At 32.3% G+C, this 57,671-nt stretch carries 58 protein-coding genes (1 of these 58 running past the window's edge); 42 read left to right on the top strand and 16 right to left on the bottom strand.

The annotated features are described in order from the left end of the window. Positions 1 to 42, bottom strand: partial view of a nicotinic acid mononucleotide adenyltransferase gene (locus ABJD66_RS06245; protein ID WP_348129435.1) — the 5' portion only. It extends 879 nt beyond the left edge of the window; only the first 42 of its 921 coding nucleotides appear in the window; the start codon lies at positions 40 to 42; its stop codon lies beyond the left edge, outside the window. Positions 43 to 304: 262 nt separating this feature from the next. On the opposite strand from ABJD66_RS06245, the gene ABJD66_RS06240 reads away from it, so the two are divergent. From ABJD66_RS06240 to ABJD66_RS06165, 16 genes are all read left to right on the top strand, one after another. After that, on the top strand, positions 305 to 1,306 hold the full coding sequence (locus ABJD66_RS06240) for an NAD(P)H-dependent glycerol-3-phosphate dehydrogenase (RefSeq protein ID WP_303541998.1): 1,002 nt from the start codon (positions 305 to 307) through the stop codon (positions 1,304 to 1,306). A 208-nt stretch (positions 1,307 to 1,514) separates the two neighbouring features. Beyond that, positions 1,515 to 2,222: a hypothetical protein gene (locus ABJD66_RS06235; RefSeq protein WP_348129432.1), complete on the top strand. Its 708-nt coding sequence runs from the start codon at positions 1,515 to 1,517 to the stop codon at positions 2,220 to 2,222. 66 nt (positions 2,223 to 2,288) lie between these two features. Then, a complete protein-coding gene (locus ABJD66_RS06230; RefSeq protein WP_348129429.1) occupies positions 2,289 to 2,867 on the top strand; it encodes a hypothetical protein in 579 nt (192 codons plus the stop codon). 105 nt (positions 2,868 to 2,972) lie between these two features. Continuing rightward, entirely contained in the window at positions 2,973 to 3,389 is a 417-nt protein-coding gene (locus tag ABJD66_RS06225) for an MFS transporter (RefSeq protein WP_348129426.1), read from the top strand. A gap of 12 nt (positions 3,390 to 3,401) precedes the next feature. Continuing rightward, positions 3,402 to 3,908 (top strand): DUF2314 domain-containing protein, encoded by a 507-nt coding sequence (locus tag ABJD66_RS06220; protein WP_100894608.1) that lies wholly within the window; start codon positions 3,402 to 3,404, stop codon positions 3,906 to 3,908. Positions 3,909 to 3,917: 9 nt separating this feature from the next. After that, on the top strand, positions 3,918 to 4,499 hold the full coding sequence (locus ABJD66_RS06215; RefSeq protein ID WP_100894607.1) for a hypothetical protein: 582 nt from the start codon (positions 3,918 to 3,920) through the stop codon (positions 4,497 to 4,499). Between the two features lie 37 nt (positions 4,500 to 4,536). Continuing rightward, positions 4,537 to 5,316, top strand: coding sequence for a HipA family kinase (locus ABJD66_RS06210; protein ID WP_348129421.1), 780 nt, complete (start codon positions 4,537 to 4,539; stop codon positions 5,314 to 5,316). Further along, complete coding sequence (locus tag ABJD66_RS06205) at positions 5,306 to 5,689, top strand: DUF3037 domain-containing protein (protein ID WP_348129418.1); 384 nt, start codon at positions 5,306 to 5,308, stop codon at positions 5,687 to 5,689. The genes ABJD66_RS06210 and ABJD66_RS06205 overlap by 11 nt, the downstream gene beginning before the upstream one ends. 27 nt (positions 5,690 to 5,716) lie before the next feature. Next, positions 5,717 to 6,286 (top strand): hypothetical protein, encoded by a 570-nt coding sequence (locus ABJD66_RS06200; RefSeq protein ID WP_348129416.1) that lies wholly within the window; start codon positions 5,717 to 5,719, stop codon positions 6,284 to 6,286. 274 nt (positions 6,287 to 6,560) lie between these two features. Beyond that, entirely contained in the window at positions 6,561 to 8,651 is a 2,091-nt protein-coding gene (locus tag ABJD66_RS06195; protein ID WP_348129413.1) for a hypothetical protein, read from the top strand. Positions 8,652 to 8,680: 29 nt separating this feature from the next. Continuing rightward, positions 8,681 to 9,139, top strand: coding sequence for a hypothetical protein (locus tag ABJD66_RS06190; RefSeq protein WP_348129410.1), 459 nt, complete (start codon positions 8,681 to 8,683; stop codon positions 9,137 to 9,139). A gap of 111 nt (positions 9,140 to 9,250) precedes the next feature. Next, positions 9,251 to 9,709 (top strand): hypothetical protein, encoded by a 459-nt coding sequence (locus ABJD66_RS06185; RefSeq protein WP_348129407.1) that lies wholly within the window; start codon positions 9,251 to 9,253, stop codon positions 9,707 to 9,709. Between the two features lie 46 nt (positions 9,710 to 9,755). After that, positions 9,756 to 10,412 carry a hypothetical protein gene (locus tag ABJD66_RS06180; RefSeq protein ID WP_348129405.1) on the top strand — a complete coding sequence of 219 codons (657 nt, stop codon included), beginning with the start codon at positions 9,756 to 9,758 and terminating at the stop codon, positions 10,410 to 10,412. Positions 10,413 to 10,518: 106 nt separating this feature from the next. Next, the gene (locus tag ABJD66_RS06175) at positions 10,519 to 10,893 is read left to right on the top strand and encodes a nuclear transport factor 2 family protein (RefSeq protein ID WP_100894599.1); all 375 of its coding nucleotides are present in this window, start codon (positions 10,519 to 10,521) and stop codon (positions 10,891 to 10,893) included. A gap of 132 nt (positions 10,894 to 11,025) precedes the next feature. Continuing rightward, the gene (locus ABJD66_RS06170) at positions 11,026 to 11,694 is read left to right on the top strand and encodes a hypothetical protein (RefSeq protein ID WP_100894598.1); all 669 of its coding nucleotides are present in this window, start codon (positions 11,026 to 11,028) and stop codon (positions 11,692 to 11,694) included. Positions 11,695 to 11,706: 12 nt separating this feature from the next. Beyond that, complete coding sequence (locus tag ABJD66_RS06165) at positions 11,707 to 12,555, top strand: hypothetical protein (RefSeq protein WP_348129402.1); 849 nt, start codon at positions 11,707 to 11,709, stop codon at positions 12,553 to 12,555. Positions 12,556 to 12,584: 29 nt separating this feature from the next. On the opposite strand, the gene pbpC is transcribed toward ABJD66_RS06165, so the two are convergent. The 3 genes from pbpC to ABJD66_RS06150 are packed head-to-tail and all read right to left on the bottom strand — an operon-like array spanning position 12,585 to position 15,644. Continuing rightward, positions 12,585 to 14,957, bottom strand: coding sequence for a penicillin-binding protein 1C (gene pbpC / locus ABJD66_RS06160; protein ID WP_348129399.1), 2,373 nt, complete (start codon positions 14,955 to 14,957; stop codon positions 12,585 to 12,587). Next, a complete protein-coding gene (locus ABJD66_RS06155; RefSeq protein ID WP_100894595.1) occupies positions 14,941 to 15,249 on the bottom strand; it encodes an antibiotic biosynthesis monooxygenase in 309 nt (102 codons plus the stop codon). The genes pbpC and ABJD66_RS06155 overlap by 17 nt, the downstream gene beginning before the upstream one ends. Before the next feature lie 38 nt (positions 15,250 to 15,287). Continuing rightward, complete coding sequence (locus ABJD66_RS06150) at positions 15,288 to 15,644, bottom strand: hypothetical protein (protein WP_100894594.1); 357 nt, start codon at positions 15,642 to 15,644, stop codon at positions 15,288 to 15,290. Positions 15,645 to 15,737: 93 nt separating this feature from the next. Here ABJD66_RS06150 and ABJD66_RS06145 point away from each other — a divergent pair, with 93 nt between their 5' ends. Further along, positions 15,738 to 16,253, top strand: coding sequence for a CvpA family protein (locus ABJD66_RS06145; RefSeq protein ID WP_100894593.1), 516 nt, complete (start codon positions 15,738 to 15,740; stop codon positions 16,251 to 16,253). A gap of 71 nt (positions 16,254 to 16,324) precedes the next feature. Here the strand turns inward: ABJD66_RS06145 and ABJD66_RS06140 are convergent, their stop codons facing one another. Together ABJD66_RS06140 and ABJD66_RS06135 are read right to left on the bottom strand one after the other, a co-directional pair. After that, entirely contained in the window at positions 16,325 to 16,834 is a 510-nt protein-coding gene (locus ABJD66_RS06140; protein ID WP_100894592.1) for a DUF5004 domain-containing protein, read from the bottom strand. A 71-nt stretch (positions 16,835 to 16,905) separates the two neighbouring features. Next, entirely contained in the window at positions 16,906 to 22,407 is a 5,502-nt protein-coding gene (locus ABJD66_RS06135; protein WP_348129393.1) for an MG2 domain-containing protein, read from the bottom strand. Positions 22,408 to 22,590: 183 nt separating this feature from the next. Here ABJD66_RS06135 and ABJD66_RS06130 point away from each other — a divergent pair, with 183 nt between their 5' ends. The 6 genes from ABJD66_RS06130 to ABJD66_RS06105 all read left to right on the top strand — a co-directional run bounded on the left by ABJD66_RS06130 (position 22,591) and on the right by ABJD66_RS06105 (position 27,936). Beyond that, on the top strand, positions 22,591 to 23,058 hold the full coding sequence (locus ABJD66_RS06130; RefSeq protein ID WP_348129390.1) for a CAP domain-containing protein: 468 nt from the start codon (positions 22,591 to 22,593) through the stop codon (positions 23,056 to 23,058). A gap of 206 nt (positions 23,059 to 23,264) precedes the next feature. Next, complete coding sequence (locus ABJD66_RS06125; protein WP_348129387.1) at positions 23,265 to 23,732, top strand: CAP domain-containing protein; 468 nt, start codon at positions 23,265 to 23,267, stop codon at positions 23,730 to 23,732. A 65-nt stretch (positions 23,733 to 23,797) separates the two neighbouring features. Beyond that, positions 23,798 to 24,340, top strand: coding sequence for a 3-hydroxyanthranilate 3,4-dioxygenase (locus ABJD66_RS06120; RefSeq protein WP_348129384.1), 543 nt, complete (start codon positions 23,798 to 23,800; stop codon positions 24,338 to 24,340). A gap of 115 nt (positions 24,341 to 24,455) precedes the next feature. Continuing rightward, on the top strand, positions 24,456 to 26,009 hold the full coding sequence (locus ABJD66_RS06115) for an aldehyde dehydrogenase family protein (protein ID WP_303542022.1): 1,554 nt from the start codon (positions 24,456 to 24,458) through the stop codon (positions 26,007 to 26,009). Positions 26,010 to 26,398: 389 nt separating this feature from the next. Next, positions 26,399 to 27,316 carry an OmpA family protein gene (locus tag ABJD66_RS06110; protein ID WP_348129380.1) on the top strand — a complete coding sequence of 306 codons (918 nt, stop codon included), beginning with the start codon at positions 26,399 to 26,401 and terminating at the stop codon, positions 27,314 to 27,316. Positions 27,317 to 27,336: 20 nt separating this feature from the next. Continuing rightward, the gene (locus tag ABJD66_RS06105; protein ID WP_100894586.1) at positions 27,337 to 27,936 is read left to right on the top strand and encodes a hypothetical protein; all 600 of its coding nucleotides are present in this window, start codon (positions 27,337 to 27,339) and stop codon (positions 27,934 to 27,936) included. A gap of 73 nt (positions 27,937 to 28,009) precedes the next feature. On the opposite strand, the gene ABJD66_RS06100 is transcribed toward ABJD66_RS06105, so the two are convergent. From ABJD66_RS06100 to ABJD66_RS06070, 7 genes are all read right to left on the bottom strand, one after another. Next, positions 28,010 to 29,005 (bottom strand): acyl-ACP desaturase, encoded by a 996-nt coding sequence (locus tag ABJD66_RS06100; RefSeq protein WP_100894585.1) that lies wholly within the window; start codon positions 29,003 to 29,005, stop codon positions 28,010 to 28,012. Positions 29,006 to 29,044: 39 nt separating this feature from the next. Next, on the bottom strand, positions 29,045 to 29,770 hold the full coding sequence (locus ABJD66_RS06095) for a metallophosphoesterase family protein (protein ID WP_100894584.1): 726 nt from the start codon (positions 29,768 to 29,770) through the stop codon (positions 29,045 to 29,047). Continuing rightward, a complete protein-coding gene (locus tag ABJD66_RS06090) occupies positions 29,767 to 30,849 on the bottom strand; it encodes a DNA helicase PriA (protein WP_100894583.1) in 1,083 nt (360 codons plus the stop codon). Before ABJD66_RS06090 ends, ABJD66_RS06095 begins: the two co-directional genes overlap by 4 nt. A gap of 58 nt (positions 30,850 to 30,907) precedes the next feature. Next, entirely contained in the window at positions 30,908 to 32,044 is a 1,137-nt protein-coding gene (locus ABJD66_RS06085; RefSeq protein WP_303542027.1) for an SPFH domain-containing protein, read from the bottom strand. Between the two features lie 106 nt (positions 32,045 to 32,150). Beyond that, positions 32,151 to 33,287: an ATP-binding protein gene (locus tag ABJD66_RS06080; RefSeq protein WP_348129373.1), complete on the bottom strand. Its 1,137-nt coding sequence runs from the start codon at positions 33,285 to 33,287 to the stop codon at positions 32,151 to 32,153. 30 nt (positions 33,288 to 33,317) lie between these two features. Further along, a complete protein-coding gene (locus tag ABJD66_RS06075; RefSeq protein WP_348129370.1) occupies positions 33,318 to 34,076 on the bottom strand; it encodes an SDR family NAD(P)-dependent oxidoreductase in 759 nt (252 codons plus the stop codon). Positions 34,077 to 34,088: 12 nt separating this feature from the next. Continuing rightward, positions 34,089 to 34,964, bottom strand: a complete 876-nt coding sequence (locus tag ABJD66_RS06070) for an aldo/keto reductase (RefSeq protein WP_348129368.1) — start codon at positions 34,962 to 34,964, stop codon at positions 34,089 to 34,091. A gap of 143 nt (positions 34,965 to 35,107) precedes the next feature. Here ABJD66_RS06070 and ABJD66_RS06065 point away from each other — a divergent pair, with 143 nt between their 5' ends. From ABJD66_RS06065 to rimK, 15 genes are all read left to right on the top strand, one after another. After that, a complete protein-coding gene (locus ABJD66_RS06065; protein WP_348129365.1) occupies positions 35,108 to 35,461 on the top strand; it encodes a hypothetical protein in 354 nt (117 codons plus the stop codon). A gap of 245 nt (positions 35,462 to 35,706) precedes the next feature. Beyond that, positions 35,707 to 36,708, top strand: a complete 1,002-nt coding sequence (locus ABJD66_RS06060) for a MoxR family ATPase (RefSeq protein ID WP_100894579.1) — start codon at positions 35,707 to 35,709, stop codon at positions 36,706 to 36,708. An 80-nt stretch (positions 36,709 to 36,788) separates the two neighbouring features. Further along, positions 36,789 to 37,655, top strand: a complete 867-nt coding sequence (locus ABJD66_RS06055; RefSeq protein ID WP_303542037.1) for a DUF58 domain-containing protein — start codon at positions 36,789 to 36,791, stop codon at positions 37,653 to 37,655. Then, positions 37,655 to 39,328, top strand: a complete 1,674-nt coding sequence (locus ABJD66_RS06050) for a hypothetical protein (RefSeq protein ID WP_348129360.1) — start codon at positions 37,655 to 37,657, stop codon at positions 39,326 to 39,328. The genes ABJD66_RS06055 and ABJD66_RS06050 overlap by 1 nt, the downstream gene beginning before the upstream one ends. Next, positions 39,329 to 40,327 carry a VWA domain-containing protein gene (locus tag ABJD66_RS06045; RefSeq protein WP_100894576.1) on the top strand — a complete coding sequence of 333 codons (999 nt, stop codon included), beginning with the start codon at positions 39,329 to 39,331 and terminating at the stop codon, positions 40,325 to 40,327. 15 nt (positions 40,328 to 40,342) lie between these two features. Beyond that, a complete protein-coding gene (locus tag ABJD66_RS06040; protein WP_348129357.1) occupies positions 40,343 to 41,389 on the top strand; it encodes a VWA domain-containing protein in 1,047 nt (348 codons plus the stop codon). Then, a complete protein-coding gene (locus ABJD66_RS06035; RefSeq protein WP_100894574.1) occupies positions 41,390 to 42,280 on the top strand; it encodes a tetratricopeptide repeat protein in 891 nt (296 codons plus the stop codon). 8 nt (positions 42,281 to 42,288) lie between these two features. Continuing rightward, a complete protein-coding gene (locus tag ABJD66_RS06030) occupies positions 42,289 to 44,064 on the top strand; it encodes a BatD family protein (protein WP_348129354.1) in 1,776 nt (591 codons plus the stop codon). A 2-nt stretch (positions 44,065 to 44,066) separates the two neighbouring features. Continuing rightward, positions 44,067 to 44,819: a tetratricopeptide repeat protein gene (locus ABJD66_RS06025; RefSeq protein WP_303542048.1), complete on the top strand. Its 753-nt coding sequence runs from the start codon at positions 44,067 to 44,069 to the stop codon at positions 44,817 to 44,819. A 60-nt stretch (positions 44,820 to 44,879) separates the two neighbouring features. Further along, positions 44,880 to 45,155, top strand: a complete 276-nt coding sequence (locus tag ABJD66_RS06020) for a hypothetical protein (protein WP_348129350.1) — start codon at positions 44,880 to 44,882, stop codon at positions 45,153 to 45,155. Between the two features lie 245 nt (positions 45,156 to 45,400). Further along, the gene (locus ABJD66_RS06015) at positions 45,401 to 46,030 is read left to right on the top strand and encodes a carbonic anhydrase family protein (RefSeq protein ID WP_348129348.1); all 630 of its coding nucleotides are present in this window, start codon (positions 45,401 to 45,403) and stop codon (positions 46,028 to 46,030) included. 126 nt (positions 46,031 to 46,156) lie between these two features. Then, the gene (locus ABJD66_RS06010) at positions 46,157 to 48,022 is read left to right on the top strand and encodes a SulP family inorganic anion transporter (RefSeq protein WP_348129345.1); all 1,866 of its coding nucleotides are present in this window, start codon (positions 46,157 to 46,159) and stop codon (positions 48,020 to 48,022) included. A gap of 80 nt (positions 48,023 to 48,102) precedes the next feature. Further along, positions 48,103 to 49,122: a phenylalanine--tRNA ligase subunit alpha gene (gene pheS / locus ABJD66_RS06005; protein WP_348129343.1), complete on the top strand. Its 1,020-nt coding sequence runs from the start codon at positions 48,103 to 48,105 to the stop codon at positions 49,120 to 49,122. Positions 49,123 to 49,145: 23 nt separating this feature from the next. After that, the gene (locus tag ABJD66_RS06000; protein WP_348129340.1) at positions 49,146 to 49,541 is read left to right on the top strand and encodes a hypothetical protein; all 396 of its coding nucleotides are present in this window, start codon (positions 49,146 to 49,148) and stop codon (positions 49,539 to 49,541) included. 72 nt (positions 49,542 to 49,613) lie between these two features. Continuing rightward, a complete protein-coding gene (gene rimK / locus ABJD66_RS05995; protein WP_348129338.1) occupies positions 49,614 to 51,005 on the top strand; it encodes a 30S ribosomal protein S6--L-glutamate ligase in 1,392 nt (463 codons plus the stop codon). Between the two features lie 48 nt (positions 51,006 to 51,053). Here rimK and ABJD66_RS05990 read toward each other — a convergent pair whose 3' ends face one another. From ABJD66_RS05990 to ABJD66_RS05980, 3 genes are read right to left on the bottom strand one after another with little or no spacing between them, the layout of a single operon-like run. Then, on the bottom strand, positions 51,054 to 51,527 hold the full coding sequence (locus ABJD66_RS05990; RefSeq protein ID WP_348129335.1) for a CYTH domain-containing protein: 474 nt from the start codon (positions 51,525 to 51,527) through the stop codon (positions 51,054 to 51,056). After that, positions 51,527 to 52,093, bottom strand: coding sequence for a hypothetical protein (locus tag ABJD66_RS05985; RefSeq protein ID WP_348129332.1), 567 nt, complete (start codon positions 52,091 to 52,093; stop codon positions 51,527 to 51,529). The genes ABJD66_RS05990 and ABJD66_RS05985 overlap by 1 nt, the downstream gene beginning before the upstream one ends. Next, the gene (locus tag ABJD66_RS05980) at positions 52,093 to 52,761 is read right to left on the bottom strand and encodes an NAD-dependent epimerase/dehydratase family protein (protein WP_348129329.1); all 669 of its coding nucleotides are present in this window, start codon (positions 52,759 to 52,761) and stop codon (positions 52,093 to 52,095) included. The genes ABJD66_RS05985 and ABJD66_RS05980 overlap by 1 nt, the downstream gene beginning before the upstream one ends. A gap of 27 nt (positions 52,762 to 52,788) precedes the next feature. Between ABJD66_RS05980 and dinB the strand changes: the two genes are divergently transcribed. The 4 genes from dinB to ABJD66_RS05960 all read left to right on the top strand — a co-directional run bounded on the left by dinB (position 52,789) and on the right by ABJD66_RS05960 (position 57,140). Next, entirely contained in the window at positions 52,789 to 53,886 is a 1,098-nt protein-coding gene (dinB, locus tag ABJD66_RS05975; RefSeq protein WP_303542069.1) for a DNA polymerase IV, read from the top strand. A gap of 101 nt (positions 53,887 to 53,987) precedes the next feature. Then, positions 53,988 to 54,626 (top strand): peroxiredoxin, encoded by a 639-nt coding sequence (locus ABJD66_RS05970; RefSeq protein WP_013620733.1) that lies wholly within the window; start codon positions 53,988 to 53,990, stop codon positions 54,624 to 54,626. Positions 54,627 to 54,722: 96 nt separating this feature from the next. Further along, the gene (locus ABJD66_RS05965) at positions 54,723 to 55,814 is read left to right on the top strand and encodes a HAMP domain-containing sensor histidine kinase (protein ID WP_348129323.1); all 1,092 of its coding nucleotides are present in this window, start codon (positions 54,723 to 54,725) and stop codon (positions 55,812 to 55,814) included. Between the two features lie 3 nt (positions 55,815 to 55,817). Beyond that, positions 55,818 to 57,140 (top strand): sigma-54 dependent transcriptional regulator, encoded by a 1,323-nt coding sequence (locus tag ABJD66_RS05960; RefSeq protein ID WP_348129320.1) that lies wholly within the window; start codon positions 55,818 to 55,820, stop codon positions 57,138 to 57,140. Positions 57,141 to 57,671: the final 531 nt, after the last annotated feature.

The following is a 57,671-nucleotide window of genomic DNA, read 5'->3' as shown; positions in this document are numbered from 1 at the left end:
GGTTCCCAATAGCAGTAGTCCTAATAATAATTTCGTTTTCATAATAAAAATGTATTGGTTCTGTTTAGCTTAAAACAAAGGGCGTGCCAAAATTTCTAAATAACTGACATACAACAGTTAATGAATTTAATTTTTTGTACTTTTAGATTAATGAAATAAATAATATGGCAAAAAAAAGTAGTACATCTACCTTAATTACAACAATAACAGGGCTATATTTTTTTATTAAATTGATGCTATACTGGCTTTAAAATTTCTGCTTTCAATTAAATTTTATCTACTTTTGATCTACTAAATTTATTTTATGAAGAATACTACAAAGTTTGCTGTTTTGGGTGGTGGTAGCTGGGCTACTGCAATTGTAAAAATGCTTACTGAAAATGTTAGCACAGTAAATTGGTATATGCGCAATACAGATGCTATAGCGCATATAAAAGAACACAATCACAACCCTAATTATATAAGTGCCGTTGAATTTAACCCACAACAATTAGCACTAACCGCAGATATTAATACCGCTATTACTAATGCAGATGTTGTAATTTTTGCAATACCTTCTGCTTTTTTAGTAACAGAATTAGAAAAACTAACGGTTTCTTTAGATGAGAAAATTGTATTTTCTGCAATAAAAGGTATTGTGCCAGAAACAGGTTTAATTGTTGGTGAGCATTTTAACCAAACGTATAATGTACCACTAGAAAATATTGGTGTTATTGCTGGTCCTTGCCATGCCGAGGAAGTTGCCTTAGAGCGTTTGTCTTATTTAACTATTGCTTGCGCAGATGAGAAAAAAGCTAAATTGGTTGCTAAAAACCTAAGTAGCTATTACATAAAAACAAAAACATCTGACGATATTATTGGCACCGAGTATGCAGCCGTTCTTAAAAATATTTATGCTATTGCTGCCGGTATGGCTCACGGTTTGGGTTACGGAGACAATTTTCAGAGTGTACTTATGAGTAATGCTATTAGAGAAATGAAACGTTTTATTAAACGTGTACACCATATGAAACGCAACATTAACAACTCTGCCTACCTTGGTGATTTGCTAGTTACTGGCTATTCTGTTTTTAGTAGAAACAGAATGTTTGGTAATATGATTGGCAAAGGGTACACGGTTAAAAGTGCTATGATGGAAATGAGTATGGTTGCCGAAGGTTACTACGCTACTAAAAGTGCACACCTGATTAATGAAAAACACAGCAAAAAATCTAAGACTCCTATTATAGATGCGGTTTATGCTATTTTATACGATGGCAAAAACCCTAAAAAAGTTTTTAGTGGCTTAACAGATAAGCTAGACTAGTTAACATTAGCTAAATTCTACAAAGCTTGTTCTTATAGTAATTCTTTGTAATTACTATAAAAACAAGCTTTTTTATTTGTCCGTTTCTAAAAACTATATAAATTGTAAGAAATTATTTCGATTTTTTTAAAGAGAAAAGAATATAGAGGAGAGAAAAAAGACCAAAATTAGAAACAGTAATCATTCATAAAATAACAATACGCATTAAATGTCTTTAGAAGATAAAAATCGACTTATAAAACAGGGACAAGATCAATTAGAAAAAGGGATTTTTCCTAATCTTGTTTTAGAGTCTATAAATGAGTCTAGACTAAGAAAGGATGTCGAAAAACAAATATTTAATCCGTCAGGAGAAAAATTTGATAATCTATCTAAAGAAGAACAAGACATAAAAAAAGGTAGGCTAGATATTATTCTTAAATTTAATGACTACATACAGGCATTAAACTTTTTTAAAAATGGCGCTTACTTGCTATTAATACTTGGAATTATAACTCTTGGAAGTGCGTTATTAAAAATAAACAACAATTATATCTTTGGCTTACTAACATTTATTAGTGGTCTTATTATTTTAATTGCTTCATCAAACAGAAAATTACTTTTAAAAACTACATTGTATATTGTAATTGCATATCTTGTATTTACCTTGTTAGAACTCATCATTTTTAAATTACCATCACCTTATATTTACGCTATAAATGACAATATTTTAGAAAACAGAAGAGGCGATTTAACAAAAATTATTAATTTAATTAGTCCATTTGTATATCTCACAATAAGACTTTCCTTAGTTGGTTTTTTTATAGGCGTTTACTTAAAACAACAAAGTTTTTTTAAAATAAAAAGTAAATATGAGCAGGGAATAAAGAGCAATAGCCAGGAGGCAAAACCCTTTAAAGGGAAAAATAGAACATAGAAAAGAGAGCCAAGACTTGAGACTTATAAAATAGACCAAAACAAATAACTAAAGACCAATAAACCTATGAAAAAAGTAAAATCTGTTTTATACAGAATTGTATTTATTATTGTATTTTCTTTACTAGCAAAATCTTGTGTTAGCGATTACATTTACGAAGGAGACAAAGATAAAATTGCAGAACGTCAACAAATGTTAGACGATAACACTTTTGTTATGGCAGACCTATCTAACGAGTATACAGAAACCACTTTGGCTAAGGTTATAAAAACATACACGTTTAATTATACATTTACTGTAGATGGGCGTACTTATACCGATGAAATTTCGTTAACTAAGCTGCCAAACTTCCCTCAACTTAAACTATACTATTTAAAGGGAGATCCTAATATTGTTTCTAAAGACCCACAGGCAGATATTAACTCTGAGAATAAAAAAGGAAAATCTGTCACAGATCTCATCGTTGGTATTGTTTGGGGTGTTTTAGCTCTACTTATTTTACTCTCGTTTTTTGGAGGTAAAAAAGCTGCAGAACCTAAAGAAGCTAAAAAACCAATTGCCACTAATACAAATACACGTTCTGCAGAACAAATAGAACTGGAGCGCAAAGCAAAAGAAGATCCAAATAGATTTTTACCTAAATAAATAAAGAGCTAAAGCCAAAACGATTTTTTTTAGAGGTGAAAAATGAGTGTAAAAAAGAGAAAAAAAAGACTAAGAACTAAGACTTATAATAAGTAACATAAAATTATGGATCAGAAAATAAAAACATTAAAAATTATTCACTTAGCTATTACCTTTGGGGTAGTTCTTATTTATTTTACTTTAGGAGATATTACTGCTTTAAAAAGTTTTAAAGTTCCTGCTTTAGATGCCTATTCAGTCGTATTTTTAGCATTACCGCTAATTGCCGTTTTTACTAGTAATTTTGTGTTTAAAAACACACTAAAACAAGCCAAGGACATTAAAGAGCTTAAAGACAAATTTGGTGTGTACCAAACTGCATCAATTATAAGATGGGCAATTTTAGAGGGGGCTGCTTTTATCATCCTATTTCTTAAACCAGACTTTATGCTTTTTGGACTTTTAATTATACTGTATATGGTATTTTTAAGTCCTACTTTAGACAAAATAAAAAACGATTTTGAAAGCGTACGTATAAAATAATTTAAACTAAATATGAAAAAAATATTAACTATTACAGCTGTTCTTACACTTTTAATTAGTTCTTGCAAAGAAACTTCAACCTCTAAAATAGAACGTGAAGGTGAGCCAGACGTAATTAACATAGCAGATGAAAACATTGCAATGAACCAAGCTATTGCCAAAGCAAACAAAACTCTATCTATCTTTAAAACAGCTATTCAAAGCAATAATAAAAACTACTATGGCTTTACACTAAAGCAAAAATTTAGTGATTCAGATGGTAGTGCAGAACATATTTGGATACAAGATGTAACTTATGACGGCTCAAAATTTAAAGGTATTGTTGGTAACACACCATTATATGAAATTAATGTAAAATTAGGAGATACTATTAATGTAGACGAGTCTAACATTAGTGACTGGATGTACTTTGACCAAAATATTACCAAAGGCGCATACACTATTAGGGTGCTACGTGACCAAATGTCTACTGAAGAACAAAAAGAGTTTGACATACAAAGTGGAATGCAATTTGAATAAATAAAAAATATGAAAAAAATACTAGCCATTACAACCCTTATTTTACTAACCATTGCAAGTTGTAAAACAGACGAAAAGCAAAAAGTAAGCAATTTATCTAACCTATACGCGGTAGATGGTTTTATAGATTTTCCGTTTACTATTACAAACACTAAAGAAGATAAAGACTATTACCAATACACCATTAAGGCTACCGTAGATAATGATACCATTGGTATGCTTGTGTCTTTAAAAAAAGAGATTAAAGCAGGTTTTGTAAATGGCGAGCCAAAAAATATGTTTATAGATAATGGCATTAAATTTACTTCTATTGGAGAGCAAAGCAACAGATTATTAAACTTTATGCGTAAAAAATACAATTTACCTGCTAAAGAATATGCTTTAAAACAAGAACAAATTTTTACTTGCGCTAACCTTAATCAAGATGATGTAGATTACAAAAGTGGTAGTAGCAGATTTAAAATATTTTTAGAGGATAATGAAGAAAATGCAGAGCTTTTTGTAAACTTTAATTTTTTACTAAACACCATTGGTTTAAACGAAAAAGACAATCTGTACAGACCGCAATTAGTACGTTTGCTAAGCAAATAACAACTGTACAACTTGTAAATTTTAGTACCTTAGATGTATGAACAAATTAGACATTAGAACCGTAAACGTTGTGCAATATGTACAACCTTTACGAGAAGGTGGCTCTTTACCTGCTATTGTTAAGGCAGATGACGATTTCCTTTATGTTTTAAAATTTAGAGGCGCAGGCCAAGGCACAAAAGCACTTATTGCCGAGTTTATTGGCGGCGAGCTTGCACGTGCTATTGGATTAAAAGTACCAGAATTGGTATTTGCTAACCTAGACGACTCTTTTAGCAAAACAGAACCAGACGAAGAAATTCAGGATTTACTAAAATTTAGCGTTGGTTTAAATTTAGGACTACACTATTTATCTAGCGCTATAACTTTTGATCCGTTAGTAACTACCGTAGATGCAAAAACCGCTTCTAAAGTGGTGCTACTAGACAGTATTATTAGCAATATAGACCGTACGGCAAAAAACACCAATTTACTTATTTGGAACCAAGAGCTTTGGGTAATAGACAATGGTGCAAGTTTTTATTTTCATCACAACTGGCCTTTGTGGGAGAACCACCTAACCAGAACTTTTCCCTTAATAAAAGACCACGTATTATTGCCACAAGCTACAGAGCTAGAGTACGCAAAACAAGAAATTACAAGCAAAATTACACCACAAATTATAGAAGATATTACCAATAATATACCTGAAGACTGGCTTATAAACCAAACCGATTCTTTAACTCCTGCGCAAATGAGAGCTGCTTACACCAAGTATTTAAATGCAAAACTTGGTATGGTAGACGCGCTTATAAAAGAAGCTAAAGATGCAAGATAAAGTTACGTTTGAATATGCCGTTATACGCATTGTACCCAAAGTAGAACGCGAAGAGTTTTTTAATATTGGTGTTATTTTATTTAGCAAACGAAAAAAGTTTTTAGGTGTAAAATACCGTATAGACCGCACCAAATTAGAGGCTTTTTGTAAGGATCTAGACTATAATTTGCTGCAAGATTACCTAAAAGCCTGGGAACTGGTTTGTAAAGGTGAACCCGCTGGCGGACCAATTGGTAAGTTAGAGCTATCTGACAGGTTTAGGTGGTTAGCCGCCTCTAGGAGCACCGTTATACAAAGCTCTAAAACACACCCTGGTTTATGCAATAACCCAGAAGAAACCTTAGAAAAACTATTTGCCACCTATGTTTTATAACACCATTAAATAACAAAACCATATATTATGATTTACACAAAAAACAGCCTTAAATACACGTTAGTACTAGCAGCAACAGCGTTATTACTATATTCTTGTGGCGCAAAAGACAGTTATGAAACAGTAACCGTAGAAAATAAGTTTGAGCTTACACTGCCTTCTTTTTTATCTAAAACTAGAGACTTAAATGATGATGCATCTTTACAATACCAAAACGCAATAAGAGAGTTTTATGTTATAGCTATTCATGAGCCAATAATAGACGTACAACCGGTAATTGACGAAGACGTAACAGGCGAGTACAAAAATGATATTAACGGGTACTACAAACTAATTTCAGATAATTTTAAGGAGGCCATAGTAAACCCTAAAGTCTCTAAAGTAACAGATACTATAGTAAACAATATGCCTGCTAAAACAGCTTTTATAAATGGGCAAATAGACGGTTTAGATATTGTATACGCCATAGGTTTGTACCAAGGCAAAGAAGATTATTACCAAATATTCTCTTGGACACTAGCAGACAGAAAAGATAGACACAAGGATAATATGTCTAAAATTATTTATTCTTTAAAAGAAGTAGAAGAAACAGAATAACTTTTACCAATTTACCATAAAAATTAAGCCTTTACTATTTAGACAAACCTCTAAAAAGTAAAGGTTTTTGTTTGCAATAGAGCCACTTACATTGCCACACACAAATACACACCTACCAAATACCCTTAAAAAACTGCAAACTATACATTATTGAATACCAATTACGGAAATCCGTTTTTTTGATAAAAAAGAAGGGAGTAAATTGAAGAGTTCTTTTTCAGCCTATGACAATTTATTAATGAAATAAATCATAAACTAAAACAACTAGTGAAAAATGGAAATAGAAATAAAAAACTGTAACAATATTGATAAAGGGAAAATTAAAATATTAAACAATAAACTAAATATCAAATTTGGAATTAATGGAACTGGAAAAAGTACACTAACAAGAGCTATAAAATACAATACTGAATCTCCGGAAAGGTTAAAAGAGTTAATACCTTTTAAACATAGAGAATCAGAACCGGAAATATTTCCAGAAATTCAATCAAGTGAAGAAATAGAAAGTATTTTAATATTTAATGAAGAATACTTAAATCAATTTCTTTTTAAAGAAGATGAATTAATCACAAATAGTTACCAAATATTCATTGAAAATCAAGAGTTTAAAAACTACACCAATCAAATAGAGGAACTACTTTCCGAAATCAAAAAAGTGTATTCGGAAAATGAAGAACTTGATAAAGTGATTTTGGATTTAGAAAATTTATCTAAGAGTTTTAAATCTACACAATCAGGTCTTTCCAAAAGTTCGGCACTTTACAAAGGTCTTGAAAACGGAAATACAATTCAACATATTCCTAATTCCTTAAAAGGATACAGCAAATTAATTAAAGATAAAAGTTGTGTAAAATGGTTAGACTGGCAAGATAAAGGTGAAGAGTTTCTTGAAATATCAGATGACTGTCCATATTGCACCTCTCCCACTACTGAGAAAAAAGAAACAATAAAATCAGTCTCAACTTTCTATAATAAAAGTGTAATAAAAAATTTCAACGTAATAATTGAAGCCATTCAAAACCTAGGTGAGTATTTTTCAGATAGTACAAATTCCACTCTCAAAAATATAACTGAGAAACAGTCTGGATTGGAAGACTCTGAAATGGACTATATTATTGTTGTAAAACAACAAATTGATAATTTGCTCTCAAAATTAAGAACTCTTAAAAACATATCTCGTCTTAGCTTTAGCGAAGAAAGAGCTGAAGAAAAATTAAAGAGCTTAAAAATCAATATAGACTTATTTGATAGGTTAAATTCAATTAAAACTAATGAAGCTATAAATTCTTTGAATTCTTCCCTAGATACTGTTCTTCGAAAAGTTGGTATTCTTGAAGGAGAAATTAATAAACAAAAAAGATTAGTCAAGAAACTCATTCAAAAACATAGAAAAAGTATTAATTCATTTTTAACTAATGCTGGTTACAAATATACTGTTGAGATTGAAATTAGTAATTCAGATAATTACAAATTACTTCTAAAACATACCGAATCAACCAATTTAATTAATGGAGGCAAACAGTACTTAAGTTTTGGAGAAAAAAATGCTTTTTCTTTAGTTCTATTTATGTATGAAGCATTACATAAAAATCCTGATTTAATAATACTTGACGATCCAATTTCTTCATTTGATAAAAGTAAAAAATATGCAATAATGCATATGTTATTTAGAGGTAAAAGTATCGATTGCCTCCTGAATAAAACTGTCCTTATGCTAACTCACGATTTGGATCCAGTTATTGATACAGTCAAAGTTCTTAAAGAATTTAATAATCTTTCTAGCTCTAGTTTTTTATCTAATAAAAATGGTCAATTAACTGAAACTAAAATAAACAAAAACAATTTAATGTCATTTGCTCAAATTTGCAATAAAGCATTAAATTCAGATTTAGACGATTTAATAAAATTAATTTACCTGAGAAGACATTATGAAATATTAGATGACTTAGGTAATGAGTATGAAGTACTATCAAATTTATTTCACAAAAGAAGTATTAACGAATGTACTGACCACAGAAAAGAAATAGAAAGTGATAGCTTATCAGAAGAAGATTTTAATCTAGGTGTACAAAAAATAAAAAAATCAATCACAAGTTTTGATTACGAACATCTTCTTAATAACTTAAACGATTCCGAATACCTAAAATCTTTGTATTTAAACTCTGATAGCAACTACACCAAGTTAAATATATTCAGACTCATTTATGACGATAAAATTAATAAAATCCCTAGTGTTTTGAGAAAGTTTATTAATGAGACATTTCACATAGAGAATGAATTAATTTGTCAACTAGACCCTAATCAATATGATTTAATTCCAGATTTTATTGTTGAAGATTGTAATCAATATCTTCATAGTATTTAAAAAAAACGTAATATCTTTAAAAGAAAAAAATGGCGAGTAACACAGAAATAAAATTATCATCTAACTGGACCAACCTTGGCTTGTACTTAGGCACAATTGTAATACTAATAATGATTCCGGTATTAGCAAATGTTACCCAAGAGCAAGAGTTTCATATGGGGATGATTATAGCTGCTGCTGTTTTTATAGCGCTTATTGGTTTTATTGTATACCAATTTATGTATATCTGTGATGCACGTGTTATTGGAGATAATCTAGTGTTAAAAAAGAAATTTAGAGCTGCTAAACATTACTCGTTTGATAAAATAGGATACCCAAAGTCTTTTCATTTAAAAAGATCTAAATACACTACGGTAGAAATGCAAAACGAAGACAAAAGTCAAGAAAAATACCTAATAATGAATAATAGGTCGCTACTTTCTTTTGAGAGTAAAGATGCAGAGCAAACTCTTATAGATCTTAGAAATATGGCAATGCGTAGTAAGTAATAAAAACTACCTTAATTATACTTGCAATTATATTTTTATTAATAGTAAGTCTTTTCTTATATTCGCCTGCAAAATAACAAACCTTAAAACAGGTATTTATAGTAAAGACTTATGATAAAAAATTTTGTTTACCTATTTGCTTTAGTTGCAATAATAGGCTGTTCTAATGACGACGATACTAACAGCGAAAAAGACATAGAGCTTTTAATAGGAAAATGGCAAATTACAGAGAAGTCTGTAAACGGTACTAAAGTAACACTATCTTCTTGTGAGTCTTTAGATACAGATGAGTACCTACAAGACGGAAACCTAATAAAATTATACTCGGAGCCAGACCAACAAAGTACTAGTGGTTGTATACAGTTTGAAGACAACTCTGGAAGTTGGGAAAAAATTAAAGATTCTGAATATAGAGTTATATCTGATGACGGAGATATTAACGAAGTAAGAACCATTGTTTTTTCTATGGAAAACAACATACACACTGCTTCATTTTCTGAAACATACCAAGATTCTAACGGTAATAACCAAATAGAAAATTACACTATAAAATATACCAGAGTAAAATAAGACCTTACCCCTCAAAAAAACTAACCAAAATTACAACCAAAAAAAAATGAATTTCTTTAAAACACTCCTAATAATATTATCAATTATTTTATTAGAAAGTTGTGCTTCTGGCTATAAAACATTGGAGCTAAATTCTATGAGATACTTAGGCACAAATGTAACTGATAGTATAAAATTTGATTACAGATATAATTTACTAAGTAAGAAATATGCTAAAAAAGAAATAAAAAAAGGGATTAAAGTTATAGCAGTAAAAATTACCAACAATTCAAGTAAAGATTTAGTCTTTGGAGAAGACGTTAAATTAACCCAGGCAAATGGCACTGAGATTTATGTTATGGACAACGAGTATGTTTACAAATCTCTAAAACAGAGTCCGGCTTCTTATTTGTGGTATTTATTTTTAACCCCATTAAACTTGTACACAACTAGTACAGAAACAACTAGAAATGGCTATACCCGAGAAAACACTAATTCTATTCCTATTGGTTTAGCTATAGGGCCTGGTCTTGCAGGTGGCAATATGATTGCCGCAAGTTCTGCTAACAAAAAATTTAAACAAGATCTGTTAACTTACAGCATAAACGGAACTGTACTTAAAAAAGGAGAAACAACATACGGTTTAATTGGTATAGAAAGTAAATATAAAAATGCGCTAAAATTAATACTAAACTCTAGCAAGCCACAAGAAATAAATAACTAGAGTATTTTAGTATAGCGTGCGGTAAAACATCACTCTTAAGCAACACTCATATAATTGTTAAAGGCACTACTACTAAAAATTAGTACCTTTAAAATAAAAAGCAACTATGAGCCTTAACTTAAAAGAAAAAGCAATTGCATTTTACAAAACTGCATATTTGGGCAACCCTAAAAAAGCGGTAGAATTATATGTTGGTGACCAGTATATACAACACAACCCAGACGTAGAAAATGGTACCGCTGGTTTTATAGCGTATTTTGAGCGCATGCAGACAGAATACCCAGACAAAAGCATTGAGTTTGTTAGAGCCATTACAGAGGGTAACCTTGTAGCTTTACACACGCACCAAACGTGGCCCGGTAACGACCAATACGTTACTATGGATTTTTTTAGATTTGACCAGAACGGCAAAATTGTAGAACACTGGGATGCTATACAGCAAATACCCAAAGCATCTAAAAACCCAAATACAATGTACTAATACTCCTAATTTTATGCATAATAGCTAAAAAAACTACACAAAAGTACTTTTACAAAAATAGCTCCGTTATAAATTTTAACCAGTTTTAAGTATAGGCTTAAAACAAATAACCTTAACCAAATTTATAACCTTATGGACGGACTAAGAGTACTCTTATTAGTAGCAGGTGTCATTATTTTACTTATTAATTTTTTTATCAATTCTGGAAACATTATTAAAATAGTTAAATACTGTTTTCAAACAAACTCCATTGCCAATTACTGGGATCTAATTTTTAAAAGCTGCTTTAGCGGACGAGCAATTATATCGTCTTTAATAGGTCTTATTTTAGCAATCATCATTTTTATAATTATTACTCCAATTATTTTAATTAGAAGCGCAATAGGAACCAAAAAAGTAAATAATTTATTAGACGAAGGTTTATTTTTTCAGTATCAAGAAGCTTACCAAGTACAAGAAAACCTTACCTTTAAAACCAACATTAACCATGAACTAAATATAAATATGCCAGCAGTTAATGTGTCTGGTAAACTTAGAGTTGATGCTATTATTGCCATTAGTGAAATAACAAAGGAGTATGAAACAAAAGGCATAAAATGCGAATATAAGGTAATGCATAAATTACCATTAGAAAACAAAACTGAAGCATTAATACCTTTGTTTTTAACAGTAGATAGCCAAGAGATTCCTACATACTTTATTTACACACCAACACACGTACAGCAGTATAAAAAAATACGAAATAAACTGTATACAGCGGGTTACAAAAAGACCATTTATTTTTCTACCATTCAATTTTAAAAACAACAACAAATGACAAAAAAAGTTCTTATCTGTATTGCCCTAGGATTATGCTCTAAGCTAACATTAGCACAAGATGTAAATTTGTTTGTAAATGATATTAAAGAGGAAAGACATTTAGAGTCTGATAAAAGTTTTGTAGAACTTACCGCTTTAATTAAAGGTATTAAGGTTGATGAATTTAACCAAGTAAAAATAAAATCTATCACTAGCGCATCTGCAGATGATGGCAGCTCATTACAAAAAAAAGAAAGTTTTTTTGGAGATGACTATAGCAATAATAACGAACTAGATTTTAAGCTTGAAGCACCAACGCGTAAAGCCACTAATTTGGTTAATATAGAAGGTGTTTTAAAATATTTTAGTCCTACAGAAGCTAATGGAGGGAAAGTAGTAATTAAAAATCCGCTTAACTACTACAATAAAAATTTACTTAGTAAAAAATACAAAGACGTTAAAGTAACCCTAGTAGACAAAGCTGCTTTAGAAAAACTTAAAGAAAAAGATGAAAAAGAATACCAAAAAAAGCTTAAAGAGTTAAAAGAGTCTGGAGTAATAGCAGAAGGTATGGCAGAAACTGTTGATGCTTTTAAACAGTTTTTTGATGGTTTTGGAAGCTTTGGAAATGAAAACGCATTGTCTTTCTATGTAGAAGATCCTGACGAGAAAATTGTTGAAATTTTAATTTACAATGCTGATGGTGAAAAAATGAATTACGGCAGTAGTAAGTATGGCTCACATAAGCTTAGTATTAGCTTAAAAGAAGAAGCGCAGCCTAATTGGACTATAGAAATTTTAGTAGAAAGCGAACAAGCTTTAAAAGAACTAAAATTTAAAATTGCAAGTGTTTTGTTACCATAAAACTCACTACAATACTAGAGTAATTACAACTACTCTAGTATTGTTACCCAAATAACAGCATCATTACCAACCTCATCTACAACAGTAATTTTGTGTACTCCTGGTTTTGGCAAAATAGCTATTTCATGAAATGTTGTCGTTTGCTTTACAAACCTATCATCTAAATACCAAAAAACTTTAGTCTTAGATTTTGCATGTGCTAATTTTAAAACAAGCTCATTAGTTTCTCCTTCAAAATTTTTAGGCAAGGTTATTTTTGCGCCACTTTTAGGATAAATAAACTCCATTACCTTGGCGTTTTCCGTTTTACAATCTACTCTAAAATCTGGTAACGTTTTATAGGTTACATTGGTTTTTTTATAATAAAACTCTTGTAATGGAGGCAAAACAAACCAAGGCTTTGTAACCATATTTTCTACTAACTCACAAGACGTATTTACCTGAAACTGTTGCTTAGCATCTAAATGTACTAGCTTATGGTACGGACAAGCTTTTACATAGTTTTGCTTAGCAGGTATGTTTATTTTTTTAGCCGGACAATTGGGTGTTGCTAAATAACCACTATTGGCACAAACATCTACCTCTGTAAACTCATCTAATGGCTGCAAAAACCAATTTGTTTTGGGTAACACGTTAAAAACATCAAACAAAATAGGTGCTGCACTAGAAACTCCTGTTATATTTGGTCTTCCCTCACCATCTGCATTACCAACCCAAACACCAACTACTTGGTCTTTTGTAACGCCAATTGCCCAAGCATCTTTGTTTCCAAAACTAGTACCGGTTTTCCAAGCTATTTGCTTAGATGAGTCATAAAACTCCCAGGATTCTTGTCCTTCTGGTCTGTTTACCTCTTTCATTGCCTCAAAAGTGAGGTAAATACTTGCTGCATCAAAAATTGTTTTTTGGTTAGATTTTTCTCCAAAATCTACTTTTGCATTAGCCTTTAAAATAGGTTCTGCAAATTCTTTTGTAAAATACTCACTAGAGGTTGCATTAAAATGATTTACCGTAGATGCCATAGATGCATAGGTTTTACATAAATCCCACAAGCTACTTTCTGCTCCTCCTAAAATTAGTGTTAACCCGTAATGATCTGCAGATTTGTTTATTCCTTTTAAATTAAACAAATCTAACTGGTCTCTAAACTTCTGTAATCCGTAAGATTGTAACAACCTAACCGCAGGTATATTTAAAGACCTTGCCAATGCTTTTTTAGCCTCTACAGCACCACTAAAATCTTCATTAAAATTTTGCGGCGAATACCCGGCTATTTGCGTAGGCACGTCTGCCACTAGCATATCCGGTAACAACTCACCGGCATCTAACATTGCAGTATATAATAATGGTTTTATGGTACTACCAGTACTACGTGTAGCTTGTACCATATCTACATCTTTTTGGTGATTTTTATCTGTTTTTGTATTACCCACATACGCCATAACTTTACGTGTATGTACATCTAAAACTAAAACCGCTGCATTAAAAACTTGGTTCTGTTTTAAGTGCGAATAATGTTTTTGAACCACAGCATTTACACTTGTTTGCAAAGGCGCATTAATACTACTTACTATACGTTCTCCTTTATGTTTTTTTGATATGTGTGTTACTAAATGCTGAGCAGTTTGTGGCAAAGCATATGGCTTTTGAGGCAACTCTTCTAATAAGGCTAAATTGTATGTTGTTTCATCAATTATATCCTTATCTAAAAGTTTACGTAGCAATTTGTTTCTTTTTACTAATAAACGTTGCTGGTTTTTACCAGGATATATTAAACTAGGTGCATTTGGCAAAACAGCTAAAGTTGCCGTTTCTGCCCATGATAATTGATGAGATTTTAGTCCAAAATAACGCCAAGAAGCTACTTCTAACCCAACCACATTACCTCCGTAAGGTGCGTTGCTAGCATACATTTTTAATATTTCTTCTTTGCTTTCTCTAAATTCTAACCGAGTAGCCCAAATAAGTTCTACCAGTTTTTCTGCATAAGACCTGCTCTTTCCTTTACGTGCTAAACGTATAACTTGCTGTGTAATGGTACTACCGCCACGTACTGTTTTACCAGCTTTTATATTTTGCCCAACAGCTTTTACTATAGAAACCGGATTAAACCCAACGTGGTTGTAAAAATGTGCATCTTCAAACTGTAGTAAACAATGCTCAAACTTTTTTGGAATACTATCCACCTCCGGAAAACGCCATTGACCATCACTAGCTATTTGCGCCCCTAAAAGCACCCCTTCTGCACTTTCTACAACGGTTGCTGTTGGCGCTTTAAAAAGTTGCTTGGGCAAGCAAAAATAATAGGCAATAAGCAGTACTGTTACAACTATACTTTTTTTAGGATGCTTAGCCAAAAACCTACCAACACGCGTATGTTTTAGTTTATTTAAAAAACTCATACTCGCGCTCTACTTTACAAATTCGTACTTTAAACCAAGTATACCATTCTTTACGACCTTTTTCTTGTGCTAATTTATGGTCTGTTTGTTTTTTCCAGTTGGCAATAGCTTCTAAACTGCTCCAATAACTTACGGTAATACCTACAGATTCTCTAGCGCTTTCTATACCTATAAAACCAGCTTGCTCTTTAGCCAGTTCTTCCATTTGAGTCGCCATTTGGTTATAGCCGCTATCTTCTTCTATTTTGGTTGATGTAAAAATTACTGCGTAATAGGGTGTAGTATTCATCATTATCATTAAAATTACTTTAGCAACATCAACCTAAAAACTTATTCTATATATTGTTTTTCTATAAAGTAGTTTACTAGTGCTTCTTTCATTAAAACACTTTGCTCACCTGCTTTTAATGTTGGTAGCTCTTCTTTTATTGTATAGTGTGGCCATCCGTCTTCATCAAACATTTCAAATTCATAATACCCATAAGGTTCTAACAACCTACAGATGGCAATATGCATTAAATTTATTTTCTCGTCCTTTTTATATTTAGCGTGTGGTTTTCCTAATTCTTGTATGCCAACCAAGTATATAATTGCATCTAGCTCTAGAACATCACCGTCTGCAAATTGCGCAGATAGTTTTTCTACTAAAACTGTCCATCTCTCTTTTAGTTCTGTATCTCTTGACATTGTTATAGTTACAAATTGATTCTATTTTCTTCTGTTTTTTATAAAGATGTAAAGGTACAAATCAATATCCTATATTTGTAAAAACACTTGAGAATGAATTTTTTAGACATTATACTAGGAATACTACTAATTTGGGGACTTTACAAAGGCGTTAAAAACGGACTTTTAGTAGAGTTAGCCTCCCTTGTTGCTTTAATTGCTGGTATTTATGCTGCTATTCATTTCTCTTATATTATTGGCAACTACCTTACTGAAAAATGGGAATGGAACCAAAGTACTATTCATATTTCTTCTTCTATTTTAACGTTTATTGTTGTTGTACTTATTATTAATTTAGTGGGCAAATTACTTACCAAAGTAGCAAATGCCGTTATGCTTGGATCTTTAAACAGTATTGCAGGTGGACTATTTGGTGCTTTAAAAGTTGCTGTTATTATTGGTGGTCTACTTCTTTTTTTAGATAAGGCCAACCAAAATTTACAAATTGTAAAAGAAGAAACTATAGAGAGCTCTACGCTGTATACACCTATAAAAACTATTGGTGAACTGGTATTTGCTTTTGTTTTAGAAGAAACCCAAACCGAAGATTCTACTACAGAAACACTTTAAACAATTTACTTTTTTAAACATAAAAAAAGCGCCTAAGTTATACTTAGACGCTCTAAGTTATAGTTGTTTTATTAATTTTTAGTGTACGTGTAGGTTACCTCTGCCTCTACAATTTTATTGTTTACATCTCTAAGGTTTGTCCTACTTGTTATTGTAAAATTTGTATCATCATCATTCAACTCTATTTGCGAACTAAAAATAGTGCACACACTAGAAAAACTTAACACATTACCTACTAACTGCCACGTACCTGCTATATCACTTTTTTGATCACAATCTGTTGCTGTTAGCCCTTGCTTAAAGGTAAAACTTCTATCTGCATTAAAATTATATGCAGCATCATTTAAACAGTCAGAACTTTGTGCAAAAATATCTTCTAAAGGATTATCTTCTTCATCATCTGTTAAGTCTATTGCTACGCTAGATTCTACTGCTGTTAACGCCCAAGCACCTTGTAATAAAGTTTCCTCTTCTTTTAACTCTCCTGTATAATCGCTAGCACAAGTTGCACCATTATCATCAGACGAGCAATTCAAGAATAAAACACCAAGCAAACTAACACAAGCTAATTTTAATTTCATAGTTCTAATTTTTAAATTATTATATACTAATTAGAATCTAAAATTTTAAAAAGGTTGCGTAGAAGTTGTACTTATTTTACAACCTCTACCCAACGTCCTTTTGTGCGTACTAAGTAATCACTATCATACATTGCCTCTGCCTGTACTCCTGGTAAATAATACGTTCCTAAGTAAGATGCGTTTAATAATATTCTAAAGCTTTTAGTTTGATTATCTCTTAAATCAAAATAGAAATTAGCTCTATCATCACGCAAATCTGTATAGGTTACATTGTTTTCTGCAAAGTTTCCAAAATCTGTAAAACGTGTATTTACAATTTCCCAACCACTAGGGAAAATTTCTGTTAGTGCTACGTCTTCAATTTTAGTATTTGTTGTGTTTTTAAGTACAACCTCAGCAACAAAATCTGTTCCTTGTTGTATTTGTGACGCATCAATAACACTTCCATTTCTAGACTTATAAACTACAGTTACATCTAGGTTGTTTTGCACCGTTTTTTCTTGACCTACAGGCAACTTACCACTATTAACTAAAGTTACATAAAGCGTATTGCCTTCGTTATTTTTAATATCTATTGTATTGCTTCCGTTTTTAATAGAAAGCACTCTATTTGCTAACGTTTTGCTTGTGCTAACTTTATCGTCTTTACCATTTACTTTTATAGTAGCCTTTATTCCTTTACCGCCAACTAAATCTGCAAATTTAGCTATTGCAAGTAAGCTATACGCTGTACTCTGCGTACTCATATACTTATCACTATTTAAAGCTTCTGCAACCTCTTTAGCCAACTGCTGAGATGTTTGCTTGTTTTGCATAACAACCATAGTTTCTAAAGCCATAGCTTTGTTACGCTCGGTAGAACCATACGTATCATAATTATGCTTGCCATTACTAAAATCTAATGTTGCACTGTTCATTAATTTTACAGCTACTGCTTTCTGACCAATAAGTGCGTACGCTGCTGCTAGTCTTAATTTAGATTGGTTAGACAAGTCTTTTGTTTCTTGTAACCTGTTCATAGACGCAACATCTGCACTACCAGCTAAAGCTAGTGTATACAAACGGTATGCTTGTGGCAACAATGTATATCTACCACTACTTCTGTACTGTTTAGCTACGTTTTTCTGGTATGTAATCCATTTAGATTTAAAACCTATTGGTAATACAAAACCTCTTTTTTCTGCCTCTAACATAAAGTGACCAGCGTAAGTTGTTCCCCAATCATTAGCTCTAGACTGACCCGGCCAATATGACAAGCCTCCGTTAGACGTTTGAAAACCTGCTAAACGGTTTATAGCCATTTCTACATTTTTCTGTACTTGTTGTTTTTTAGCTTTAGGCATATCAAAAATATCTGCTAAAAATAACTGAGGGAAAGCACCAGATGTAGTTTGCTCTACGCAACCGTGTGGGTAACGAATTAAGTATTGCATTCTACCATTAAAATTCATTGGTGGCAATGTAGATAGTTCTATTGACGCTGTATTTGTACCAGCAACACCAAATGTCTCTAAATTAATAGTTTTTCTACTGTTAGGGTCTATTATATAGTTTGATGCGTCTGCCGTAACAGGATTAGGATTTACAACATCTATTGGAATCTCAAAAGATGCTTTTTCTCCATTACCTGAAGCCTCTACAACCACCTTACCAATGCCCTTAAAGTCTGATACTTTTAGGACAAAGTATGCCATTTTCTCATCCGGAGTATCAAACCTTAACGATTTGCTATTACCGGCCTCAATAGTAAATGCCTTATTTTCTTTAATTTTTATTTTTACGTTTTTAACCTTTTTCTCCATAGCAAAAACAGTAACTGGTAATATTACAGATTCACCAGGTGTCATTTTACGTGGTAATGATGCTAAAATCATTAATGGTTTACGTACAGGCGTAGTTTTCTCTTGGCTACCGTATGCTTCTTTCTCTGCATCTGCTGCAACAACCATAGTCCTTACGGAGCCTACATATTTAGGTATTTTAATTTTATGAGCTTTAGTTTGTCCTTTTTCTAATTTAAACGGACCTAAATGCACAACCATAGGCTCAAACCTATTTGCTTTTTTATTTTTAGCACCTGCTAATTCATCATCACCACCAATTGCAAATACCTGATTTATTCTACCACCAAAAGCACCAATAACATCATCATAAATATCCCAAGTTTTTACTCCCAATGCTTCATTGGCATAAAAAGTTCCCCAAGGGTTTGGTGTTTTAAACCTAGTTAAATCTAATAAACCTTCATCTACAATAGCAATAGTATACGTCATTGCCTTGCCTTCTTTTTCGCTTACCTCAACATTAATTGTTTCCTCTGGCCTAAGCACATCTGGCATATCAATTTCTGGCTCTAGCTTTGTTTCTTTATTTTCTACAGAAATTGGAATTACACCATACATACGTATAGGTAAATCATTTTGTGTAGATGCGTGTGGTTGCAATAATGAAATATGAATAAACACGTTTGGCGTGTACTCTTTGGTCATAGGTATAGTAAATTTAGTTTCTCCTTTTTGAGTTTCTACCCAAAGAGATTCTAGCACCTCGCTACCATTTTCTACTGTTACTAACGCTCTACCATTTTCTGAACTAGGAAAAGTAAAGGTTGCTGTTTCACCAACGTTGTATTTTTCTTTATCTGATGAAAATAATAACATTGTAGCCGCAGACGGATCGTTCTTTTTAGACTTACCTGCCCAACCTGGCCAATCTATATAAACAGCTTTACCTGTTGCGTGCCCGCCATTTTCATCTTCAACTCTTACTAAATATCTACCCCAGTCTGGGTATTTTAATTCAAACTCAAAATTACCTTTTCCTTTAGAGTTTGTACTAATTGTAGTTTCATAAACTTTGTTTCTATAACCACTATTTCCGTAGTGTGTAAGGTTGTCCTCTGAAGTCTCCCACCACCAACGCCATTGTATTTTGTATATGGCTACTTTTAAGTTTTTAGCTGCTTTTGGTTTACCATCTTGGTCTACAGAAACAACCTCAAAATTATGTTTTACATCTGTTAGTAACATCCCCTTAGACTTATCACCTTTTGGTACATTAAGACCAATATATGTTTGGTAAGGAGAATATTCTTTTGTGAAAACATCGGTACTAAAATCTCCCCCATTTTCATATACCTTAGTTACAAAAGCTGCCTGTAACATTCCTGGAGGGTTACTTTCTAACTGCGGATTTATAGAGAATTTTGCTTTACCCTCTTCATTTATTTTACCATTGTAAACAACTTGTTCTTCTGCAGAAAATGCTCTACTTGGGTCATCAAAAATAAACCCTGGGTAGTTTTTAAAAGTAGTTACTTTGGTATTAAACTTAGCTGCAATATCTGTATTTAAATTTTTTGCAACTGCACCGTGCAACCATTTAACTTCCATTGTTCCGCTTATAGGATTCCCTCCTTTAAGAATACCAGCTCCAAAATCGTTCTTAATTTTTAAACGATTTGGTTTTATAGTTTCAATTTTTATAGTTTTTGTAAACTGAGCTCCACCTACAGACACTCTTGCCAACCAGTCTCCTGTTGGTGCTTCTTCATCTGTTTGTATTGGAAAATTATAAAAGTTATTTACACCAGATGTTTTAATTTCTCTGTGTACTATTTTACCGTAAGGATCTAACAATTCTAATTTTACAGGATGATTAGCAGGTAACTTATTAGCATTATCATTTAAAACAAATGACAAGTGCAACATATCTCCTGGACGCCAAACACCACGTTCGCCAAAAATATATCCTTTTATTCCTTTTTGTAATTTTACTCCGTTTACTTTAAACTTACTTACAGATAGTGCATTACCATCATTAAGTTTTACGTATGTTTTTTGACCTTTAAAATCTGCTACTGCAAAAAATGCAAGATGATCTGCATCATAAAAAGAAACTCCTTCTGCATTAGTAGTTACAGAGCCTAACTCTTGTTGTTGGTAATTATAAAATGTAACTTTTGCTCCAGAGATTGGTTTGGTTGTAATTAAATCTGCTACAGCTACAAAATAATTTTTGTTTAATCCTTTTTTAACGGTAACACCAATATCTGTTGCTAATATATTTACACCTACTTTTTTATTTACGTAGTATGATGTATGACAAGGATTTTCTCTCTCGCTCCAACTATAACTATTGTCGTAATAACTTTCTGCATTATCCCAATAACTACTTTCTGTTTCCTCATCAAAAGACTCCTCTTTTTCTTCTTCATCAGAAAAATTAGTATCATCACAAGAGTATAAACTATATTGTGGTTTAAATGAAAACTCTACTCTATAAATAGCGCCTTTCTCTGGCGTAATTAAGCTTGTTAAATCTAACGCATGCGCTTGCCACTTACCATTATTCACGGTAAGCTCATTTATTAACTCTAATTTTTTACCTGCAATTGGTCTTGCAACTCTTCTTAACTGGTTGTTTCCATTTAATTCTGATACTTGTAAAAACTGTAGCACATTGTTCTCATAAATACGAAAAACTTTTACATCTACAGCGCTTAAGTTTACAGCTTCAAAATTTACTTTTAAGTTAGTAGATGTTGGCAAAATAGAACCGTTAGACAATACTCTAACTTGTGGCTTAATCTCTTCAAAAGCAATACGCTCTGTAAACTTCTTTTTTAATTTCTGACCATCATTTCTTTGTATTCCATCAAAAATCTCTAATAAAACAGAACCAGAATGCGATGTAGACGGGTATACATATAAAGTATTACCCTTAATAGAAAACTTAGGATTAGCATCATTCTCTATAACCACTAAACCTTTTAAATTTTGACCTTTTTTTAATGGATCCGAAAAATTGATTCTTACAACAGGACTTCCCGTTTGTCTTACGTCTACGTTTAATACTGAAAAATTATTTTTACCTGGTATTACAATATCAATTTTACCTTCTGTATCTATATCAAAAGATTTTCCGTTGTATGTTAATACTAAATTTTCATCCTCTGCATACCTTCTAATACTATCTAACTTAAACTGAAACTGAGTTCCGCTTTTTGGTTGGTTGTTATATTTAAAAGCTAACTCTTTACCTTTATAAGTGGCTTTTGTTAATTTTTTTACCGTTTCTAAAGATAAATCATCTGCAGACCTAAGTTGTATATCTATATATTGATACTCTTTAGAGTATGCCTGCATTGGACTTAGCGTTACACTAAACTCTTGTTTAATTGTATTTACAGAAAACGCAAATTCTTCAAGATCCTCTGGAACATCTTTAAAAATTTCTTTTATATTTAATTCAAACGTATACTGAGTATCTTGTTTAAAAGCATCTTTAGGAGTAAAAACAATAGTTTTACTATTTACAGCTTTTAAGGTACCTGCTACATTAGGAGACACTTTTAGTATACCAGAATCTAAATCCTTACCGTTTTCCCAAGCCTCTACAGGTTGAGCTAAAATAATTTGCACAGGTGCTTTTGTAGATATAATACCATCTGTATATCCGGCTACATATTCTACATACTTAGCTGCAGACTCAGCATCTACAACGGTTGCCTTTTTTTTACACCCAAAAAACAGGGCTAGTATTAAAACAAAAAAGATTGACTTGGTTTTCATAAAAAATTAGTTTTGGTAAAAGTACAGATTATAATACGTAGAATACTCCCTGAAAACTGGGTAATATCCTGTTAAAAGCATTTTATTGTAATAGAACGTAATTATTTATCCTTTTGTTGCAACATTTTGCATATCTTAACCATAAATTAAACCAACCAATAAATAACCACTTTTACACTAACCATGTTAAAAAAAATACCTTACTTAATTTTAATTTTTTCTTTTGCTTTAACAAGTTGTTCTAAAGACAACTTAGATGATGAGCTTAGCACTAAAAGTAGTGCAGAACTAGAAAATGAATTGTTTGCACAAGTAAACAAACACAGAGAATCTATTGGTAAGCAACCATTATTAAAAAGTACCATAGCTAAACAGTATGCAGAAAAGCATTGTATATATATGGCAACTACTAAAGATTTGAGTCACGCTAATTTTGAAGAAAGAGCAAAAGCAATTTCTGAAAAAACTGGCGCAAACTACATTTCAGAAAACATAGCAAATAGTTACAAATCTGCTCAAGAAACCATAACTAGCTGGTTACAAAGTGATGGCCATAAAGCAAACCTAGAAGGTGATTATACACATACTGGCATAAGTGTTATGTATGAACAAGATGGCGATTACTACTACACACAACTTTTTTACAAATAAATATTACTTTAAATAATAGTCCGTTTTTAAGTTTTAAAACAAGTTATTTCTTATTTCTTTTTGCTAAATCTGCATAACTATGTAGTTTATCTAGAAAGAAACATATTACCGATTTTATTTTGTCTTACATAGTATTTAACACTAATACAGACGTTTATACACTTACATTTGTTATAACCCAAATTTTTAAATGACGATTGATTAGTATGAAAAAGATAAAATTCTCCTTAATTTACCTTGTTATAATTTTATTTTTAAGCTGTACCACAGACAGTGTAGACGAATTATACAAAGAAGTTGCGGTAACAGAAATGGAAGCCGAATTAGTTACATTAATTAACAACCACAGAACTACAATTGGTTTAAAAAAATTACAAACAAGTAACAATGCCTATAGGTATGCCAAAGAGCATAATGTGTATATGATACAAGTTAATGATATAAACCATGATAATTTTATAAAAAGGGCAGAGGGTTTATCTTCTGAAACTAGTGCAACTCTTGTTGCAGAAAATGTAGCAAATAAGTACCATACAGCATCACAAATTTTAGATGCATGGTTAAAAAGTGAAAATCATAAGAATAATATAGAAACCGACTTTAAATATACTGGCATATCTATATTAAGTAATACACAAGGTGAGTACTACGTAACTCAAATGTTATACAAATAAGACGCGGTTAAACTGTTTTCTTTTCTTAAATTTGATAAGCATTTTGCGCAAAAAAGAAAAGAATTATGTCTATAAAAGCACCCTTTAATTTAAACAAATGGATCTCTGAAAATAGAGACTCACTTAAACCACCTGTTGGTAATAAAAATTTATATAAAGATGCAGGCGATTATATAGTTATGATTGTTGCTGGCCCAAATGCCAGAAAAGATTACCATTATAACGAAACCGAAGAGCTTTTTTACCAATTAGAAGGCACAATAGAAGTACACATACAAGAAGACGGAAAAAAGAGAACAATGCAACTTGGACCTGGAGACATGTATTTGCACCCTGCAAAAGTTCCTCATTCACCAGTACGCCACAAAGACTCTATTGGCTTGGTAATAGAACGCAAAAGAAACAACCTTGGTGTAGATGATGGCCTTCTATGGTTTTGTGACAATTGCAACCATAAGTTATATGAAGCCTATTTTACATTAAATGATATAGAAAAAGACTTTTTAAGTCATTTTAAAACATTTTATGGATCTAAAGACCACCGTACTTGCAATAATTGTGGTACAGTGATGCCTGTAGACAGTAGGTTTACAGCAGATGAAGATTAGTCATTTTCATTAATAAATAGACAGCACAAACCATTACTTTAATTTTGTTAAACAAAGAGCATTTATTTGTAACTTTGTGAGAAACATAACAATTTTTAATATAAAAGTTATAAAAATGTCAAAAATAGCAGCATCTTTTGGAATAGAAAGCGCCTTGAAAGAATTAGGCCTTAAGGATATTAATGAAGGAACTTCTACTGGTTCTACCAATTTCTCTAGTGGAGATATTATAGAAAGTTACTCCCCTGTAGACGGTAAACTTATTGGTAAAGTAAAAGCTACAACAAAAGAAGATTACAGCAAAGTTATGCAAGCTGCAACATCTGCATTTAAAACATGGAGAACAATGCCAGCTCCACAACGTGGAGAAATTGTACGCCAGTTTGGAGAAAAATTAAGAGAAAAAAAAGAAGCTCTTGGAAAACTTGTTTCTTATGAAATGGGTAAAAGTTACCAAGAAGGTTTAGGAGAAGTACAAGAAATGATAGATATCTGTGATTTTGCAGTTGGACTATCTAGGCAATTACACGGTTTAACTATGCACTCTGAACGTCCTGGACACAGAATGTATGAGCAATACCACCCACTTGGCGTAGTTGGCATTATATCTGCTTTTAATTTTCCTGTTGCTGTTTGGGCTTGGAATACTGCCTTGGCTTGGATTTGCGGAGACGTATGTGTTTGGAAACCTAGCGAAAAAACACCTATGTGCGGTGTTGCTTGCCAAAATATAGCTGCAGAGGTTTTTGCTGCTAATAATTTACCTGAAGGAATTTGCAACCTAATAAATGGCGATTATAATGTTGGTGAAATGATGACAAAAGATACCCGTGTACCTTTAGTTTCTGCTACAGGATCTACAAGAATGGGAAAAATTGTTGCTAAAGAAGTTGCTGGCCGTTTAGGTAAATCTTTACTAGAATTAGGGGGCAACAACGCAATTATTGTTACTCCAGATGCAGATGTAAAAATGACGGTTATTGGCGCTGTATTTGGTGCTGTTGGTACTGCTGGTCAACGTTGTACTTCTACTCGTAGATTAATTATACACGAATCTATGTATGATAAAGTTAAAGATGCAGTTGTTAGTGCATACAAACAATTACGTATTGGTAACCCACTTGATGAAAATAACCACGTAGGACCAATTATAGATAAAGATGCAGTAAAAATGTATCAAGATGCTTTAGAAAAAGTAGTTAAAGAAGGAGGTAACATTGTTGTTGAAGGTGGTGTTTTAGAAGGCGAAGGTTACGAAAGCGGTTGCTATGTAAAACCTGCAATTGCAGAAGCCAAAAATTCTTTTGAAATTGTACAACATGAAACCTTTGCTCCAATTTTATATTTACTTAAATATTCTGGTGATGTAGAAAATGCATTAGATATACAAAATGGCGTTGCCCAAGGTTTATCTTCTGCTATTATGACCAACAACTTACGTGAAGCGGAACACTTTTTATCTGTACAAGGATCTGACTGCGGAATTGCAAATGTGAACATAGGAACTTCTGGTGCAGAAATTGGAGGCGCCTTTGGTGGTGAAAAAGAAACAGGTGGTGGTCGTGAGTCTGGCTCTGATGCTTGGAAGGTATATATGAGAAGACAAACTAACACTATTAACTACACAACAGAATTACCGTTAGCACAAGGAATAAAGTTTAACTTATAAGGAAGTGTACTACCCCTTATAAAAAGCCGCTGCATACATTATGTATACAGCGGCTTTATTGTACCTACTAAATAACTTTAGCTAACTAACTAATAATCGTAATAAAAAAAACCCAAATTCAATGCCGCCTTTTGCGGGAGAACAGGGTTTTTTTCCTACTATGATACCATAAAAGTAAAACTATTCTGGTTGTGATTTTCATACAATTATATATTTACCAGTAAAGAATGTATATCTGGTAGGTTTTAGTACATAAACGGTATATGAGCATTACAAAAAGTAAAAAAATCATTAAAAAAAACTTAAGAATGTGTATTTCTTTAACATTTTTAACATTTTACATATTTTTTTTCTAAATTGTAGCGTAAACACAAAAAAACCAGACCATTATGACAAAAAAACTAATGTATCTCCTCGGAATTATTATCACTATTCTGGTAGGAACATACTTTTTTATGAAATGTTGTTCATGTTGCGGATTACCAACCTCAGACACAAATTCTGTAAGCAACACAAATGAAGAAACAAAAACTCCAGTTGAACCAGAAGCCACCTCATATCCCTTCTCTTTAAAAGGTAATGGCTTTGAATTCTCTAACAATGACAATTTTAATTTTAAAACTTCAGAATTTAAGTACCAGGAACCTTTATCAGAAAATGTAAATAAAGGTGTTGTAGCGCTACAACAGTATTTAGATAAAGATGCTACTAATGCTGTAACCATTACAGGTTTTTATACAGATGCAGAAGAAAATAACTCTGCATATCCTAACTTAGGTATTGCAAGAGCAAATGCTGTTAAAAATTATGTAGTTGCAAGCGGCGTATCTTCATCTAAATTAAATATTGCCGGACAATTAATGGATTCTATGGTACCTAAAGACAGTATTTATTACGGCCCGGTTGCTTATGAGCCAATTGTTGCAGAAGATAACACAGCAGAAATGGATGCCCTTTATTTAAAAATTAAGGCAAACCCTCTAGTTCTTCATTTTAAAACAGGAGAAGCTGCTATTAATTTAACAACAGAACAAAGACAAAAAATAGCAGATATATCTACATACTTAGACAAAGTAGAGGACGCTATGTGTACTGTTGTTGGCCATACAGACAATACGGGTGTTAGAGCAAATAATATTAACTTAGGATTAAACAGAGCTGAGTTTGCAAAACAATATTTAATTGGTAATGGTATTTCTTCAGCCAAAATAAACACTTCTTCAAAAGGTCCAGATGAACCTATTGCAACCAACGATACAGAAGAAGGTAAAGCTCAAAATAGAAGAACAGTAGTAACTTTAAAATAAACACATAAACTAAATTAAATATGGAAAACACAAACATCTGGTGCTGGATTATACCTGCTTTAGTAGGCCTAATTTGTGCAATTCTTGGTTACTTATTAGGAAGGGGTAACAAAGAGGTAATAGACAACTCTGAAGACATACAGATTTGGAAAGACAAAAACAGTAAATTAACAACAGATAAAGATAAATTAGCCGCAAACAACTCGCAATTACAAGCAGATTTAGATGCTTGTAGAGCTAAGGCCAAAACAGCTGCAAAACCAGTTGTTGTGCCACCAGTAACTGCAATGGCACCAACACCAGCAGAAAATACAGGTATTGCTTTTGATGCTGCTGCAGCCAAGGCAATTTATGGTAAAAAAGTAAAACAAGACGATTTAAAATTAGTAGAAGGAATTGGACCAAAAATAGAAGGTCTTTTTCATACGTTTGATATTAAAACTTGGAAAGCATTGTCTGAGGCATCAGTAGCAAAATGCCAAGAAGTTTTAAACTCCGGTGGAGAACGTTATAGAATACACGACCCATCTTCATGGCCAATGCAAGCTAAAATGTGTTATGAAGGCAAATGGGCCGATTTGCAAAAATGGCAAAGTGAGCACAAGCACGGTAAACTATAACAACAATTACAACCAAGCAAAAAACCCCGATTCTTTATAAAGAATCGGGGTTTTGTTTTATTAAATAACAGTATTAAAGCATACCATTTGCCTGTACCCATTTAAAATGGTATTGGTCATCATCAATTTTCATACGGTCTGATATACGCTGTAATCTAGAAGGTAGTTTAGTTAAGTAATCTCTAGCTTTTTCAGCAGAATCATTTAAACCTCTTAAATTTTCAATATCCCAATAACCGTTAAGCTTGCTAAGAATTTCTATATAATCCTGAGCAGTGTACACTCCTAATCTTTGTGCACAGTTACTAAAAGTTTCAAAAGCGGTTCCTATACTACCACCAGACTCACGTAAAAAATGTGCTGGCATAACAATTTTACGTTTCATCATATCTGCGAAGGCTAAAATCATTCCGTTAGGATCCTGATCCATTATAACTTTTACAAACTCTCTGTATGCCAAGTGGTGGCGCATTTCATCACCAGCAATAATATTACACATTTTACCAAGTAAAACATTTCCTTTTTTCTTAGCCATTTGCCCCACTCTTTTGTGAGATATGTTTGTTGCTAATTCTTGAAAAGAAGTATATACAAAGTTCTTATACGGATCTCTATCTGTACCAATATCAAAACCATCTGCAATTAAATGCTGTGTAGTAATTTCTACTTCTCTCATATTTACCCTTCCAGATAAATACAAATATTTATTAAGTACATCCCCGTGTCTATTTTCTTCGGCTGTCCAGTTTCTAACCCACTTAGACCATCCGTTTTCAGGACCATCATGTTGGTCTACTCCTTCAACATCCATCAACCAAGACTCATAAGTTGGTAATGCCTCTTCTGTAATAGTATCTGCAACTAGAGTAACCCAAAAATCGTATCCCAATTCTTTGGCCTCTTCTCTAATTTGCTCCACTTCGTTAAAAAAGTTATCACTCTGAGAATCTGGTAAAAAATCTGTTGGCTGCCATATTTTTTCAATAGGAACTAAGTAAGAGTCTATAAACCCCTCTACTTTGCTCTCTATGGCTTTCATTACTTCTAATCTTATGTTGTGTGCAGACATATAATACAAGTTGTTTTCAACAAAGGTCGACAATAATTTTTAATTCCTTCCTTTTTCTGTAGGATAAAAAGTTGCTACAGCATCACTCTGCCAAACCTCTTTTGTATCTACATTTAGCATAGACAAAGGTCCCTTAAAAGCTGCTCCGGTGTCTATATTGTATACGTTAGCCGCATTTTGAGGCACTGTTTTTCCAATACGAGTAACCGGTGTATGTCCTATGTAAATTTCATTATATTTTAATAAACGTGGTGGGTATTTGGTGTCATCTTTTTCTAAACTACGGTCAACCGCTAAAGCAAGTTCCCACAAAGTTCTATCCCAATAAAAAGTTTTTGAAAAATACTCGAAATCTACTCCTTTTAAGTTTGTAAAACCCGCATGTAAAAAAAGCCTATTTTCACTATCTAAATAGTAATTTTCTAGATCTTCTAAAAACGTAATATGCTTGTTTTTAGTTTCATTATTTAAACCTGCATAAGAATTCTGAGTAGCCTCACCACCGTGTAATACCCAAGTATCATTATGCTCATCTGTTTTTAACCAATTTAAACAAAGCTCGTCATGGTTACCTCTAATAAACGTACAGTTATGTGTATTTTTAAGTTCAATTAAAAAATTAATTGTTTCTACAGCCTCACTCCAACCATCTACGTAATCTCCTAAAAAAATAAGATGATCCTCTTTGGTTACAGCTGCTTTTTGCAACAGCTGTTGTAATGCTTTTAATCCTGAATGTATATCTCCTATAACTAATGTTCTCATTGAGTAAATAAAATAAATAGTCCAATAATTAATACTATTAAAAGTACTAAAAAGAAAATTTTCCAGAAAGAATACGGTCTTGTTCCGCTAATTTTTCCTGTTTGCCCGTTTACATAAAATCGATACTCTTTACCATCGTAATTGTATGCGCTAATGTAAATAGGTAATAAAATATGTTTAAACGTTTCGTCTTTTAACTTAATATCTGCAGATGAAATTTGTTGTGTATCTCCTCCAATATCTTTTCGTATCCAATTGTGAGCAATTTCTTTTGCTTTTGTAAAGGACTGATGGTGACCATCTTTTAACGAAATGGTATATTTTTCTGTAACAAAACCAGCTAAAAAACCAGAATTATATGGTTTTAACTCTTTAAGATTCCAAAAAGCAACTTTAGCGGGTATTTCTCTTTGTTTTTTTTCTGATGCATTAATTAAAATATCATCTACAAAACCATTTACTCTACCAGATGCTGGGTACCATCTTGTTCTACGCTCTTGTCTTGTACTTGTTCCGTTTTTTGTTTTATAGGTTTTTGTAACATAATAATACTCGCCACGCCTACCCACATAATCTGCTGTCATATCTGCATCAAAAGTCCAATGGGGTATATATAAACCACGAATACCCTCTGGATCTAAAGCTGCTTTTTTTAGTTTATCTGGTGCAAACCAAATACCATTAACCCAGTTTTTAAAAATACCTCTAGCCTTATTTGTATCTATCTGAAAAGGTACAACTGCACTTGGCAAAATCCATCCTTCTTTTTCTATATCTTCTATAATTAAAGGCTCACTACAATACACACAATGCAAAGATTTGTAGTTTTCTTCTATATGCTGGTTGGCACCACAATTTTTACAGTGTAACAACTCTATAGTTTCTGTATAAGCATTATCGCCAACAGCCTTTAAATAATGGTCTAGTTCTAACTCTTCAAAACTACTTTTTGCTTGTTCAATAAACTCCTCATACCCGCAGTACCCACAGCTTAATTGCTGTGAGCCAGGTTTGTATTTTAACTCTGCACCACAATTGGCACAAGATTTTTTTTGTTCAGATTGTTTTAATTCTTCCATAAAAATTAACCCTTAAGTAAAGGATAAAACTTTTTTTAGGTTGATGAAAGTTAGAGCATTACATTGTTGGTAATGGTGGAGGTGTATTACCGCCCAAGAAAACCTTTAGCTCCTCTATCTCTTGTAAAGCTGTCCAATTTGCCATTCCTTGTTTCCATAATAGAGAATCTTTATTAATGGTTCTGTTAGCAAAAAGCTCTTTTAATTTATCAAAAGTAACAGGGCCCATTTGCTGACCGTTAGCAGCATAAAAATACTGCACCTGTGTTGGCATTGGAGGAGGAACTGCAGCTCCTTGCGGTTGTACTGCTGGTTGTTGTTGCATCATTTGCGGATTCATCATTCCGCCCATTTGCTGCGCCATAACAAAGCCCATTCCCATTCCCATACCTGCACCAGCTGTACCACCATCATTTTTGGCAGCAGCTTCTATTGCTTTTGCAGTTTTAAACTGTGTTAATTTGTTTAAATCTAATTTATCTAGCCTACTGTACTCAAAAATTTCCTTTTTAAGTTCTTCTGGCATAGACACATTTTCTATGTAGAATTTTTCTAACAATATACCAATGCGCCCAAACTCTGGTTGCATTACCTCTTGGCACGTTTCAGAAAGTTCTGATGTATTTGCTGCATACAATTCTATAGGTAAATTAGCTTCACCAACAGTATCTGTAAAACGTGTAACTATTAAACTTTTTAAATGCTCGTTAACTTCATAGTTTGTAAAGTTGCCATCTGTACCAACAACATCTACTACAAATTTACCAGCATCTTGTATTCTAAAACTATATGTGCCAAAAGCTCTAATTTCTGTTAATCCAAAACGAGCATCGCTAAGCATAATTGGGTTTTTAGTTCCCCATTTTTCATCTGTAAATAAGCTAGTGTTTACAAAATAAACTTCTGCTTTAAACGGACTATTAAAACCGTACTTCCAACCTTTTAATGTGGTTAATATTGGTAAATTTTGTGTGTTTAAAGTATATGTTCCCGGTTTAAAAACGTCTGCCAACTGACCTTCGTTTACAAAAACAGCAACTTGCCCTTCTCTAACAATTAATTTTGCGTTGTTTTTTATCTCGTTTTGGTAACGCTCAAAACGATGCACAATAGTATCGTCAGTATTATCTAACCATTCTATTATATCTATAAATTCGTGACTTAATTTCTTTTTAATTTCATCAAATATTCCCATTATGGTAGTGTTTTATTTTTACTGAAAAAAGATAGTGTTTTTAAGACTATCATCAAACTAAAAAACTTTAAAAAGCTATTAAATTTTAGCTACAACTATCTATTATTTAATTATACTTTACTTTTCTTAGTATTCTAAATGCCTCTTTTAAGGATTGATACACTTCTTTATTATACTTTTTAAGTAGAGGTTTTACTTTTTCCATTTGAGTAAAAGCCTCAGGAAAATTATTTAAAAAACAGATTAAATAAACATCTGGCAAATGTTTTAAATCTTTCTCTTCTGAACTAGTTAGTTTTTGCTTTTTATGTAACTTATCTACAATAACATTGGTTGCGTTAAATATATGATGTAGTGCTTTTTTATTGTACTGTGGTGGTTCAAAAATTAAATTACTTTGAATAAAATATTTACCGTTGTCATTAAAATTTAGAATTACTTTTTCAAACGGATAATATTTTTGTTCCTTACCTAAACCTAATTGCACATATTCTGTAGTAGTAAAAGAATCGTCATTGTAGGCTATTGTTATTTCATCTAAGTTAGAATAAAATAGCTTTACCTGCTCGTTAATTAACTCTATATCTACCCTAGAATAGTATGTTTTATCTTTTATTTTTTTTTGATTTCCCGCCCAACAAACTACAAATTGCTCTTTAAAAACTTTATAGTTGCTTGTTAAGTTTTTGTGCCTATTATTTATAAAATCTATAACACCATCTAAGGTTAATTCTATATTGTTTTTAGCATGCTTTTCTATGGTTGCAACTGCATCAGAATTAAGGTCTTTTAACTCTACACCATAGGCTTTGGGTAAGCTAATACTGCCTTCTCTAAAAAAGACAGAGCCGCCGTAGTATTTCCAAATATTTTTTCGCAATGCACATACCTTTCCGTTAGACTTTATAGTAACTAGACCAACAACTTTACCTTCTGGAAGTTGCGGAAACGGTATGTTTTCATAAGATATTAAAGGAGGATTATCTAAGTAAGCATTTACAAGATTTTGAATTTTGCTGTCATCAAAAAAATCTACACCAACTATTTTATTATCTTCATCTTCTACACCAATAACAATAAAAGAATTGTTATTGGGATTGCTATTTGCAAGAGCGCAAACGTGTTTTAAAAATTTTGCTTTTCCTTCTTTTTGTCCAATATCTATAAAGCGCTTTTTGTCATAAAAACTATTCTCGTCATTATGAGCCAGAAGGTTTTTAACTAAAAGTCGCTTATTAATCATTTTAAAAAATGTTGGTTACAAAATAGAAAATCAGTTTTTATTTACAATTGTACTACTTGCCTGTGCTGTACTCATAACTACTAAATCTGCAATATTTACATGGTATGGCCTTGTAACCACAAAGTGTATAATATCCGCAATATCTTCTGGTTGCAAAGGAGTAAAACCTTTATAAACCTTATCTGCCTTTTCTGTATTTCCTTTAAATCTAACCTCACTAAACTCGGTCTCTACCATTCCTGGGTTTACAGCACCAACTCTTATATTAAACGGATTTAAATCTATACGCATACCTTGGTTTATAGCATCTACTGCGTGTTTGCTTGCACAATACACGTTACCATTTGGATACACCTCTTTACCCGCCGTAGAGCCAATATTTATAATATGTCCGGCTTTTTTTGCCGTCATTTTAGGAATTACAGCCTTAGAAACATACAATAAGCCTTTTACGTTAATATCTAACATTGCATCCCAATCTTCTAAATTACCATCTTGCAATGGCTCTAATCCATGCGCATTACCAGCATTATTAATAAGAATATCAATATCTTTAAAATTGTTTGGCAAGCTCTCTATTTGTTCTAAAACAGTAGTTTTATTGCGTACGTCAAAATTTAATGTGTGCACAGCAACCTCTTTCTCTAACTCCATTTTAAGAGCATCTAAACGCTCTTGCCTACGACCACAAAGCACAACGTCTATATTATTTTTAGCAAATATTTTAGCTGTTGCCATACCAATACCACTTGTAGCACCAGTTATTAATGCAATTTTATTTTTACTCATTTTTATCTTTTTTTAAGGTACAGGATGCCCTTGACTGGCTTTTAATAACACAAACCAATCTTCTAATTCTAACTTAATATCTAAAGCATTAACCGCTGCAATTACACGTTCTGGTGTTGCAGTGCCAATTACAGGATATACTTTAGCAGGGTGTTTTAAAACCCAAGCCAAAAGTAGCTGATCTTCAGTTGCATTATATTTTTTAGTTAATAAACCTAAAGCTTCTTTTATGCGAGATGTTTTATCATTTTTTTCTTTAAAGTAAGACCCCAAAGAACTCCAAGCCATTGCCATTCTTTTATTAGTAATACAATCGTCTAAAGTACCATCATACATAGCACTATGTTGTGTTAATGAAAACTCTACTTGATTACCAACAACAGGAACCGCAGTCTCTATCATCTGTATTTGAGAAGGTGTAAAATTAGACACTCCAAAATCTATTATTTTACCTTCTTTTTTTAATTGATAAATAGCTTCAGAAATCTCTAGAGGATGCATTAATGGGCTTGGCCTATGTAATAATAAAAAATCTAAATAATCTGTTTTTAAATTTTTTAAAGACTGATGCACAGATTCTATAATGTATTCTTTGTTATATTGGTAATGGCCTATAGTATTTTCTCTTGCATTACAAACATGTTGTATACCACATTTACTTATAAGCTGTATACTATCTCTAGTAATACTACTATTTACAAAGGCACTACCAAACATAGCCTCATTAGTATAACCGCCATAAATATCTGCATGATCAAAAGTTGTAATGCCTGTATCCAAAGAATGCTGCATTAATTTTATAATTTCTGACTCAGATAAGTTTTTTCCCCAGTTTCCCCAGGTCATTGTACCAGCTATAATTCTGGAATAGTTTTGCGTTGTCTTCATAATAGTTGTAAAAGTAAAAAATAAAATCCCCAACAGATAACAATAGAAAATGAATTATATCAAGAAGTATTTTAATGCTTTACTTTTATGTTTTAAAGTTTTTTCTTAAATTAATAAAGTTCGTTTTAACAAATGACTTGATTATGAAAAATATCACACTAACAATTTTATTTTTAATCTCTTACAATTGCTTTTCTCAACAAGATAATTCTAAAATTGTAAAAGATATTAGGCAAACTACAGAATACAAAGAATGGCATTCCTCGTTACTAGCCTATACCCTTTTTAATTATAAAAAATTTGACCTTACACTATCAAAAGTTTTAAATAAAAGTAGTTATTATTATATTCTAAATGAATTAGGAGATAACAAGGTTGAAAAGAGCGATGCTTTTAGAAAAAAACTAGCTACTTACGACTTAAATTTATCTCCAGATGAGGTTTATAGTATATTTATAAAACCAATTACTCTTGAAGCTAAAGAAAAAATGAAATAATTTTTTGTCCGGTTTTAAAAACTTTTTTCAACTTTTAAAGGTCATTCAAAAAAACCTTCTTTCAACTGCTACCATCTGGTTATCATAACAGTATGTGAAAATTAAAAATATTTTCCTTAAATAGTTCATAATAATAGTAGCGTTTTACAACATTTAACCTATTATTAACAGCAGAACAGCAAATAAATTAAGATTTTGCATCTTATTAAATACTTTTATATTTTGCAGAACAATTTTAATGGCTTATGGAAGAAAATACTACAGTAGATATTAGTGCGGTTAACGAGAAAATTGCTCAAGAAAGTGCTTTTATTGATCTACTAATGCTAGAGATGAACAAAGTAATTGTTGGTCAAAAACATATGGTAGAGCGCCTACTAATTGGATTACTAGGACAAGGACATATTTTATTAGAAGGTGTCCCTGGATTAGCTAAAACATTAGCAATTAACACCTTATCTAAAGCGGTTCGCGGTAACTTTAGCAGAATACAGTTTACACCAGATTTGTTACCTGCAGATGTTGTAGGTACTATGATTTTTAATATGAAAGAGAATGATTTCTCTATCAAAAAAGGACCAATATTTGCCAATTTTGTTTTAGCAGATGAAATTAACAGAGCTCCAGCAAAAGTGCAATCGGCTTTATTAGAAGCTATGCAAGAGAAACAAGTTACTATTGGTGATGAAACTTTTGTTTTAGAAAAGCCTTTTTTAGTAATGGCTACACAAAACCCTGTTGAGCAAGAAGGTACTTACCCATTGCCAGAGGCACAAGTAGACCGTTTTATGCTAAAAACAGTAATTAACTATCCTAAATTAAACGAGGAGCAGTTAATTATGCGTCAAAATTTAAAAGGTTCTTATGACGAGGTTAAACCTGTTGTAACCGTACAGCAAATACTAAATGCACAAAAAGCAGTTAGAGAGGTTTATATGGATGAAAAGATTGAAAAATATATCTTAGACATCATATTTGCAACACGTTACCCAGAAAAATACAACTTAGAAAGCTTAAAGCCACTTATTAGTTTTGGAGCATCTCCGCGTGGTAGTATTAATTTAGCTACTGCTGCAAAATGTTATGCTTTTATTAAACGTAGAGGCTATGTAATACCAGAAGATGTTAGAGCCGTTGTACACGATGTTCTTAGGCATAGAATTGGAATTACTTATGAGGCTGAAGCAGAAAACGTTACTTCTGAAGAAATCATTAATAAGATTGTTAACGAAGTAGAAGTGCCTTAAATCAGTCGTCAGTTATATGTCGTGGTTAGCCGTTTTAAACACAAGCCACTTACTAGTTAATGTACACTGCAAACTGAAGAATGGATACTAAAGAATTACTTAAAAAAGTTCGTAAAATTGAGATAAAGACTAGACGTCTTTCCAACCATATTTTTGGTGGGGAATACCACTCTACGTTTAAGGGGCGTGGTATGACGTTTAGTGAAGTACGCCAATACCAATTTGGAGATGACGTACGTGCCATAGACTGGAACGTTACTGCACGTTACAACGAGCCATACATTAAAGTTTTTGAAGAAGAAAGAGAACTTACAATGATGCTTATGGTAGATATAAGTGGCTCAGAAAATTTTGGAACAACTAATCAATTTAAAAAAGATATTATAACAGAAATATCTGCCACACTTGCCTTTTCTGCATTGCAAAATAACGATAAGGTTGGTTTACTTTTATTTTCTGATGAAGTAGAACTTTTTATTCCACCTAAAAAAGGAAAAAGTCACGCATTACGTATCATTAGAGAGTTATTAGAGTTTAAACCAAAAAGTACCAAGACAAATTTATCTGAAGCTTTAAAATATTTAAGTAGCGTAATAAAAAAGAGAGCCATTGTTTTTGTGCTATCAGATTTTATTACTGAAGATTATTTACAAACTCTGCGCATTGCCGGGAAAAGACATGATGTTACAGGCATACGTGTTTTTGATGAACGTGAAGAAACCATACCTAATATAGGAATGGTACAAATGCAAGATGCAGAAACAGGTGCTGTAAAACTTATAAATACACAATCTAAAAAAGTAAGACTAGCTTATGGCAAACATTACCAAGATAAGGTAACTTACTTTAAAGAAACATTTACAAAAGCAGGCTGCGGCACATTAAGCTGTAGAGTAGACGAGAGCTATGTAAAAAAATTATTAGGCTATTTTAAGCGAAGAGGATAATGACAATTATTAAAGAAAAAATAACAAATACTAGTAACACATTACTAAAAATAATGTGCGCTTTAGTGTGTCTTTTTTTAGGTTCGTTTACAAGCTACGCACAAAACCAACCTAAAGTAACCGCAGACATAGACACCACTTCTATTAGAATTGGTGAACAAATAAAATATACCATTTTAGTAGATGCAGATTCTACTGCACAGGTTATTTTTCCTGAAGACCAAACCTTTTCTCCTTTAGAAATGGTTGAGGCTTTAGAAATAGACACTACAAAATATAAAGACCGTATTACGCTACAACGTGCTTACGCACTTACTCAGTTTGATTCTGGTGCTTACACCATACCAACACAGCGTATAGAAGTAAACGGAAAAGCATTTTTTACAGATTCTTTAAGGGTAAATGTTGGCACCGTAAAAGTAGATACGTTGGCACAGAAAATGTACGACATTAAACCGCTTATGGTTGTAGAAAAATCTTCTACGTTTCCGTGGTTACTTGTTAGCATAATTATAGCATCATTATTATTAGTTATTGGTTTAATATATTGGTTTATTTTACGTAAGAAACCATTATCCGAAGAAGAAAAAATTGCTCTTTTACCTCCTTATGACCGTGCTATTATAGAGCTAAAAAAATTAGAAAACTCAAAATATATCATTCAGGATGAGTATAAAGAATACTACTCTGAGCTAACAACAATTGTACGCTCATATTTAGAGGAAGATGTAAAAATATCTGCTTTAGAAAGTACAACAGACCAACTTATTACCAAACTAGAACTTTTAAAAGATGCTGGGCAATTAAAGTTAGATAATGACACAATATCACAATTTAAGCGTGTTTTACAAACTGCAGATTTAGTAAAGTTTGCTAAAAAGAAGCCAGAAACTTCTGTTGCAGAACAAGACCGTGTAGCTATTTCACAAATTGTAGAAAAAACACATGAAGCTTTACCAGAGCCTACAGAGGAAGAATTACTTAAAAATGAAGAGTATTTAGAAGAATTAGCACGCAAAAAAGAAAAGAAAAAATGGATTATTGCCATTGCTACTTTTGTTGGCGCTTTATTAATTGCTTTAGGTGTTTTAGTAAAACTATACGGCTTTAAAACTGTTAAAGACACAACTTTTGGGCATCCTGTTAAAGAGTTACTAGAGAGTGATTGGGTGCAGAGTTCTTATGGCTATCCTCCTGTACAAATAGAAACACCAGAGGTTTTAGTACGACAAGAGATTACATTACCACCAGAAGCACAAGCAAGTATTAAAGACCTACAGTTATTTACATATAGTAGCAACAACACATTGTTTTCGGTTAGTGTTTCATCATCAACCTTTGCAAATCCAGAAACTGAACCAAATTTTAATCAGGTTGCAGAAAAAGCTTTAGAACAATTTGAAGCAGCAGGAACAAAGAATATTACAACAAAACAAGAAGAGTTTAATACGTTTTCTAAAGACACCAAAGGCTTAAAAATATATGGCTCTGGTAAATTTAAAATGCCAAACTCTAAAGAGCTAGTTAATGGCGAGTATGCATTAATTTGTTTTGGAGGCAAAGGCTTTCAGCAACAAATACTAGTGTCTTACTTAGCAGATGATGAGTATGCACAAAAAATTGTAGATCGTATTTTTAATTCAATTGAAGTTAAAGAAGATAAAAAAGAATAAATGTTAGAGAATATCACTTTTGCAAACCCTCAGCTTTTTTGGTTGCTATTATTGCTACCATTGGCTGTGCTATGGTATTTTTTTAAACATAAAGAAGAAACTGCAGCACTAAAAATATCTAGTACACAAGGTTTTACAGATACCAGCATTTTAGCCAAGTTAAAACCAATGCTTTTTATTTTACGCTTATTGGCTTTAGCTGCTATAATTACTGCTTTAGCAAGGCCACAAACTAAAGATGTATCTACCAAAACAAAAACCACAAAAGGTATAGACATTGTTATGGCTATAGATGTATCTTCTAGTATGTTGGCTAAGGATTTAAAACCAGACAGACTAACAGCACTAAAAAAAGTGGCTGCAGATTTTATTAAAAAAAGACCTAATGACCGTATTGGTTTGGTTGCATATGCTGGTGAAAGTTATACAAAAACACCTATTACTAGTGACAAGTCTATTGTACTATCATCTTTACGCCAAATTACACATGGCCAGCTAGAAGATGGTACTGCCATTGGTATGGGTTTAGCAACGGCTGTTAACCGTTTAAAAGACAGTAAATCTAAAAGTAAAGTAATTATTTTGCTTACAGATGGTGTTAACAACTCTGGTTTTATAGAACCAAAAACTGCAGCAGATTTAGCGGTAGAATATAAAATTAAGACATATACTATTGGTTTAGGTACAAATGGTAACGCATTAACACCAATTGCTTTTAATCCAGACCGTACATATAGGTATGGTATGAGACAGGTAGAAATTGATGAAAAATTACTTGAAGAAATTGCTACCGTTACCGGCGGACAATATTTTAGAGCTACAGACAATGAAAAACTAGCTGCTATTTATGACGAAATAAATAAGCTAGAAAAAACAGACATAGAAGAAATTAAATACACCAATTTTGAAGAAAAGTTTAGACCATTAATTCTGTTAGCTGGTATTTTACTTTTATTAGAATGGGTAATGCGTAACACTTTATTTAGAAGTTTTATCTAAGATTAAGAAAGACAAATGATACAAATAGACGAAAAAATATATTTCTATTTACTGTTCATCATTCCTATAATGGTGGTCATCTTTGTGTTGCTTTTAATCTGGAAAAAAAGAGCACAGAAAAAATTTGCAGATTTACACTTATTTAAACGCTTAACACCAACAAAATCATCTTTTAAATCAATTTTAAAATTTATTGTTTTTGTTTTAGGTTTAGCGCTTTTAATTGTAGGATTAGCAAACCCAAAAATTGGCACAAAACTTGAAACTGTAAAAAGAGAAGGTGTAGATATTGTATTTGCCGTAGATGTATCTAAAAGTATGTTAGCAGAAGATATTGCGCCTAGCAGATTAGATAAAGCTAAACGTATTGTATCAGAAATTATATCTCAACTAGGTAGCGACCGTATTGGTATTATTGCATATGCAGGACAAGCTTACCCGCAATTGCCAATAACAACAGATTATGGTGCTGCAAAAATGTTTTTACAAGGTCTAAACACCAACATGTTGTCTTCACAAGGAACAGCTATTAATCAGGCTTTAGACTTGGCATCTACTTATTATGATGATGACGAGCAAACAAACAGAGTATTATTTATAATTTCTGACGGAGAAGACCACTCTGAGGGGGCTACATCTAGTGCGGTAGAAAAAGCAATAGACCAAGGAATAAAAATATATACTATTGGAGTAGGTACAGAAAAAGGAGCTCCAATTCCTATAAAAAGAAACGGTGTTTTAGAAAGTCTTAAAAAAGATTTACAAGGTGAGGTGGTAATTACTAAACTTAATAAAGACGTTTTAGAAGATATAGCCGATGATGGCAACGGACAATATATTGACGGTGCAAATACCAGTGATGCAGTAAGTATTATAAAAGATGAATTAAATAAAATGGATAAAACTGAGTTTGAAGCCAAACAATTCTCTGAGTATAAAGACCAATTTCAGTGGTTTATTGGAGCAGGATTGTTCTTCTTGTTTTTAGACATTTTTCTTTTAGATAGAAAAACAAAATGGCTTCAAAAACTTAATTTGTTTAACGAAAAAGAAGTAGAATAAATGAAAAAGCTAGTATACATTGTTTTTTTAATAGGATGCTTTACTTATGCGCAAGAAGATGCAGACGTTAAAGAAAAAGAAAAAGCACTAAACACATCTAAAAACTTAACTTGGGAAGCCAATAAAGAGCTATCTGAGAATAAATTTACACAAGCAGAAGCTAACTACCGTAAAGCAATATCTAAAAGCAATGAAAATGCTGCTGCACCATATAATTTAGGCAGCGCTTACTACAACAAAGAAACCTATAGTGAAGCTTTTGGGAGGTTTAAACAAGCTGGTGAGTTAGCAACAAGTAAGGCAGACAAACATAAGGCGTACCATAATATGGGTAACGTTTTTATGAAAAATAAAGAATATGAAAAAGCGGTTGAAGCTTACAAACAAGCGCTAAGGAATAACCCTTCTGATGAAGAAACAAGATATAATTTTGCTTTAGCAAAAGAATTGTTAAAAAAACAACAAGACGAGCAAAAGAAAAACGACCAAAATAAAGACGACAAAAAAGACGATAAAGAAGACCAAAAAGATAAAAACGAGGATAAAGAAAAGAACGAAGGGGACGGAGACGATAAAAAGGACGACCAAGGAAAAGATAAGGATAAAAAGGACGGCGAAGACAAGGAAGACAAAGGCGACGAAGGAGATAAAAAGAACAAAGACGACAAGGATGGCAAAGGTGATGATGAGAAAAAAGACCAGAAAAAACCTAATGATAAAGGAGATAAAAAACCACAAGAACAGCAGCAGCAACCTAGGCCTAACCAATTGTCTAAACAACAGGTGAAAAATCTGTTGAAGGCTATGGAGAACGAGGAGAAAAAAGTTCAAGAAAAGATGGACGCCAAAAAAGTAAAAGGCGCTAAAGTAAAGAACGAAAAAGATTGGTAATACATATCATGAAAGCAAAGCTGTACATATTATATTTATTAACCCTTTTTACTACACTAGGACTTAGTGCTCAAGAAGAGGTTACATTTTCTGTAAAGCTTAGTAAAGAAAAACTAGGTCTTAACGAACGTTTAAAAGTAGAATTTACAACTAATAAACAAGGGGATAACTTTGTTGCTCCTAATTTTAAAGGGTTTACTGTACTAATGGGCCCTGCAACTTCTATTAGTAGATCTTGGAACAACGGCAAGCGTAAATTTTCATTATCATATTCTTATATTTTACAGCCAAGTACAAAAGGTAAAATTACTATAGATCCTGCAAAAATTACTATTGATGATCAAGAGTACAAGTCAGATGCTAAAACCATAACTGTTACAGATGCTGTTGTAAACCCTAACGCACCGCCATCTGCTAGTGATATTGCTCAAGAAAACCTACACCTAGTTGCTGAAATTAGCAAACCCAACCCTTATTTAAACGAGGCTATAACTGTTGTTTATAAAATGTATGTTAGCCCTTCTATAGAAGTTTCTGGTTTTCAGGCAGTAGACAACCCTAAATACAATAATTTTTGGAGTCAAGATATTCCTGTAAAGAGATATACTACCAAAGACGATAAATTTAAAGGAGAAGAATACAGATCTGTGATATTAAAACGCGTTGTTTTATATCCGCAGAAAACAGGTAAACTAACATTAGAGCCACTTTCATTAGATGTTGGTGTACAAGTACCAACCCAAAGAAGAGACTTTTTTGGAAGCCCAATATATGCGCAAGCAAACCTAAGAGTGTCTGCTGGTAATAGATCTATTAATGTAAAGCCATTACCAGAAGAAGGCAAATCAGCAAGTTTTACAGGTGCTGTGGGAGATTTTAATTTCTTTGTAACAACAAGCAAAACTCATTTAAACGCAGCAGAATCTTTACAAGCTAAGGTTGAAATTAGTGGTAAAGGAAATTTAAAGTTATTTGACATTCCTACGTTAAATTTACCTGGTTCACTAGAAGTTTACGATCCAGAACATGATGAGAAAGTAACCACAACTTACTCTGGTATGGAAGGCAAAATTAGTGACAGCTATACTATTGTTCCAGAGTACAGAGGAAAGTACCCAGTACCAAGTATTGCTTTTAGCTATTTTAATCCTAAAACTAAAAAATACCACACTCTTAACTCAGATGAGCTTGTTATAAATGTAGTAGAAGGACCTACAAATACAGAGGACACAACGGCTAAAAGTGACAATGTACCTAACAAACAAGTTGTAGAAACTAAAGGAAAACAATTTAACTTTATAAAAACACAAACAAACCTAACAACAATTGGCAACAATTACTTTTTTAAGTCTACTGCATATTACTTGTGGCTGCTACTACCAATATTGCTAATTCCTATAGCAATATTATTAGGCCGCAAAAGAGAAGCTATGGCTTCTGACGTAGTTGGCAATAAAGTTAGAAAAGCTAACAGATTGGCTCGCAAATACTTATCTGCAGCTAAAAAGACCTTAGGGAAAAAAGATGCTTTTTATGTAGCGCTAGAAAAAGCACTACACAACTACTTAAAAGCAAAACTTAAAATTGAAACATCTGATTTTAGTAAGGATAAAATAACAGACTTGTTAAACGAAAAAAATATTGAACAAAACACAATAGACGGATTTTTATCGCTCTTAAAAAACTGTGAAATGGCTCGTTATAGTCCGTTTTCTAATGTTCAAATGCAGCAAGATTATAACAAGGCAAGTGAAGTAATTTCGCAAATGGATAAACAGTTATAACTATGAAAAAAATACTATTTATACTTGTTTTATGCGTTTCGTTTTTGGGATATTCTCAAAATAACGACCTGTTTAAAAAAGCTACTGAAGCTTATAATAATGGCAAGTATGATGCTGCCATTAAAGACTATTTGCAAATAATAGAAAATGGGAAGCACTCTCCAGAATTATACTATAATCTAGGCAATTCATATTACAAGCTAAACAAGGTTGCTCCTAGCATATATTATTACGAAAAAGCATTACTACTTAAGCCAAACGATAATGAAATAAAAAATAATTTGGGTTACGCAAAAAATATGACTTTAGACGTAATTAACCCTTTACCGGTTACTACCCTAAAAACTATGTACAATAAAGTGGTTGGTTATTTTAATTTTGACCAATGGGCCTACCTAAGCGTTGTACTAATAATTTTGTTTGTTATTTTTTATATTGCTTTCAAATTTTTTAATTATTCTACTAAAAAAAGAATTTCATTTATACTTAGTATTACTTTTTTAGTTTTATCGTTAATAGCAATTGCAGCCGCTTACTTAAACTTTTCTGATTTTAAACAAAATAGACCTGCAATTGTTTTTAATGAAGAATCTCTGGTATTAGAAGAGCCAAACACCAGAAGCAAAGAAATATTTAGGCTGCATGAAGGAACTAAAGTTTTTGTACTTGACGAATTAAAACAGTATTACAAAATAAAATTAGTTGATGGTAAAACCGGCTGGATTTCATCTGAAGAAATAAAAGAAATTAAATAATTTTAAGTTTACTACCACCTAATTTTAAATTTTATACATTTGCCGCTCCTATAAATTATAATGTTCAAAAAGTTTTCATCCATATTTTTAGCAATTTTAATAGTTGGTATTATTATTACCCCAACTGTACTTTTGCATTTAGATGATAATATAGAAATATCTGTAACAATTAATTCTGGTGAAGATGAAGAGTGCAATTCTTTAGAGATTATATCCTCTACCACCAATTGGACATTTTTACATCCATTTAAATCTACTATTGTACCTGTTTATTGTAGTAAAAACTACTCTAAACCACATTTTAACCTACTATTACCACCTCCTGAGCTAAGTTAATACTTAGTTATATTTTTAGTATTAAATACTAAAACATACTACACCCAAAAAGTAAAACATTACTTTTAATTAAAATTATTATATATATTTTTAGTTCTAAATCTAGTTTCAGAGCTTTAAATTTCACTAGCTATAAGTTTGCTTTTTAAGCTCATTTATAGGCTATTTACTATCAAAATTTAAATTCTTTTTTAGTTCAATAAAATCAACTAAAAATTAAACTTATATAAAACCTAATTATTTTTATGAAGGCGCATACAAAAGAAACACAAGCTACAATGACACCAGAAAAGTCATTGAAATTTTTAAAAGAAGGAAACCAAAGGTTTCAAAACAATTTAAAAGCCCACCGAAACCTTTTAGAACAGGTAAATGACACTAGTGAGGGGCAGTTTCCATTTGCTACTATTTTAAGCTGTATAGACTCTAGAGTATCTGCAGAGTTAATTTTTGATCAAGGATTAGGAGATATTTTTAGTGTACGTATTGCAGGTAACTTTGTAAATCAAGATATTTTAGGCAGTATGGAATTTGGTTGCAAACTAGCAGGCACAAAACTAATTGTAGTTTTAGGACACACCAGTTGCGGAGCAATAAAAGGTGCTTGTGACAATGCAGAGTTAGGAAACCTAACAGCAATGCTAGCTAAAATTAAGCCCGCTGTAAATGCTGTTACTGAGCCAAAAGATAAAAACTTGCGCAACTCTAAAAATCTAGATTTTGTAGACCATGTTGCAGAAAAAAATGTTTTATTAACTATAGATAGAATTGTTGCCGAAAGTGATGTTCTTGCAGAAATGCAAAAGAATGGCGAAGTAAAAATTGTTGGCGCTATGTACGATATTAATTCTGGAGAAGTAAAATTTTTAGATTAGCACAAAAATTACAAGATGATAATGACTACGTTTACGTAGTTATAGCATTTTTATTGTATATTTTATAAATCGTTAGTTCTTTTTAAATTACAAAAATTAAATCGTTCTAAAAATCATTTTAATAATATGAAAAATCTTTTCTCTAATATAAAAGGAGATATTTTTGGTGGCATAACAGCAGGTATTGTTGCCCTACCATTAGCATTGGCATTTGGTGTTAGTTCTGGTCTTGGCCCTGCAGCTGGTTTATACGGAGCTATTTTTATTAGTTTTTTTGCCGCACTATTTGGAGGCACAAGCACGCAAATTTCTGGCCCAACTGCACCTATGACAGCTGTAAGTATGGTTGTTATAGCAAGTATAATTGCCATTCATGATGGTGATGTAGAAACAGCTTTACCCTATATATTAATCGTATTTATTTTAGCCGGATTAATGCAAATTAGTCTTGGTTTATTAGGTATGGGTAAATATATAAAATACATACCCTACCCTGTTGTATCTGGTTTTATGACCGCTATTGGAATCATCATTTTAATAACTCAAATACTGCCAGCAATTGGCTATTATCCAAAGGAAGATCAAGATTTTGTAAATCAATTTAAACCACAGGCAGAAGAAGTTATTTTAGAAAACATACTTAAAGAACAAGCTGGCGAAGGTATTTTGGTTTTAGATCACTTTGAAGAAACCATAAAAAGAGCCAATACTGTTACAGATGCAGATACACTTAAAGAAGCAAAAACCTTGGCTGCTAAAGAAGCATCTGGCGTAATGGGTTCTTTAAAAATATTACCAAGGGCTTTGCAACAAATTAATTGGTTAGAGCTAGCACTAGCATTAGCAACAATATTTATTATATACGGTTTTAAGCGTATTACTAAAGCTATACCAAGTACATTGGTGGCGCTTATAGCTGTCTCTGGCGTAGCATTTTTATTTAAATTACCATATAGACGAATAGAAGAAATTCCTTCTGGTATTCCAACACCAAATATGGCCATTTTTACCCAGTTTAGCATAACCTCATTAACTCCGTATATATTTACTGCTTTAACATTGGCTCTTTTAGGTGCTATAGATTCTTTATTAACATCTGTTGTTGCAGATAATATGACAAAAACAAAGCACAAGCCAAACAAAGAGTTAATTGGTCAAGGTATTGGTAATACAATAGCTGCTATTTTTAATGGTATTCCTGGTGCTGGTGCTACTATACGTACTGTAGTAAACATTAATTCTGGCGGTAAAACAAAATTATCTGGTATGGTTGCAGGTGTGCTACTTTTGGTTGTTTTACTAGCTTTAGGACCTATTGCTTCTCAAATTCCTGCTGGTGTATTAGCTGGTATTTTAATTACAGTAGGTATTGGTGTTATGGATTATAAAGGCTTAAAAGCTATTCCTAGTTTGCCGCGCGACTTAAAAATTGGACCATTTAAAGTAAGTTCAGAAGTTATAATAATGCTTGTTGTATTGGTGCTTTCTTCAACTTGGAACTTAGTGTATGCGGTAGGTATTGGACTTGTTATTGCATCCTTAATGTTTATGAAAAAAATTGGAGACTTAACCGCAGAACGTTCCGATGTTAAATCGCTCTTACAAGAAAAAGCCTGGAAAGATGAAGCCAACTTTCCTGTATATTTAAAAGAAGAAGTATTTATTAAACACATTAAAGGTCCTTTGTTTTTTGGTTCTACTAGTGAATTTCAACAATTGGCTTCACAAATACCTAGTACTGCAAGTACTGTAATTATTAGAACCGGAAGAATGCAGTATATGGACCAGTCTGGTTTGTATGCAATGGAAGATGTTTTGGTAGATCTTAAAAAAAATAATGTAAACGTGCTTTTTGTAGATTTATTACAACAACCTAGGTATATGATGGAACGTATAGACATTATTCCTGACCTAATTCCTACTGAGCATTTGTTCTCTAATTTTGATGATGCTGTTGCGTGGGTTAAAGAAAATGTAAAAGACACCTATTAAATGTGACTACAAAACATTAATTAATACAATCCAATACGGGAATAATTGCTAAATTTGCCCTGTATTGGATTTTTTGTGTTATGATAGATGAAATAAAAAAACATATTGCCATAGTTAACGAGTTTACATCAACAGACTTAGAAGCAATAGAAAGTTTTAGAATAAAATATTTAGGTAAAAAAGGATTATTAAATGACTTTTTTGCCGAGTTTAAAAATGTGCCAAACGAACAAAAAAAGGAGTTTGGACAAACTATAAACCAGCTTAAAAATGCTGCTACAGAAAAGGTAAACTCTTTAAAAGATGCCTTAGCTAGTTCTACAGTTAGTGACAGTGTTTACGGTGACTTAACACGCCCAGGACAGCCAATGTCTATTGGAGCAAGACACCCAATATCTATTGTAAAAAACCAAATTATAGAGATTTTTTCTAGAATAGGTTTTAATGTTTCTGAAGGCCCTGAGATTGAAGACGATTGGCATAACTTTACTGCACTTAATTTGCCAGAGTATCATCCGGCAAGAGATATGCAAGACACCTTTTTTATACAAACCAACCCAGATGTTTTGTTGCGTACGCACACCTCATCTGTACAGGTAAGATATATGGAGGACAACAAGCCACCTATACGTACAATTTCTCCGGGTAGAGTATACAGAAACGAAGCAATTTCTGCTCGTTCTCACTGCTTTTTTCATCAAATAGAAGGTTTATATATAGATAAAGATGTTTCGTTTGCAGATTTAAAGCAAACATTACAATTTTTTACAACTGAGCTTTTCGGAAAATCTAAAATTCGTTTACGTCCATCATACTTTCCATTTACAGAGCCTAGTGCAGAAGTAGATGTGTATTGGGGACTAGAAACAGAGTCTGACTATAAAATTACCAAAGGAACAGGTTGGTTAGAAATTGGTGGTTGTGGTATGGTAGACCCTAACGTACTTAAAAACTGTGGCATAGACCCAGAAGAATACTCTGGCTTTGCCTTTGGCGTTGGTATAGACCGTATTGCTATGTTATTACACCAAATTACAGATATTCGTTTGTTAAGTGAAAACGATGTTCGCTTTTTAGAGCAATTTAAAAGTGCTTTGTAAAACAACTTAAAAGTTATAAATAGATGAAAAAAGACATCGTAATACCAGTGGTTAAAGATGTACACGTTGCTATTATACACGAGTTTAACAAAGAGTTTTTAGATAAAGAATGGAATGTTTATGTAATTAACAATAGAGCAGAAACCATAGAAATGGTACTGGTTGTCTCTAAAGGTTATGACAATGACAAAATAACCTCTACAATGAGGCATTCTATTGCTAAACTAGATGGTAAGTCTTACGCAAAAGTAGAAATGGTACAAGAAGATGTTTTACAATTAAACAACGAGTTTTTTGTAACTTTTTTTGCTGATAACAAGCTTTTTGAAAAACGTTTTACCTTTGAAAAAAACACAGTTACAGAAGTAAATTTAACCACAATTCCACTAATTGAAAAAGACGGAATATTAGCAAAATAATAGCCTTAAGAAAACATAGTAATATTCATTTTTAAGTTACATTCGTAGTTATTATAATATAAGATAATACCTATGAGCAATACTACTAAATTTGAAGGATTACAAGTTATTGGAGGAGAAGAGTGGTGTGTTTTTGAAGAACTAGGCATACCTGCTATAAAAGCACGTGTAGACTCTGGCGCAAAAACATCTTCTATACAAGCTAATAATGTAAAGGTCTACAACAAAGGTTCTGAAGAATGGGTAAGGTTTGAGGTAAACCCTATACAAGAAAACAGAAGCGTAACTATTACTTGTGAGGCTCCTTTAGTAGACCGTAGAACTGTAAAAAGTTCTGTGGGCATTTCTGAAGAGCGTTTAGTGGTAAAAACCACTATCAAATTAGGGAACAACATACATAGTGTAGAGCTAACGCTTGCCAACAGAGACACTATGGAATACCGTATGTTATTAGGTCGTGAGGCAATAAACCAACGCTACATTGTAAACCCTGCAGAAAGCTATTGCATGCAAAATTTTTCTGAAGAAGAAATTCAGAAAAAGTACGCATCTCATATGGCCGAAAAATCGGGGTTAACAATTGCATTATTAGCCAGCAATCCTAATTTATATAGTAATAAGAGAATTATAGAAGCTGGTGAAGCTAGAGGTCATGAAGTTGTTTTTTTAAATGTAGAAAACGCTTATATGAAACTAGATACAAAATCGCCACAAATACGCTACAGAGGCGGTAATGTTTTAAATAAGTTTGATGCCGTAATACCTAGAATTAAACCATCGGTTACATTTTATGGCTGTGCTTTAATTAGACAGTTTGACAACCTTGGGGTGTATTGCTTAAACACCGCAGAAGCAATTACACAGTCTAGAGATAAATTATTTGCTTCTCAGTTATTTTCTAAAAACGATATTGACATTCCCATTACTGGTTTTGCAAAATCTCCTATGGATACCAAAGACCTTATACGTATGGTTAATGGTGCGCCTTTAATTATAAAATTATTAGAAAGTACACAAGGTAAAGGTGTTGTTTTAGCAGAAACCAATAAAGCTGCAGAAAGTGTTATTAACGCTTTTAAAAGTGTACAAACAAACATATTGGTGCAAGAGTTTATTAAAGAAGCAAACGGGCAAGATATTCGTTGCTTTGTGGTAAACGGAAAAGTTGTAGCATCTATGCAGCGCCAAGCTCAAAAAGGAGAATTTAGAGCTAACATTCACCAAGGTGGTGTGGCATCATTAATTAAAATAACGTCTGAGGAACGTAAACTAGCAGTTAAAGCTGCAAAAATATTAAACCTAGCTGTTGCTGGTGTAGATATTATACGTTCTAATAAGGGCCCTTTATTGTTAGAGGTAAACTCTTCTCCTGGTTTAGAAGGTATAGAGTATGCAACTGGTTTAGATATTGCTAATGTTATGATTAGAGCTATTGAGAAAAAACTGAACTACACATCTAACTAAAGAAAAACAAATATAAAAGTCTAGTACATTTTACTAGACTTTTATGCTTTATAAGCTCCAATTTTTAAAAGGATTTTTACTTAACTGAGAATTGTAATATTTAACATCACCTGTAACCTCTTCTCCTAACCAATCTGGTTTTTCAAATTCATCAGTTTCAGATTTTAGTTCTATTTCTGCAAGTATAAGTCCTTCATTAGCATCATAAAACTCATCAACCTCAAAAATATAATCGCCTACATTAACATTATAACGTGTTTTACTAATTACACCTTCTTCGCAAATGTTTAACAATTGTTCTGCTTCTGTAACTGGTATTTCTTTTTCCCATTCAAATCTAGACATACCAGATGCGTTAGAAATTCCTTTTACGGTAATAAAACCTGCATCACCTTTAATTCTAACTCGTACAGATCGTTCTGGGTTAGTACTTAAATAACCTTGCACTATACGCTTACTAGACGCTGCTTCTTTTTTAAAATCATTAGACTTTACTAAAAATTTACGCTCTATTTCAATCATTATTTTATTATGTCAATATGTTCTTTAATTACTTCAATTAGAGAAGTTATAAAATCATCCATAAGTTTAAAATTATATTCATAGTGATAATATTCTTCGCTCTTAATTTCATGCAAATATCTCCATTCTACGAATGATAAATTATGAACTCGTAACAAATCACTTAAAGATAAATTTGCGATGTTACTCTTTTTACTGGAATCTCTTTCGTTACAGGAATGCATACTAAACATAAATGGATCTAGATCAGGGTTCTTTATTTTCTTTTTTTTAATATATTTTTCTTCTATTTGTAGCCTAATTTCATCCTTAAGCATTTTAAATAAAACCTCTAAGTTATGCCCGCTTTTTTTGTCTCCTATTGTATACTCAATCAATAATTTTAGATACAACTCTACTGCAAAACTATAATTTACCGTAGCCACAGAAATAAGTTCAAAGGATTTTGTATTGTTAATAACCTTAGATTCTATAGATAATTGCTCTGCTAATATTCTTCCATTTTTATAAAAACCTGTAGCTGAATAATATTGTATAGGTATATGACTTCTTAACTTTTTACTCATTATTTTCCTCCTAATTCTTTAATCTTATCAGACTGTATTTTTATAGTATTTTCTTCATTATTCCCTAACCAAACCATAGCTTTTGCAATAGTTTCTGGGTGTATGGGTCTATACTTTTTTAACGAACCAATTAATAAAAACTGAAACACCTTAAAAAACTGTTTTGCCAACCACTCGCCCATTCTTTTCTCTTCTCTTTTACCTGCAATTAAAGACGGTTGTAGTATATGTGTTTTTGGTATTTGTAACGCAATTACATCATTTTCCATTTGGCCTTTTATCTTATTATAAAAAACCGAACTAGATGCATTTGCACCTAAGGCAGATATAACCATATATGTACCAATACCATTTTCTTTGCATAATTTTGCGGCTTGTAGTGGTATGCCGTAATCTATATTTTTATAAGTTTCTTTATTGGGTGTCTTGGCCTTAGTAGTTCCAATACAACAATACACCTCATCTGCCGTAAAACTACTTTTATGTTTTTCTAAATCTTGAAGGTCTACTATGTATTCATCAATTTTTGGGTGAGTAAAACCACTTATAGATCTAGAAAATAGCTTTATTTTTGCATACGCATTATGGTGAGTTAATAAAGATACCAAAGCACTACCAGTTACACCGGTTGCACCCAAGACAATAGCTGTTTTTTCTTTTGTTTTCATCAACCTAAATATACCGTAAATTTGTGTATGACCAAGGATTTACCTTTACGAAAAATTATTCATGTAGATATGGATGCCTTTTATGCATCTGTAGAGCAGTTAGATAATCCTGAGCTTATTGGTAAACCATTGGCGGTTGGCGGTGGCGAAAAAAGAGGTGTTGTTTCTGCGGCTAGTTATGAGGCTCGTAAATTTGGCGTACGCTCTGCTATGAGTGGCTATATGGCAAAACGTAATTGTCCAGATTTAATTTTTGTACCACCCAGGTTTGCTAGATATAAAGAAATATCACAAAAAATTAGAGCCATTTTTTACGACTATACAGATCTGGTAGAACCGCTTTCTTTAGACGAGGCTTATTTAGATGTTACGGTAAACAAAAAAGGGAATCCGTCTGCGTCATTACTTGCAAAAGAAATAAGAGAACGTATTTTTAATGAACTAGGACTTACCGCTTCTGCAGGCATATCTATAAATAAATTTATTGCCAAAGTTGCAAGTGATTACAACAAACCAAACGGACAAAAAACGGTTAACCCAGAAGAAGTTTTATCTTTTTTAGAAGAGTTAGAAATTCGTAAATTTTATGGTGTAGGTAAGGTTACCGCAGAAAAAATGTACAAAGTAGGCATATTTACGGGTTTAGATCTTAAAAATAAAACCTTAGAGTTTTTAGAAAATAATTTTGGTAAAAGTGGAGCCTACTACTACCACGTTGTTAGAGGCATACACAATAGCCCTGTAAAACCAAACCGAATACCAAAATCTGTTGGTGCAGAACGTACTTTTAATGAAAATTTAAGTAGTGAAATTTTTATGCTAGAACGATTAGAAAATATTGCTAGCGAATTAGAACGCCGACTTAAGAAAACCAAAATTGCGGGTAAAACAATTACTTTAAAAATTAAGTATAGCGATTTTACTTTGCAGACAAGAAGTAAAACCATACCCTATTTTATTGCAGATAAAGATTTGATTTTAGAAATAGCAAAAGAATTATTATACCAAGAAAAGCTTGAAAATTCAGTTCGCTTATTAGGCATTTCATTAGCAAACTTAAATACTCCAGACAAGAAAAAACCAGAACAAGAAAGTATTAGCGTACAGTTAAAGTTTCTGTTTTAACTCTCTAATTTACACAAAGTTTAACCTATTTTAACGCTTTACAAACAAATAATCTACTAATTTTGTAGGGTAAACAGATTTTTAATTAAAAATACAATAATATGGCTAGTTTAAGATTGGGTGATGAAGCACCAGATTTTACTGCAGACAGTTCTGTAGGAACAATAAATTTATACGATTATTTAGGTGATAGCTGGGGAATTCTTTTTTCTCATCCGGCAGATTTTACACCAGTTTGTACTACAGAATTAGGTACTGCTGCACAATTTAAAGATGAGTTTGATAAACGCAATGTAAAAATGATTGCATTAAGCGTAGATGGTGCAGCTTCTCATAACGAGTGGATTAAAGATATTAACGAAGTACAAAACACTACAGTTACTTTTCCTATAATTGCAGATGAAGACAAAAAAGTATCTACATTATATGATATGATACACCCAAACGCAGACAACCACTTAACAGTACGTTCTGTATTTATTATTGGCCCAGATAAAAAAGTAAAATTGACATTAACATACCCTGCATCTACAGGCCGTAATTTTTACGAGTTGTTACGTGTTATAGACTCTTTACAATTAACCGCTAATCATAAAGTAGCTACACCAGCCAACTGGAAAAATGGCGAAAAAGTAGTTGTTAGTCCGGCTATTGCTACTAGCGACGCTGAAAAAATATTCTCTAAAGGAGTAGAAGAAATTAAGCCTTATTTAAGGATGACACCAGACCCTACTGCCTAACAAGTTGTTTGTAATAAAAACCAGGCTCTAGTAGACATTTTTGTTTACTAGAGCTATTTTTTTGTAGTACATTTATGTTCCCTTAATTTTGTAACTATGGTATCTGCAGAGGAAAAATTAAAAGAACGAATTAAAGAACTCACCTGTTTGTATGACGTTACTTCTATTATAGTTAATTGCGATTATAATGAGATTGAAGTTGGTTTACAAGCCATTGTATCTTGTCTTAAAAATGCGTGGCAGTATATAGATGATACGTACGTTGTTCTTAAAACTAATGACTACCATATCATATCTAAAAAAGAACACACAGACTATGTTTTTTTAAGCTCAGCAATTACCCTTTTTAACAAAGAAATTGGAACTATAAAAGTTGGTTATCCGTCTAAAAAATACAGTGTTTTAGATTTTCTTGAAGAGGAACAACTACTACTAAACAATGTGTGCTTAGAGGTTGGTAATTTACTAGAACGTAAAGAAATTAAGGAGAACGAAATTTTAATAAAAAGGCAAGTAGAACAGTCTGATAGGTTGCGTATACTTGGTGAAATTACAGCAGGTATTGCTCATGAGCTAAATACACCACTTGCCAATATTTTGGGTTTTGCAGAGCTTTTAAAAGACCGCAACAAAGAAGATGCGCAAGCAACCAAAGATGTAGATAAAATAATAAATAGTGCAATTTACTCTAGAGAAGTGGTAAAAAAATTAATGTTTTTTGCTTGCGAAATGCCACAACAAAAAAGTTTGGTTAATATTATTCCTATTTGTAAAGAAGCTATTGAGCTTTTAAAACCAATACTAAAAACAAAAAGTATTGCTTTTAACTTTACCTCTAGTAATCCTGAAATTGCTTTAAAAATAGATCGCATACAACTTACGCAAGTGCTTTTCAATTTGGTAATAAATGCCATTTATTTTTCTAAGGAAAAGGGAGTCATCGACCTAGAAATAAAAGACAAATCTGCTACTGTAGAAATACATATTAAAGACCAAGGTAGTGGTATAGATTCTAAATTAGGTAACAAAATTTTTGAGCCGTTTTTTACTACAAAACCAGTTGGTGATGGGTCTGGCTTAGGATTAAGCGTAGTGCACGGCATTGTTAAAAGTCATAAAGGAAACTTAAGCTATAGTGCTAATACACCTAAGGGAACTATATTTACTGTTACAATTCCTAAACTGTAAAAAATGGGGTTAGAAAAAGAAAATATTTTAATTGTAGATGATGATATTCATATACTTGAACTTTTACAACGTCATTTACAGTCTCTAAATTACCACGTTTACAAGGCTGTTTCTGTTAAACAAGCATTGTATGTGTTGCACGACTCTACTATAGATTTGCTAATTACAGACATACAAATGCCAGAGATTGATGGTCTGCAGTTACTAAAATACACGGCAGAACATTATCCAGAAATTCCTAAATTAGTTATTACTGGCTACCCATCTGTAGATGATGCTATGAGTGTTATAAAATCTGGCGCTACAGATTACCTTACCAAACCTTTTACAAAAGAAGAATTAAAACAGGCAGTAAATAGGTCTTTAGAAAGTTCTAAAAAAACTAAAAAACCAAAGGAAAAAAAACAAACAGCTGTTTCTGGTTACGGACAAATGATTGGGCAGTCTACTGCTTTTGAAAAAGTAACTCAAATTATAGAGCGCGTAAAAAATAACAAGGCAACTGTTTTAATAGAGGGTGAAAGTGGCACAGGTAAAGAACTTGTGGCAAGAGCTATTCATTTTTCTGGTAAGTTTGCCAAACAGCCTTTTATTGCTGTTAACTGTGGTGCCATACCAGAAAACCTATTAGAGTCAGAACTTTTTGGGTATACAAAAGGTGCTTTTACAGGAGCTAACGAAAATAAAAATGGTTTTTTTCAGGCAGCAAATAATGGTACGTTGTTTTTAGATGAAATTGGCAACGCTTCTACTGCTGTACAAGCCAAATTACTAAGAGCATTACAAGAAAAAGAAATTACAAAAGTAGGCTCGCAAAAAGTAGAAAAAGTAGACTTGCGTATTATTGCTGCAACTAACAACAATTTACAGGAAGATATTGCTAATAAAAGCTTTAGAGAAGATTTGTATTACAGGCTAACTGTAGTGCAAATAAACGTGCCGCCATTACGAGAAAGAAAATCTGATATTCCGCTACTGGTAGAACAGTTTTTAAGAAAATATGGTGTAGAATACAAAGACCGTTTATTACAAATTACAGATGATGCTTTAAAAATGTTACAAAGGTATCATTGGCAAGGCAATATTAGAGAGCTAGAAAATGTAATACAACGCGCTGTTATTATGAGCGATGGAAAAATTGACATAAAAGATTTTCCAGATTATTTAAAATACAAAATAGAATTTCCAGATGCCTCTTTTTCAAGCTTACAGCAAATGGAAAAAGAATACATTTTAAAAGTATTGGCTGCCACAAACAATAATAAAACAAAGGCAGCAGAAATTCTTCAAATAGACCGTAAAACTTTACGTCAAAAATTAAAATAAACACTGGGGTATTTTTCCCCAGCTGGGGCAATTCTCCTCACCCCATCTTTTCTTCAAAATTAATTGCAATTAACCAAATTACTGAATTACAGGTAGTTGCTACAAATATTTATTATTTAATCTTTTTAGGCACACAGCTTGCCAATACACACACGAGTAAGTTATTATAAAAATGATTTTAGATTTTTATAGTTGATTGATTGATTTGTCTACTTGGCTTTCTAAATGTTTAACTCAAGTGGTGTGGTTTTTTTGTGAAAGTCAAGTAGCATTTTAATGGTTAATAATAAAACAATGGTAAAAATAATAGAGAAGAGCCTCTGTTGCACTTGTAAGCACCAGATACCTTGTGTACTAACAAAAAATAAAAGTTCTGTATACAACTGCAGTGAGTATCAACAGACAATAGGCCAAGACTTTAGTCCTAAAAAAGAAACCAGAAAAGAATTAGTTTTAAATTAAATATAATGATAGCAAAACAACAAAAAAAGTTGAAGCAAGGGATGCTAGATAATGTTATGCGACAATTTA

Source organism: Cellulophaga sp. (assembly GCF_039943695.1).
Lineage (GTDB): Bacteria > Bacteroidota > Bacteroidia > Flavobacteriales > Flavobacteriaceae > Cellulophaga.
Note: the sequence above shows the minus strand (reverse complement) of the source record. Positions and strands in the feature narration are given on the sequence as shown.

What these genes read in the sequence shown, in the direction of transcription:
- ABJD66_RS06100 (WP_100894585.1), bottom strand. Translation starts at nt 29,005, where the DNA reads ATGTCTGCACACAACATAAGATTAGAAGTAATGAAAGCCATAGAGAGC.
- ABJD66_RS06090 (WP_100894583.1), bottom strand. Translation starts at nt 30,849, where the DNA reads ATGGAAGAATTAAAACAATCTGAACAAAAAAAATCTTGTGCCAATTGT.
- ABJD66_RS06235 (WP_348129432.1), top strand. Translation starts at nt 1,515, where the DNA reads ATGTCTTTAGAAGATAAAAATCGACTTATAAAACAGGGACAAGATCAA.
- ABJD66_RS06220 (WP_100894608.1), top strand. Translation starts at nt 3,402, where the DNA reads ATGAAAAAAATATTAACTATTACAGCTGTTCTTACACTTTTAATTAGT.
- ABJD66_RS06015 (WP_348129348.1), top strand. Translation starts at nt 45,401, where the DNA reads ATGAAGGCGCATACAAAAGAAACACAAGCTACAATGACACCAGAAAAG.
- ABJD66_RS06150 (WP_100894594.1), bottom strand. Translation starts at nt 15,644, where the DNA reads ATGTCAAGAGATACAGAACTAAAAGAGAGATGGACAGTTTTAGTAGAA.
- ABJD66_RS06210 (WP_348129421.1), top strand. Translation starts at nt 4,537, where the DNA reads ATGAACAAATTAGACATTAGAACCGTAAACGTTGTGCAATATGTACAA.
- ABJD66_RS06075 (WP_348129370.1), bottom strand. Translation starts at nt 34,076, where the DNA reads ATGAGTAAAAATAAAATTGCATTAATAACTGGTGCTACAAGTGGTATT.
- ABJD66_RS06105 (WP_100894586.1), top strand. Translation starts at nt 27,337, where the DNA reads ATGGAAAACACAAACATCTGGTGCTGGATTATACCTGCTTTAGTAGGC.
- ABJD66_RS06115 (WP_303542022.1), top strand. Translation starts at nt 24,456, where the DNA reads ATGTCAAAAATAGCAGCATCTTTTGGAATAGAAAGCGCCTTGAAAGAA.
- ABJD66_RS06095 (WP_100894584.1), bottom strand. Translation starts at nt 29,770, where the DNA reads ATGAGAACATTAGTTATAGGAGATATACATTCAGGATTAAAAGCATTA.
- ABJD66_RS06225 (WP_348129426.1), top strand. Translation starts at nt 2,973, where the DNA reads ATGGATCAGAAAATAAAAACATTAAAAATTATTCACTTAGCTATTACC.
- ABJD66_RS06130 (WP_348129390.1), top strand. Translation starts at nt 22,591, where the DNA reads ATGTTAAAAAAAATACCTTACTTAATTTTAATTTTTTCTTTTGCTTTA.
- ABJD66_RS06205 (WP_348129418.1), top strand. Translation starts at nt 5,306, where the DNA reads ATGCAAGATAAAGTTACGTTTGAATATGCCGTTATACGCATTGTACCC.
- ABJD66_RS06125 (WP_348129387.1), top strand. Translation starts at nt 23,265, where the DNA reads ATGAAAAAGATAAAATTCTCCTTAATTTACCTTGTTATAATTTTATTT.
- ABJD66_RS06175 (WP_100894599.1), top strand. Translation starts at nt 10,519, where the DNA reads ATGAGCCTTAACTTAAAAGAAAAAGCAATTGCATTTTACAAAACTGCA.
- pheS (WP_348129343.1), top strand. Translation starts at nt 48,103, where the DNA reads ATGATAGATGAAATAAAAAAACATATTGCCATAGTTAACGAGTTTACA.
- ABJD66_RS05970 (WP_013620733.1), top strand. Translation starts at nt 53,988, where the DNA reads ATGGCTAGTTTAAGATTGGGTGATGAAGCACCAGATTTTACTGCAGAC.
- ABJD66_RS05985 (WP_348129332.1), bottom strand. Translation starts at nt 52,093, where the DNA reads ATGAGTAAAAAGTTAAGAAGTCATATACCTATACAATATTATTCAGCT.
- rimK (WP_348129338.1), top strand. Translation starts at nt 49,614, where the DNA reads ATGAGCAATACTACTAAATTTGAAGGATTACAAGTTATTGGAGGAGAA.
- ABJD66_RS06170 (WP_100894598.1), top strand. Translation starts at nt 11,026, where the DNA reads ATGGACGGACTAAGAGTACTCTTATTAGTAGCAGGTGTCATTATTTTA.
- ABJD66_RS06230 (WP_348129429.1), top strand. Translation starts at nt 2,289, where the DNA reads ATGAAAAAAGTAAAATCTGTTTTATACAGAATTGTATTTATTATTGTA.
- ABJD66_RS06010 (WP_348129345.1), top strand. Translation starts at nt 46,157, where the DNA reads ATGAAAAATCTTTTCTCTAATATAAAAGGAGATATTTTTGGTGGCATA.
- ABJD66_RS06240 (WP_303541998.1), top strand. Translation starts at nt 305, where the DNA reads ATGAAGAATACTACAAAGTTTGCTGTTTTGGGTGGTGGTAGCTGGGCT.
- ABJD66_RS06165 (WP_348129402.1), top strand. Translation starts at nt 11,707, where the DNA reads ATGACAAAAAAAGTTCTTATCTGTATTGCCCTAGGATTATGCTCTAAG.
- ABJD66_RS06180 (WP_348129405.1), top strand. Translation starts at nt 9,756, where the DNA reads ATGAATTTCTTTAAAACACTCCTAATAATATTATCAATTATTTTATTA.
- ABJD66_RS06030 (WP_348129354.1), top strand. Translation starts at nt 42,289, where the DNA reads ATGAAAGCAAAGCTGTACATATTATATTTATTAACCCTTTTTACTACA.
- ABJD66_RS06035 (WP_100894574.1), top strand. Translation starts at nt 41,390, where the DNA reads ATGAAAAAGCTAGTATACATTGTTTTTTTAATAGGATGCTTTACTTAT.
- ABJD66_RS06140 (WP_100894592.1), bottom strand. Translation starts at nt 16,834, where the DNA reads ATGAAATTAAAATTAGCTTGTGTTAGTTTGCTTGGTGTTTTATTCTTG.
- ABJD66_RS05980 (WP_348129329.1), bottom strand. Translation starts at nt 52,761, where the DNA reads ATGAAAACAAAAGAAAAAACAGCTATTGTCTTGGGTGCAACCGGTGTA.
- ABJD66_RS06120 (WP_348129384.1), top strand. Translation starts at nt 23,798, where the DNA reads ATGTCTATAAAAGCACCCTTTAATTTAAACAAATGGATCTCTGAAAAT.
- ABJD66_RS06155 (WP_100894595.1), bottom strand. Translation starts at nt 15,249, where the DNA reads ATGATGAATACTACACCCTATTACGCAGTAATTTTTACATCAACCAAA.
- ABJD66_RS06025 (WP_303542048.1), top strand. Translation starts at nt 44,067, where the DNA reads ATGAAAAAAATACTATTTATACTTGTTTTATGCGTTTCGTTTTTGGGA.
- ABJD66_RS06080 (WP_348129373.1), bottom strand. Translation starts at nt 33,287, where the DNA reads ATGATTAATAAGCGACTTTTAGTTAAAAACCTTCTGGCTCATAATGAC.
- ABJD66_RS06190 (WP_348129410.1), top strand. Translation starts at nt 8,681, where the DNA reads ATGGCGAGTAACACAGAAATAAAATTATCATCTAACTGGACCAACCTT.
- ABJD66_RS06085 (WP_303542027.1), bottom strand. Translation starts at nt 32,044, where the DNA reads ATGGGAATATTTGATGAAATTAAAAAGAAATTAAGTCACGAATTTATA.
- ABJD66_RS06070 (WP_348129368.1), bottom strand. Translation starts at nt 34,964, where the DNA reads ATGAAGACAACGCAAAACTATTCCAGAATTATAGCTGGTACAATGACC.
- ABJD66_RS06020 (WP_348129350.1), top strand. Translation starts at nt 44,880, where the DNA reads ATGTTCAAAAAGTTTTCATCCATATTTTTAGCAATTTTAATAGTTGGT.
- ABJD66_RS06215 (WP_100894607.1), top strand. Translation starts at nt 3,918, where the DNA reads ATGAAAAAAATACTAGCCATTACAACCCTTATTTTACTAACCATTGCA.
- ABJD66_RS06185 (WP_348129407.1), top strand. Translation starts at nt 9,251, where the DNA reads ATGATAAAAAATTTTGTTTACCTATTTGCTTTAGTTGCAATAATAGGC.
- ABJD66_RS06050 (WP_348129360.1), top strand. Translation starts at nt 37,655, where the DNA reads ATGACAATTATTAAAGAAAAAATAACAAATACTAGTAACACATTACTA.
- ABJD66_RS06055 (WP_303542037.1), top strand. Translation starts at nt 36,789, where the DNA reads ATGGATACTAAAGAATTACTTAAAAAAGTTCGTAAAATTGAGATAAAG.
- ABJD66_RS06200 (WP_348129416.1), top strand. Translation starts at nt 5,717, where the DNA reads ATGATTTACACAAAAAACAGCCTTAAATACACGTTAGTACTAGCAGCA.
- ABJD66_RS06145 (WP_100894593.1), top strand. Translation starts at nt 15,738, where the DNA reads ATGAATTTTTTAGACATTATACTAGGAATACTACTAATTTGGGGACTT.
- ABJD66_RS06045 (WP_100894576.1), top strand. Translation starts at nt 39,329, where the DNA reads ATGTTAGAGAATATCACTTTTGCAAACCCTCAGCTTTTTTGGTTGCTA.
- ABJD66_RS05965 (WP_348129323.1), top strand. Translation starts at nt 54,723, where the DNA reads ATGGTATCTGCAGAGGAAAAATTAAAAGAACGAATTAAAGAACTCACC.
- ABJD66_RS06195 (WP_348129413.1), top strand. Translation starts at nt 6,561, where the DNA reads ATGGAAATAGAAATAAAAAACTGTAACAATATTGATAAAGGGAAAATT.
- ABJD66_RS06110 (WP_348129380.1), top strand. Translation starts at nt 26,399, where the DNA reads ATGACAAAAAAACTAATGTATCTCCTCGGAATTATTATCACTATTCTG.
- ABJD66_RS06065 (WP_348129365.1), top strand. Translation starts at nt 35,108, where the DNA reads ATGAAAAATATCACACTAACAATTTTATTTTTAATCTCTTACAATTGC.
- ABJD66_RS05960 (WP_348129320.1), top strand. Translation starts at nt 55,818, where the DNA reads ATGGGGTTAGAAAAAGAAAATATTTTAATTGTAGATGATGATATTCAT.
- ABJD66_RS05990 (WP_348129335.1), bottom strand. Translation starts at nt 51,527, where the DNA reads ATGATTGAAATAGAGCGTAAATTTTTAGTAAAGTCTAATGATTTTAAA.
- pbpC (WP_348129399.1), bottom strand. Translation starts at nt 14,957, where the DNA reads ATGAGTTTTTTAAATAAACTAAAACATACGCGTGTTGGTAGGTTTTTG.
- dinB (WP_303542069.1), top strand. Translation starts at nt 52,789, where the DNA reads ATGACCAAGGATTTACCTTTACGAAAAATTATTCATGTAGATATGGAT.
- ABJD66_RS06135 (WP_348129393.1), bottom strand. Translation starts at nt 22,407, where the DNA reads ATGAAAACCAAGTCAATCTTTTTTGTTTTAATACTAGCCCTGTTTTTT.
- ABJD66_RS06060 (WP_100894579.1), top strand. Translation starts at nt 35,707, where the DNA reads ATGGAAGAAAATACTACAGTAGATATTAGTGCGGTTAACGAGAAAATT.
- ABJD66_RS06040 (WP_348129357.1), top strand. Translation starts at nt 40,343, where the DNA reads ATGATACAAATAGACGAAAAAATATATTTCTATTTACTGTTCATCATT.
- ABJD66_RS06000 (WP_348129340.1), top strand. Translation starts at nt 49,146, where the DNA reads ATGAAAAAAGACATCGTAATACCAGTGGTTAAAGATGTACACGTTGCT.